This window comes from Burkholderiales bacterium (genome assembly GCA_035518095.1).
Lineage (GTDB): Bacteria > Pseudomonadota > Gammaproteobacteria > Burkholderiales > JAHFRG01 > JAHFRG01.
In genome coordinates, this window is the sequence record DATIXX010000074.1 from 1 (window position 1) to 57671 (window position 57671).

Annotated in this window: 51 protein-coding genes, 1 pseudogene and 1 riboswitch (1 of these 53 running past the window's edge); of the genes and pseudogenes, 38 read left to right on the plus strand and 14 right to left on the minus strand. The window is 54.7% G+C overall.

Translation table 11 applies throughout. The features are described from left to right. A partial coding sequence (metG, locus tag VLV32_11710) for a methionine--tRNA ligase (protein ID HUL42550.1) occupies positions 1-1061 on the minus strand: 1061 nt, incomplete at its 3' end. 112 nt (positions 1062-1173) lie between these two features. Here metG and apbC point away from each other — a divergent pair. The 3 genes from apbC (at position 1174) to VLV32_11725 (ending at position 4301) form a co-directional block, all read left to right on the plus strand. After that, positions 1174-2262, plus strand: coding sequence for an iron-sulfur cluster carrier protein ApbC (gene apbC, locus VLV32_11715; GenBank protein ID HUL42551.1), 1089 nt, complete (start codon positions 1174-1176; stop codon positions 2260-2262). 12 nt (positions 2263-2274) lie between these two features. Then, positions 2275-2841 carry a dCTP deaminase gene (dcd, locus tag VLV32_11720; protein ID HUL42552.1) on the plus strand — a complete coding sequence of 189 codons (567 nt, stop codon included), beginning with the start codon at positions 2275-2277 and terminating at the stop codon, positions 2839-2841. A 287-nt stretch (positions 2842-3128) separates the two neighbouring features. Next, a complete protein-coding gene (locus VLV32_11725) occupies positions 3129-4301 on the plus strand; it encodes a type III PLP-dependent enzyme (GenBank protein ID HUL42553.1) in 1173 nt (390 codons plus the stop codon). Between the two features lie 20 nt (positions 4302-4321). Here the strand turns inward: VLV32_11725 and VLV32_11730 are convergent, their stop codons facing one another. After that, complete coding sequence (locus VLV32_11730) at positions 4322-4897, minus strand: dihydrofolate reductase (GenBank protein HUL42554.1); 576 nt, start codon at positions 4895-4897, stop codon at positions 4322-4324. Positions 4898-4968: 71 nt separating this feature from the next. Between VLV32_11730 and VLV32_11735 the strand changes: the two genes are divergently transcribed. From VLV32_11735 to VLV32_11750, 4 genes are all read left to right on the plus strand, one after another. Continuing rightward, a complete protein-coding gene (locus tag VLV32_11735) occupies positions 4969-6408 on the plus strand; it encodes an ATP-binding protein (GenBank protein HUL42555.1) in 1440 nt (479 codons plus the stop codon). A gap of 71 nt (positions 6409-6479) precedes the next feature. Further along, a complete protein-coding gene (locus VLV32_11740) occupies positions 6480-7001 on the plus strand; it encodes a hypothetical protein (GenBank protein HUL42556.1) in 522 nt (173 codons plus the stop codon). Then, complete coding sequence (locus VLV32_11745; GenBank protein ID HUL42557.1) at positions 6998-8362, plus strand: sigma 54-interacting transcriptional regulator; 1365 nt, start codon at positions 6998-7000, stop codon at positions 8360-8362. Before VLV32_11740 ends, VLV32_11745 begins: the two co-directional genes overlap by 4 nt. 231 nt (positions 8363-8593) lie before the next feature. Continuing rightward, positions 8594-9088, plus strand: a complete 495-nt coding sequence (locus tag VLV32_11750; GenBank protein ID HUL42558.1) for a BON domain-containing protein — start codon at positions 8594-8596, stop codon at positions 9086-9088. Positions 9089-9315: 227 nt separating this feature from the next. Here the strand turns inward: VLV32_11750 and VLV32_11755 are convergent, their stop codons facing one another. Continuing rightward, positions 9316-10110 carry a thymidylate synthase gene (locus VLV32_11755; GenBank protein HUL42559.1) on the minus strand — a complete coding sequence of 265 codons (795 nt, stop codon included), beginning with the start codon at positions 10108-10110 and terminating at the stop codon, positions 9316-9318. Between the two features lie 121 nt (positions 10111-10231). On the opposite strand from VLV32_11755, the gene VLV32_11760 reads away from it, so the two are divergent. Together VLV32_11760 and VLV32_11765 are read left to right on the plus strand one after the other, a co-directional pair. Next, entirely contained in the window at positions 10232-11689 is a 1458-nt protein-coding gene (locus VLV32_11760) for a leucyl aminopeptidase family protein (protein HUL42560.1), read from the plus strand. 19 nt (positions 11690-11708) lie between these two features. Beyond that, entirely contained in the window at positions 11709-11900 is a 192-nt protein-coding gene (locus VLV32_11765; GenBank protein HUL42561.1) for a hypothetical protein, read from the plus strand. 54 nt (positions 11901-11954) lie between these two features. Here VLV32_11765 and VLV32_11770 read toward each other — a convergent pair whose 3' ends face one another. Beyond that, complete coding sequence (locus tag VLV32_11770) at positions 11955-12143, minus strand: hypothetical protein (protein ID HUL42562.1); 189 nt, start codon at positions 12141-12143, stop codon at positions 11955-11957. A gap of 65 nt (positions 12144-12208) precedes the next feature. Here VLV32_11770 and aroC point away from each other — a divergent pair, with 65 nt between their 5' ends. The 18 genes and pseudogenes from aroC to VLV32_11860 all read left to right on the plus strand — a co-directional run bounded on the left by aroC (position 12209) and on the right by VLV32_11860 (position 31891). Beyond that, a complete protein-coding gene (gene aroC / locus VLV32_11775) occupies positions 12209-13369 on the plus strand; it encodes a chorismate synthase (protein ID HUL42563.1) in 1161 nt (386 codons plus the stop codon). Continuing rightward, positions 13369-13749: an SRPBCC domain-containing protein gene (locus VLV32_11780; GenBank protein HUL42564.1), complete on the plus strand. Its 381-nt coding sequence runs from the start codon at positions 13369-13371 to the stop codon at positions 13747-13749. Before aroC ends, VLV32_11780 begins: the two co-directional genes overlap by 1 nt. Before the next feature lie 33 nt (positions 13750-13782). After that, positions 13783-14925 (plus strand): MFS transporter, encoded by a 1143-nt coding sequence (locus VLV32_11785; GenBank protein ID HUL42565.1) that lies wholly within the window; start codon positions 13783-13785, stop codon positions 14923-14925. A 65-nt stretch (positions 14926-14990) separates the two neighbouring features. Then, positions 14991-16403, plus strand: coding sequence for a 3-isopropylmalate dehydratase large subunit (gene leuC, locus VLV32_11790; protein ID HUL42566.1), 1413 nt, complete (start codon positions 14991-14993; stop codon positions 16401-16403). A 159-nt stretch (positions 16404-16562) separates the two neighbouring features. Then, positions 16563-17204: a 3-isopropylmalate dehydratase small subunit gene (gene leuD, locus VLV32_11795; GenBank protein ID HUL42567.1), complete on the plus strand. Its 642-nt coding sequence runs from the start codon at positions 16563-16565 to the stop codon at positions 17202-17204. Between the two features lie 69 nt (positions 17205-17273). After that, the gene (gene leuB, locus VLV32_11800) at positions 17274-18338 is read left to right on the plus strand and encodes a 3-isopropylmalate dehydrogenase (GenBank protein HUL42568.1); all 1065 of its coding nucleotides are present in this window, start codon (positions 17274-17276) and stop codon (positions 18336-18338) included. 25 nt (positions 18339-18363) lie between these two features. Continuing rightward, the gene (locus VLV32_11805) at positions 18364-19428 is read left to right on the plus strand and encodes an aspartate-semialdehyde dehydrogenase (GenBank protein ID HUL42569.1); all 1065 of its coding nucleotides are present in this window, start codon (positions 18364-18366) and stop codon (positions 19426-19428) included. Between the two features lie 80 nt (positions 19429-19508). Then, positions 19509-22118 carry a FimV/HubP family polar landmark protein gene (locus VLV32_11810; protein ID HUL42570.1) on the plus strand — a complete coding sequence of 870 codons (2610 nt, stop codon included), beginning with the start codon at positions 19509-19511 and terminating at the stop codon, positions 22116-22118. 144 nt (positions 22119-22262) lie between these two features. Beyond that, positions 22263-23048 (plus strand): tRNA pseudouridine(38-40) synthase TruA, encoded by a 786-nt coding sequence (gene truA, locus VLV32_11815; GenBank protein HUL42571.1) that lies wholly within the window; start codon positions 22263-22265, stop codon positions 23046-23048. Between the two features lie 19 nt (positions 23049-23067). Beyond that, positions 23068-23691, plus strand: a complete 624-nt coding sequence (locus VLV32_11820) for a phosphoribosylanthranilate isomerase (GenBank protein HUL42572.1) — start codon at positions 23068-23070, stop codon at positions 23689-23691. Further along, positions 23684-24877: a tryptophan synthase subunit beta gene (gene trpB / locus VLV32_11825; protein HUL42573.1), complete on the plus strand. Its 1194-nt coding sequence runs from the start codon at positions 23684-23686 to the stop codon at positions 24875-24877. The genes VLV32_11820 and trpB overlap by 8 nt, the downstream gene beginning before the upstream one ends. 10 nt (positions 24878-24887) lie before the next feature. Continuing rightward, positions 24888-25688, plus strand: a complete 801-nt coding sequence (trpA, locus tag VLV32_11830; protein HUL42574.1) for a tryptophan synthase subunit alpha — start codon at positions 24888-24890, stop codon at positions 25686-25688. A gap of 18 nt (positions 25689-25706) precedes the next feature. Beyond that, positions 25707-26576 carry an acetyl-CoA carboxylase, carboxyltransferase subunit beta gene (gene accD, locus VLV32_11835; GenBank protein ID HUL42575.1) on the plus strand — a complete coding sequence of 290 codons (870 nt, stop codon included), beginning with the start codon at positions 25707-25709 and terminating at the stop codon, positions 26574-26576. 44 nt (positions 26577-26620) lie between these two features. Then, positions 26621-27913 carry a bifunctional tetrahydrofolate synthase/dihydrofolate synthase gene (gene folC / locus VLV32_11840; protein ID HUL42576.1) on the plus strand — a complete coding sequence of 431 codons (1293 nt, stop codon included), beginning with the start codon at positions 26621-26623 and terminating at the stop codon, positions 27911-27913. Between the two features lie 28 nt (positions 27914-27941). Then, positions 27942-28538, plus strand: coding sequence for an SPOR domain-containing protein (locus VLV32_11845; protein ID HUL42577.1), 597 nt, complete (start codon positions 27942-27944; stop codon positions 28536-28538). A gap of 9 nt (positions 28539-28547) precedes the next feature. After that, positions 28548-29039: a CvpA family protein gene (locus tag VLV32_11850; protein ID HUL42578.1), complete on the plus strand. Its 492-nt coding sequence runs from the start codon at positions 28548-28550 to the stop codon at positions 29037-29039. A 12-nt stretch (positions 29040-29051) separates the two neighbouring features. After that, positions 29052-30491, plus strand: a pseudogene (gene purF / locus VLV32_11855) (amidophosphoribosyltransferase). Positions 30492-30600: 109 nt separating this feature from the next. Further along, a riboswitch (SAM riboswitch) is annotated at positions 30601-30679 on the plus strand. A gap of 42 nt (positions 30680-30721) precedes the next feature. Beyond that, the gene (locus VLV32_11860; protein ID HUL42579.1) at positions 30722-31891 is read left to right on the plus strand and encodes an O-succinylhomoserine sulfhydrylase; all 1170 of its coding nucleotides are present in this window, start codon (positions 30722-30724) and stop codon (positions 31889-31891) included. 90 nt (positions 31892-31981) lie between these two features. Here VLV32_11860 and VLV32_11865 read toward each other — a convergent pair whose 3' ends face one another. The 3 genes from VLV32_11865 to VLV32_11875 form a co-directional block, all read right to left on the minus strand. Then, a complete protein-coding gene (locus VLV32_11865; GenBank protein ID HUL42580.1) occupies positions 31982-32704 on the minus strand; it encodes a UDP-2,3-diacylglucosamine diphosphatase in 723 nt (240 codons plus the stop codon). A 74-nt stretch (positions 32705-32778) separates the two neighbouring features. Then, entirely contained in the window at positions 32779-33288 is a 510-nt protein-coding gene (locus VLV32_11870) for a peptidylprolyl isomerase (GenBank protein ID HUL42581.1), read from the minus strand. Between the two features lie 140 nt (positions 33289-33428). Further along, positions 33429-34331 (minus strand): tetratricopeptide repeat protein, encoded by a 903-nt coding sequence (locus VLV32_11875; GenBank protein ID HUL42582.1) that lies wholly within the window; start codon positions 34329-34331, stop codon positions 33429-33431. A 147-nt stretch (positions 34332-34478) separates the two neighbouring features. Here VLV32_11875 and cysS point away from each other — a divergent pair, with 147 nt between their 5' ends. From cysS to VLV32_11890, 3 genes are all read left to right on the plus strand, one after another. Then, positions 34479-35918, plus strand: a complete 1440-nt coding sequence (cysS, locus tag VLV32_11880) for a cysteine--tRNA ligase (protein HUL42583.1) — start codon at positions 34479-34481, stop codon at positions 35916-35918. 284 nt (positions 35919-36202) lie between these two features. Further along, positions 36203-37291: an efflux RND transporter periplasmic adaptor subunit gene (locus tag VLV32_11885; GenBank protein ID HUL42584.1), complete on the plus strand. Its 1089-nt coding sequence runs from the start codon at positions 36203-36205 to the stop codon at positions 37289-37291. Further along, positions 37288-40386, plus strand: a complete 3099-nt coding sequence (locus VLV32_11890) for an efflux RND transporter permease subunit (protein ID HUL42585.1) — start codon at positions 37288-37290, stop codon at positions 40384-40386. Before VLV32_11885 ends, VLV32_11890 begins: the two co-directional genes overlap by 4 nt. A gap of 133 nt (positions 40387-40519) precedes the next feature. Here the strand turns inward: VLV32_11890 and cynS are convergent, their stop codons facing one another. From cynS to hrcA, 6 genes are all read right to left on the minus strand, one after another. Continuing rightward, entirely contained in the window at positions 40520-40963 is a 444-nt protein-coding gene (gene cynS / locus VLV32_11895) for a cyanase (protein ID HUL42586.1), read from the minus strand. A gap of 84 nt (positions 40964-41047) precedes the next feature. Then, on the minus strand, positions 41048-42166 hold the full coding sequence (dnaJ, locus tag VLV32_11900) for a molecular chaperone DnaJ (GenBank protein HUL42587.1): 1119 nt from the start codon (positions 42164-42166) through the stop codon (positions 41048-41050). Between the two features lie 164 nt (positions 42167-42330). Beyond that, complete coding sequence (dnaK, locus tag VLV32_11905; protein ID HUL42588.1) at positions 42331-44277, minus strand: molecular chaperone DnaK; 1947 nt, start codon at positions 44275-44277, stop codon at positions 42331-42333. 63 nt (positions 44278-44340) lie between these two features. Then, positions 44341-44910 (minus strand): nucleotide exchange factor GrpE, encoded by a 570-nt coding sequence (grpE, locus tag VLV32_11910; GenBank protein ID HUL42589.1) that lies wholly within the window; start codon positions 44908-44910, stop codon positions 44341-44343. A gap of 67 nt (positions 44911-44977) precedes the next feature. After that, complete coding sequence (hemH, locus tag VLV32_11915) at positions 44978-46078, minus strand: ferrochelatase (protein ID HUL42590.1); 1101 nt, start codon at positions 46076-46078, stop codon at positions 44978-44980. Between the two features lie 6 nt (positions 46079-46084). Then, positions 46085-47104 carry a heat-inducible transcriptional repressor HrcA gene (gene hrcA, locus VLV32_11920; GenBank protein ID HUL42591.1) on the minus strand — a complete coding sequence of 340 codons (1020 nt, stop codon included), beginning with the start codon at positions 47102-47104 and terminating at the stop codon, positions 46085-46087. Positions 47105-47431: 327 nt separating this feature from the next. Between hrcA and VLV32_11925 the strand changes: the two genes are divergently transcribed. From VLV32_11925 to VLV32_11940, 4 genes are all read left to right on the plus strand, one after another. Further along, entirely contained in the window at positions 47432-48376 is a 945-nt protein-coding gene (locus tag VLV32_11925; GenBank protein HUL42592.1) for an NAD kinase, read from the plus strand. Positions 48377-48378: 2 nt separating this feature from the next. Beyond that, positions 48379-50055, plus strand: a complete 1677-nt coding sequence (gene recN, locus VLV32_11930; GenBank protein ID HUL42593.1) for a DNA repair protein RecN — start codon at positions 48379-48381, stop codon at positions 50053-50055. A gap of 58 nt (positions 50056-50113) precedes the next feature. Next, positions 50114-50860: an SDR family oxidoreductase gene (locus VLV32_11935; GenBank protein ID HUL42594.1), complete on the plus strand. Its 747-nt coding sequence runs from the start codon at positions 50114-50116 to the stop codon at positions 50858-50860. 183 nt (positions 50861-51043) lie between these two features. Then, the gene (locus tag VLV32_11940; GenBank protein ID HUL42595.1) at positions 51044-51250 is read left to right on the plus strand and encodes a cold-shock protein; all 207 of its coding nucleotides are present in this window, start codon (positions 51044-51046) and stop codon (positions 51248-51250) included. Positions 51251-51484: 234 nt separating this feature from the next. On the opposite strand, the gene fur is transcribed toward VLV32_11940, so the two are convergent. Beyond that, positions 51485-51913, minus strand: coding sequence for a ferric iron uptake transcriptional regulator (gene fur / locus VLV32_11945; GenBank protein ID HUL42596.1), 429 nt, complete (start codon positions 51911-51913; stop codon positions 51485-51487). Between the two features lie 76 nt (positions 51914-51989). Between fur and bamE the strand changes: the two genes are divergently transcribed. From bamE to carB, 4 genes are all read left to right on the plus strand, one after another. Continuing rightward, on the plus strand, positions 51990-53327 hold the full coding sequence (bamE, locus tag VLV32_11950) for an outer membrane protein assembly factor BamE (GenBank protein ID HUL42597.1): 1338 nt from the start codon (positions 51990-51992) through the stop codon (positions 53325-53327). A gap of 119 nt (positions 53328-53446) precedes the next feature. Then, positions 53447-54253, plus strand: coding sequence for a 4-hydroxy-tetrahydrodipicolinate reductase (gene dapB / locus VLV32_11955; protein HUL42598.1), 807 nt, complete (start codon positions 53447-53449; stop codon positions 54251-54253). A 111-nt stretch (positions 54254-54364) separates the two neighbouring features. Continuing rightward, a complete protein-coding gene (gene carA, locus VLV32_11960) occupies positions 54365-55513 on the plus strand; it encodes a glutamine-hydrolyzing carbamoyl-phosphate synthase small subunit (protein HUL42599.1) in 1149 nt (382 codons plus the stop codon). 62 nt (positions 55514-55575) lie between these two features. After that, on the plus strand, positions 55576-57671 hold the 5' portion of the coding sequence (carB, locus tag VLV32_11965; protein ID HUL42600.1) for a carbamoyl-phosphate synthase large subunit. 1117 nt of this gene lie beyond the right edge of the window; 2096 of the gene's 3213 nt are visible here — the first part of the coding sequence; its start codon is at positions 55576-55578; its stop codon lies off the right edge, out of view.

The window sequence follows — 57671 nt, forward strand, 5'->3', positions numbered from 1 at the left end:
GGATTGAGACCCTGCTTAAGGTAACTCTCCGCGGTGATAAAGGTGCCGCGCGATTTGGACATCTTCTCGCCGTTCACGGTAAGGAAACCATGGGCGAAAATTTTGGTGGGCGTGCGGTAGCCGGAATATTTAAGCATCGCAGGCCAGAACAACGCGTGGAAGTAAAGAATATCCTTTCCGATAAAGTGATACAGATCGGCGTTAGAGTCCGTTTTCCAATAGTCATCAAAACTTATTCCTTCCCGCTGGCAAAGGTTCTTGAAGCTGCCCATGTAGCCTATAGGCGCATCGAGCCAGACGTAGAAGAATTTTTTGTTTTCCGTGCCTGGAATTGGAAAGCCGAAGTAGGGCGCGTCGCGTGAGATGTCCCAATCGTGCAGGCCGCCAGCGAACCACTCTTTAAGTTTGTTCGCTGCTTCCGGCTGCAGCCGTTCGCCCGATTGAGTCCATTTCTTGAGGAACGCCTCGCATTTGCCCAGTTGGAAAAAATAGTGTTCCGATTTTCTAGTTATCGGCTTGGCGCCTGAAACGGCTGAATAGGGATTAATCAATTCGGTGGGCGAATAGGCTGAGCCACAGACTTCACAGGCATCGCCGTACTGGTCTTTTGAATGACACTTTGGGCACTCGCCTTTGATGAAGCGGTCAGGCAGGAACATTTCCTTGACCGGGTCATAGAGCTGCTCGATAGCACGCTTCTCGATAAGCTCCGATTTGTCGAGCTTAGCGTAAATGTCGTTGGCGTATTGCTGCGTTTCCGGCGAGTGAGTCGAATAATAGTTATCGAATTCAATATGAAAACCCTTGAAATCCCGCAGGTGCTCGCCGTGCATGCGTTCAATCAAGGCTTCAGGTGTAATCCCTTCGGCCTCTGCCCGTAGCATGATGGGTGTGCCGTGGGTGTCATCGGCACAGACATAGTAACACTTGTGCCCTTGCATTCTCTGGAAACGCACCCAGATATCGGTCTGGATGTATTCGACCAAGTGTCCCAAGTGGATTGCGCCGTTGGCGTAGGGTAGAGCGGAGGTGACCAGGATTTTGCGCGTCACGAGACCCAGCAGGGCTTGAAAAATCGAATTGTATCAAAGCGTAGCTCCGATTAGTATTCGCCGCGAGTATAATTGTTTAAACTTTTACTAGCGCGTGGTGCAATCGATTCGAGGAGATGTAATGGCTATTTCGGAGCAGGAGGTTCAGTCCGCACTCAAGGAATTCGCGGATCCCTATACTCACAAGGACTTTATTTCCACTAAATCGGCCAAGAACATCAAGGTCGACGGCAACGACGTTTCGCTCGAGATTGTGCTGGGTTATCCGGCGAAGAGCGTAAGCGAGCAGATCCGCAAGCAGGTTATTGCCAAGCTTAAGACTCTTTCGGGCATAGGCAATATCAGCGTGAACGTTACCACCAAAATCGTCTCACACAGCGTGCAGCGCGGGGTGAAGCTCATCCCGAACGTCAAAAATATCATTGCCGTGGCCTCTGGCAAGGGCGGGGTGGGAAAATCGACCACCGCGGTCAACCTGGCGTTGGCGCTATCGGCCGAAGGCGCAACGGTCGGGATACTGGATGCGGATATTTATGGCCCTTCGCAGCCCACCATGCTGGGCATCCAGGGTCGCCCGGAATCGCGCGACGGCAAGAGCCTCGAGCCTATGGAAGCGCACGGCCTGCAGGCGATGTCCATAGGGTTTCTGATCGACGTCGAGACGCCAATGGTATGGCGCGGTCCGATGGTGACCCAGGCACTGGAACAGCTGCTTACAGAAACCCGCTGGCGCGAACTGGATTATTTGGTCGTGGATCTCCCTCCGGGCACCGGCGATATTCAATTGACGCTGGCTCAGAAAGTTCCGGTGACCGGCGCAATAATTGTGACCACGCCGCAGGATATCGCGCTGCTCGATGCACGCAAAGGACTCAAGATGTTCGAGAAAGTCGGCATACCCATCATCGGCGTCGTGGAAAACATGAGTACCCATATATGCTCCCGGTGCGGACACGAGGAACATATTTTTGGCGCCGGCGGTGGTGAAAAGATGTGCCAGGACTACAAGGTCGAGTTTCTGGGCGCGCTCCCGCTGGACATTAACATTCGCGAGCATGCGGATTCCGGCAAACCGACAGTAGTCGTTGATCCGGACGGGCGCGTAAGCCAGATTTACCGCAGCATTGCCCGAAAAGCGGCGCTAAAAATTGCTGAGCAGGCGCAAGACAGGACCGCGCTCTTCCCAAAGATTGTAATTCAAAATACCTAAGAATCCTCGCTCGTGTCGATCAAATCAGATAAATGGATTCGCCGCATGGCGGAAAAGCACGGCATGATAGAACCCTTTGAGCCTAATCAGGTAAAACAGCTCAACGGTCGGCAGGTCGTATCCTACGGCACTTCGAGTTACGGCTACGATATTCGCTGCTCAGATGAATTTAAGCTGTTCACCAATATCAATACCACCATTGTGGACCCTAAGAACTTCGATGCCAATTCGTTCGTGGATGTGAAAGGCGACATTTGCATCATCCCGCCGAATTCCTTCGCATTGGCGCGCACCGTCGAGTATTTCCGCATCCCCCGCAATGTGCTGACGTTGTGTCTGGGCAAATCCACTTACGCGCGCTGCGGCATCATCGTTAACGTGACGCCACTGGAACCCGAGTGGGAGGGTTTTGTGACGCTCGAGTTTTCCAATACGACCCCACTACCAGCAAAAATCTATGCCAATGAAGGGGTTGCACAGGTGATTTTCTTTGAGTCGGATGAGGTTTGCTCCACGTCCTACAAGGATCGTGGCGGCAAATACCAGGGCCAGCAGGGCGTAACCCTACCTAAGATTTAGTCTCTCAGACCCGAGTTTCCCCGCCGAAGTTGTAGTATTGCGGTTGGTGAAAATTTTCCTTGCTATTTCCTAGTCCCGCTCCTAGTATTCGAAAAAGTTTTACTTGTAGAAAATTTGTCTTGCAGCCCCCTGACAGGGGCGTATAATTCGCGGTTTTTTATTGCACAGCACCTGGCTCTTTAGGAGGTCATCATGACAAGCGAGGGGAGATACTTCAGCGTGGCTTTTGATGGTCTTATTAACGTACATATTCCTGTTACGTAGCGCCTCGGCTGAAGGAGATTTCGATGCAAATGCGCACCGCAGTACGACGAAGAGTTAAGCACGAAAATATATTCGACACTCACCCTGAAGTCAGTCTGGACTTTGAACATGTCCGGCGCGCCCTGGACCAGGGTTACAGCAAGCCCTTTCTGTTGGTAGATTCCAACATTGTCCGCAACAAAATCCGCCGCTTCAAAAACGCCATGCCACGCGTGCATCCGCACTACGCGGTGAAAGCCAACCCTCATCCCAGGGTCCTGGAGACCCTAATCGAGGAAGGCGCCGGATTCGAAATTGCCTCGACCGCCGAGCTTGATCTCCTACTCGGTCTTGGAGTGAAGGCGCAGGAAATCTATTACAGCAACCCGATAAAGTCGCGCGAATTCGTACAATACGCAGCGGCTAAAGGGGTAGAGTGGTTCGTGGTAGACAGTGTGGAGGAGCTGCGCAAAATTGTGTCCGTAAAGCCCGATGCTAAGCTGTATTTGCGCATTGATACACCGAACATCGGCAGTGATTGGCCGCTTTCTGGCAAATTCGGCGCGCGCCCCACTGAAGTCCGGGATATTATCAGCGCTGCGGTCGATTTGCGAGCGGATCTTGCTGGCGTGACCTTCCACGTCGGCTCCCAGTGCCGCAACCCCCAGAATTGGAGGGTCGGAATAGAGAGCGCACTTAAAATATTCCAGGACATGCGGACGAACGGCCTCAACCCGCGCCTGCTAAATATCGGCGGCGGTTATCCGGTGCGGCACGTTAAACCCATTCCTTCCATCGAGGTCATTGCCGAGGTTGTGAATGCGGCGATCGCCAATGTGCCTGATAGCATACATATCATGGCCGAGCCGGGCCGCTATTTGGTAAGCGATGCAGCGTACTTTGTCTGCCGCGTCATTGGAACTGCGACACGCGCCGGCAAACGCTGGATGTACTGGGACGCAGGCGTGTTTGGCGGCATCATCGAGACGCAGGAGGGCCTTATTTATGAGGTCCGCACTGACCGTAAAGGCGGGCCTATTCCATGGGTGGTGGCCGGACCGACATGTGATTCGATGGACGTCTTGATGCGCGATCATATGCTGCCGGAAGACGTCCAAGAAGGTGACTACATCTACATCCCTAACGCCGGTGCCTACACTAGTTCGTACGCCAGCAATTTCAACGGCTTTCCGTTGCCGGGCGTAATCGTAATTTAGTGTATTGCAGGGCAAGCGGATTACGCTAGGTCGTAATCCGTTTTTATTCGCCCCAGATTTCGGACCCTCTTATAGACGGAAAAATGGAAGTCAAATGGGTTTTTTTCGTCCGCCTTGAACGCTTGCGTCGAGACTTGACTCCATTCTGATAAATCTAAATCGGGCATGAACGTGTCACCCTCTATATCCGCTTGAACTGTCGTGAGGTAAATGCGGTCGGCTTGAGGCAGCGCCAACTCAAATAAATGGGCGCCGCCGATGATGAAAATTTCATCGTCGGAATCGCAGACCGATAGCGCTTGTTGCAGGGAATTCACCACAATTGCACCTGCGACCTTGTAATTCCGATTTCGGGTGACTATAACCATGGTCCGACCGGGCAGCAGGCGGTTAATCGATTCGTAGGTATTTCGCCCCATCACCACGTGATGCCCCATGGTAACTTTCTTGAAAATTTGCAACTCGCCTGGCAGCCGCCACGGTATGCGATTGCCTTTGCCGATCACGCGATTCCTCGACATCGCGGCGATTATGGAAATATGTTTGCCGGACTTGCGGGTAAACGTGGAGGACGTCGTAGAAGCGGGGCCTGGCATGGTTATGCTATCGTATTTAGCAAGCTAATTTGGCAATCCGTGGATTATAAATCAGGGCCGCAGGCGCTTCAGTGAAGTTCTATTATCCGAAATCGTTTTTGCAGCTGATATTGATGGGATTTGTCCTGGTCTCGTTGCCTCTGTTTTTCGCGTTTTTTAATGCCGCACTTTACGTGGACCGACTCGCCAATCAAAGCCAAAAGGCCGTGTATCAGGCGGTGCAGGCGACCCAGGGGAGCCGCATCCTCGTGGAGCAACTCACGCAAATGGAGCGCTCGATACGGCAATTTGTCATTTTGGGCGACCAGAGTCTACTTGAAGATTATGCCACCTCTCATCGGAACTTCCGTCAGACGGCGACGGAACTTGCCCGCCTGCCGCTCGCGGCGGAGCAAAGAAAAAGACTGGACGATCTGGTAGATCGCGAGCAAAAGTTATACGCAAATGTTCAAAAAAATCCGCTGGACCCGCGCGATAGCCGGTCGATGGCGGTCGAGTACGTACTGCTCTCGGATGCCGCCCAGTCGATTCTAGCGCAGAGCAACCTGCTGGTCGATCGGGAGGTCAACGTGTTGCAGCGGACCGCGTATGATGCACAAAGGATTCTCATGTGGCAGGTTCTTGCGTCGGTGCCGATCGCGGTCCTGCTGGCGGTGGGCTTCACGATTTTGATTGCGCGCCCGATTCGACAATTGGATAGCGCGATACGTAATCTCGGCAGCGAACAATTTTCGTCTCCAATCGAGGTCAGTGGGCCGCAAGATTTGGAAAATTTGGGCCAAAGACTGGATTGGCTAAGGACGCGGCTGATCGAGCTCGAACAGCAGAAAACACGGTTTCTGCGACACATCTCGCATGAATTAAAGACGCCGCTTACCGCGATTCGCGAGGGCAGCGAATTGCTGAGCGATGAAGTTGGGGGCAAATTGACCGGGCAGCAGCGGGAAATCGCGGGAATCCTGCGCGCAAGCAGCTTACAATTGCAGGTACTGATCGAAAGCCTGTTAAGCTACCATGCCAGCAAGTTTCGTAACGCGGCGCTTGATCTCAAGCCGGTAAACCTAAAATCGATCATAAACAAGGTGGCGGCAGACCAGAAGCTGGCATTGCTGGCAAAGGGCCTGGAATTAAATACGCGCTGTTGCGATACTTCGGTTCTTGGCGACGAGGGAAAACTGAGAGTTATAGTGGATAATTTGCTGTCTAATGCTATCAAATTTTCTCCGGCGAATGGAGCCATAGAAGTCTATCTTGAACGCGACGACAATGCGCTGCAGCTCGACGTTATAGACAGCGGTCCTGGCATAACCGAGCACGATAAGAGCAGGGTATTCGACGAATTTTTCCAGGGGAAACATGTGCCCGGCAGTCAGGTCAAAGGGACGGGGCTCGGTTTGGCGATTGCCAAGGAGCACGTTATTGCCCACGGAGGAAGCATAGAAATCCTTGATCATGCGAACGGCGGCGCGCATTTCCGGGTTACATTGCCGTGCAGGCGGGCCGGCGAATGAGATTCGATGGCCGATTTCTCCCGGGTGTGGCATTAGTGGCATGCAGCTTGATTTTTTGCAGCTGTACCACTATGAAAAGTGCGCAGCCCGCTGCTGCGCGTCAGATGCTCGAAAAGCCGGATGATGTTGACGGATATTTGGCCTATTATCGTTATGTTTCGAATATGTCTGGTGAAGAACTGAAAAAAGAGTATATGGCTGTAAATCAGGCATATATCAAAGACAAAAACAATCAAAATCGACTACAGTTGGCGCTATTATTGAGCCTGCAGAACGCGAACTTCAAGGACAGCTCCAAGGCACTCGTCCTGCTTAAGGAGTATCTCGCGACTGGCGCAAATGACAATACCCAACTTAGGGATTTTGCCATGCTGCTGTCCGCCTATGTTGCGGAGAATAAGCGGCAGGAAGAAAAGCTAAAAGCAGAACTAAACCGCAATGAAGAGCAGGACCGAAAGCTCGAGGAACTGAAAGGCAGGCTAAAAACCGAGCAGAGCCGAAGCGATGAGCTGGAGCAAAAACTTGAAGCGCTAAAGGGTATTGAAAAAAGCATAAACGAGCGCCAGCAGTCGCAACCCGTTATAACGAGATGAGCTATTTTAAACCGCACATTCTGTTGGTAGATGATGATCCCGGCCTGTTGCGTCTGATTTCGATGAGGCTGAATGCGTCGGGCTATGACGTGGAGTCCGTGGAAAGCGGCGAACAGGCGCTGGCCCGGCTTTCTATATCAATGCCGAATCTGGTGATTACCGATTTGCGCATGCCCGGCATGGACGGAATGGCATTGTTCGAGGCGATTCACAAAACCAACCCCACGCTGCCGGTAGTTATTCTGACCGCGCACGGCTCGATTCCGGATGCGGTTGACGCGACCAAGCGCGGCGTTTTTGGCTTCCTCACCAAGCCTTTTGAAAGCAAGACATTGCTGAGCCAAGTCGAAGCTGCGATCAAACTTGGCGGGGCCACCGGAATTAGTCCCGGCGAGAAAGACAGTGGTTGGCGAAAAGATTTGCTTACCCGCAGCCCGGTCATGGAAGACGTGCTTTCGCAGGCACGCCTGGTTGCGGAGAGTGATGCCAGCGTATTGATCCAGGGAGACAGCGGCACCGGAAAGGAATTGCTGGCGCAAGCCATTCATTTAGCCAGCCCGAGAAGCGGCAAGCCATTTGTCGCGATAAACTGTGGCGCGATACCGGAAAATCTCCTGGAGTCCGAGCTATTTGGCTACGTGAAAGGCTCCTTTACTGGAGCCACTCAGGACCGGAAAGGATTGTTCCAGGCGGCAAATGGAGGCACGTTGTTTCTCGATGAAATCGGCGATATGCCCCTCGCACTGCAAGTAAAGCTGCTCCGCGTGCTGCAGGAGAAACAGTTGCGCCCCGTGGGTTCCACCCAATCGATTCCGGTTGATGTCAGAGTTATTTCCGCCACCCACCACACGTTGGAAGTTCAGATGGCAGCGGGCAAATTCCGAGAAGATCTCTATTACCGGCTGAACGTGGTATCGCTAAAGATACCGCCGCTTGCGGCGCGTCGTGAAGACATTCCGCTGCTTGCTGGCCATTTTCTCAAAACACTAAGTGCCAAATACAACAAAAACATAAACGGTTTTGCCCTGGAAGCGCTGGAGCAGCTGGTTAGCGCGCCTTGGCCCGGCAATGTTCGCCAACTGCTTAATGTTATAGAGCAGGCAGTGGCGCTGTGTACGACCCCGATCGTTCCCCTGACGCTGGTGCAGAAAGCCTTGCACGGCAATGAAGAGCACGACTATTCTTCACTGGCCGATGCCAAGAAACATTTTGAACGCGAATATTTGGCGCAGCTTTTAAAAATAACCAACGGTAATGTGACGCGGGCCGCGCGCTTGGCAAAGCGTAACCGCACCGAGTTTTACAAGTTGCTCAAACGACACGCACTTGATCCGGCGTTATTTAAGATCCGCAAGTCCTGAAAATCGGGCGCTTGTCGCCATTTAAAGACTGTAAAAGCCGCCGTCTTTCAATGGAATGAAATGCATCCGGTCGTTGCCGTCGCCGCTCGGCGACACAGTTTCAAAAGTTTATCGATGCAATTTAATCTCACCGTATTGAATTATATGGCAATTGTGCTTCTGGCACGTTGCCTGCAATGGGTATCGCGCGGTTGCCAGAACTTCAGAGAGCGGAGAGTTGGAGGAGAAATTATGATTGCGGAAACTTGCAAGAGTGCCGCCGCGCTTGTATTGCTGGCGTGCATTCCTGTATTTGCGCAGGATGATCCGGTGAAAGTGAACGCTGACGTTATCGCAGCATTTAACAGATACGACGCCAATCACGACGGTTATTTAAGCAAAAGCGAGCTGAAAAAACGCGAGGATTTATTGCGGATATTTGCAGATGCCGATGCCAACCACGATGGGAAGCTGGATGTGAACGAATACGCTGCCGCGGAAACAGCATTGCAGCGCGCAAACGCGGAGCGCTATCTGGATGACGACATCATTACCGCGAAGGTCAAAGCCGCCTTACTCGAGGACCCGGACATGAAATCGCAGGATGTGAGCGTGGAAACCTACCGTGGAAATGTTCTACTGAGCGGATTCGTGGAACATCAAAGCCAGGTACGAAAGGCCGGGCGCATCGCATCAGGTGTGCGCGGTGTGGTATCGGTCAAAAACGCCCTGACGCTGCGGATTTAGGCAGGGGTAAAGATGACCGATCCTGCGCGGCGTGAAATCCAGAATTCACCCGCGGGAAATTATAACAGCTGCTTCGATGATATTTTTCAGCGCAGGTGGAATTACCGCTTCGTCAACCTTACCGTATATTTGCGTTGCTGCTCACTGTCTTTATGAACCGGATCTTCTGAGGGATCGAAGATCGAGGAACGGAGGCATCTCGTCTTTTGCTGTTTTCTTCACGGGCACTACACAGCGATCGGCGCTTTGATCGCTGGATGCGGCTCGTACCCTTGCAAACGAAAATCCTCGTACTTGAAGTCATTTATATTACTGACCGAAGGATTAATGTGCATCACCGGCAGTTTCTTCGGTTGCCGCGACAGCTGTTCACGGGCCTGCTCCACATGATTAAGGTACAGATGGACGTCACCAAAAGTGTGGATAAATTCACCCGGCGTGAGCTTGCAGACTTGCGCCAGCATCTGCGTTAGCAGCGCGTAGGACGCAATGTTGAAAGGAACGCCGAGAAACACGTCGGCGCTGCGTTGGTAAAGCTGGCAGGAAAGCCTCTTCCGAACAACGTAAAATTGGAAAAACGCGTGGCATGGCAAGAGCGCCATTTTGTCGAGATCCGCCACGTTCCAAGCTGAAACTACAAGCCTCCTAGAATCCGGATTTCTCCCGATTTCCTCGATAATTCTGGCAATCTGGTCTATGTGTCCTCCGCCGGGCGTGGGCCAGGAGCGCCATTGAAAGCCGTACACCGGCCCAAGGTCCCCTTTTTCGTTTGCCCATTCATCCCAAATAGTGACGCCATTTTTCTTAAGGTAGTCGATGTTGGTCTCGCCTTTGAGAAACCACAGCAACTCGTGAATGACGGATTTCACATGGATTTTTTTGGTGGTAAGGAGCGGAAACCCGGCATTAAGGTCAAAACGCAGTTGATGGCCGAAAATACTCAAGGTACCGGTGCCGGTGCGGTCATTTTTCGGTACACCGCGATCGAGGATGTGCTGCATCAAGTCCAAGTACTGGCGCATTCTTGAGAGCCTAAGTTAAAACCGGCTGCCGGGCAACGGGTTCTGAAAATCTTTTGATTCGCAGGCCGGAAGCTTGGTTATAATCCAGCAATAATTTTTATTTTACCGCACCAAGGTACCCATGCTGGCCAAACTTGCGCCGCACGCGTCAGTGCTGTCCGTTGTTGAGCTTGCAGAGATCTCCCACGTTCTGTTCGTACTCCCGAAGAGCGAACAGCTTCCGGTTTTTCCGGGATCGGAAACGTTGCGGGCGCTGTTGAAACGCCGCGCGATGAAAGCTTCACAACTGGCCGGCACTCCGCTTTTTGGCACGCTTCCGCACGGCGGGCTGGCGGCATGGACAATGCTGGATTTGACCAAACCCGTATTCGAACAGCACACCGTGTTGCGCAAGGCGGTGCAGCCGCTGCTTGAGGAAAATCCGAAGACGCTTTGTATCTCGGTTCATGGAACTCGTGACGAACGTGCAAAGGCCGGGCACCTTGCGGCGTACGTAGCCTGGGCCAATGGGGCCGAACTGCCGCAGAGGAAAAAGAAACCGCAATTCAAATCGCTTGCCGCAATTGCGATTTATGGCGCCCCTGAAAGTAACGGTTTTGAAGCGCTGCGGGCGCGCGCGGAAGGCAACGTGCTGTGCCGTGAACTCACCATTTTGCCCCCCAACGAACTTACCCCGGAGCTGTACCGCCAGCGCATCAGGAAAATTGCGAAAGATTGCGGTTGGGAGCATGAGGAATTCGGGCTGCAAAAACTGCGCAAAATGGGAGCGGGAGCATTTGTCGCGGTTGCGCAGGGCAGTTTTGAGGAAGACGCCGCGATCGTGCATTTGCGCTATCGTCATAGGCGGGCAAAACACTCGCTGGCGCTGGTGGGCAAAGGCATCTGCTTCGACACCGGCGGACACAACCTCAAACCGGCCCGTTCCATGCACGGCATGCACCAAGACATGAACGGCTCGGCCGTGTGCCTTGGGATTCTGCTCGGCGCGACACGGGCGGAGCTCGCGGTTAATGTCGATTGCTGGTTAGCGATTGCGCAGAATCACATCGGTCCTAAGGCCTATAAGCAGAACGAAGTGGTGAAAGCGCTCAACGGGACCACCATCGAAATTGTGCATACCGATGCCGAAGGACGCATGGTACTGGCAGACACACTGACCATGGCAGCAAAAGGCAAACCTGCAGTGATCATAGATTTCGCCACACTCACCGGCAGCATGGTGGTGGCGCTGGGCGAGCGCTATTCCGGGGTGCTAGGCAATCGCGAGGGTTTGCTGGCGCAGGCGGTCGCAGCGGGCAAGGCAAGTGGCGAGAGGATGTGCTTGTTTCCGCTGGATGAGGATTACGAGCAGGCGCTGGATAGCAAGATTGCAGATATTAAGCAGTGCACGCTTGATGGCGAAGCTGACCACATCCTTGCGGGGTGCTTCCTCAAGCGCTTTGTGCACGATCTGCCGTGGTTGCATGTCGATTTGTCTGCAAGCAGCTGCAAAGGGGGCTTAGGGGCGGTCGCATCGGACATAACTGGATTCGGAGTCGGCTGGGGCATGGAGATGATCAAGACCATTATCCGCGCATGAATTTGCAAAGGGAAAGCATATGAAACCATTTACCGTTACTGCAGTAGCCATTTTTATTCTGGTGGCGATTGTACATTTATTGAGGCTCGTATTCGACTGGGACATTACCGTGAACGGCTTTGTGATTCCGATGTGGGTGAGCGTGCTCGGCTTGTTTATTCCGGGTGCGCTGGCTTATTTTCTCTGGCGCGAGGCGTACAAGACTAAATAGCGTGCCGCGGGTTTTGCTGCACGATGTTGCCGCTTGCGGCCATTAACACATTTTTCATCTTGGTTTCCTGTCCCACACGTAGCGCACGAAGCGCTGCCAACGGTTTTGCTTCTGCGCGAGTTTATTTTTGGTTTTCGCCGCCTGGCGGTCGCGCTCCACGCCGCACTTCACCTGTTCATGGATTTGCCGCAGGGTCAAACCCCCGGGGCCCTTAAGATTATCCGGATCGTTGTTGGAAGACACCTTTACTCCACTGAAATACACAGGGGATATGTTAAACTTTATTGCTATTTTTTTCGAGGAAAATCATGTCAGGCAATACCCTGGGACGACTCTTCTGCGTGACTTCCTTCGGTGAATCGCACGGGCCCGCGATCGGCTGCGTGGTCGACGGTTGCCCTCCCGGGATGGCGCTTACTGCGGAGGACATTCAGAAAGAGTTGGATCGCCGCAAACCCGGCACTTCGCGCCATGTCTCGCAGCGCAGGGAATCCGACACGGTGGAAATCCTTTCCGGCGTATTTGAAGGCAAAACCACTGGCACGCCGATAGCGCTCTTGATCCGCAATGAAGACGCACGCAGCAAAGACTATGGAAATATCATGGACACCTTCCGTCCCGGGCACGCCGATTACACCTACTGGCAAAAATACGGCGCTCGCGATTACCGTGGCGGGGGCAGACAATCGGCTCGCGAGACGGCAGTGCGTGTTGCAGCGGCAGCAATTGCCAGGAAATGGCTGAATGAGAAATACGGTGTAGTGATCCGCGGCTACATGTCGCAACTCGGCCCCATCGAAATCCCGTTCAAAACCTGGAACGCGGTGAAGGACAATCCGTTTTTTGCTGCGGACGACAGCATGGTTCCGCAGCTTGAGGAATTCATGGACAAGCTCAGGAAATCCGGCGATTCCTGCGGTGCAAGAATTACAGCGATCGCAGAGCACGTACCGGTGGGCTGGGGTGAGCCGGTATTCGACAAGCTGGATGCGGATATCGCCCACGCCATGATGAGCATCAACGCAGTGAAAGCAGTGGAAATCGGCGCGGGTATCGCTTCAGTCAAACAAGCGGGAAGCGAGCATTCGGATGAAATGACTCCGCAAGGATTTTTGAGCAATAACGCTGGCGGAATTCTTGGCGGTATTTCTACCGGGCAGAATATCGTGGTCAATATCGCGGTGAAGCCTACTTCGAGCATTCGCCTGCCGCGTCGTTCCATTGACAAACAGGGCAAGCCCACCGTGGTCGAAACACACGGACGCCACGATCCGTGCGTCGGCATTCGCGCCACTCCGATCGCCGAGGCCATGCTGGCGCTGGTGCTTATGGATCATGCGCTGCGCCACCGTGGCCAAAATGCGGATGTGCGGTGTCCAACGCCTACAATCCCATCGCGAGCTGAAAAAGACACGCATTCCGACAGCAAAGCTATGCCCAAAGAAAATCCGGATCCGGATGAGGCCTGATGAATATTACCAGGCAGTCGATACGGTTCAGTGCGTCGCCTGAGAGTTTGTTTGATGCATACCTCAGCTCTAGAAGGCACGCCGCGATACTCGGCAGCAGGGTTTCAATCGGCAAGGCGGTCAGCAGACGCTTTACTGCATTTAACGGCATTCTTTCGGGCAAGAATCTGCTGATTGTTGCGAAAGAACTTATTGTTCAGTCGTGGCGTTCGCGCAAGTGGAAGAAAACGCATCCGGATTCAATCTTAATCTTGATGTTCAGCAAGTACGGGCGTGGTGCGCAGATTGATCTGGTTCACGTGAATATCCCGCGGCATGATTTACGAGGCGTAACCCGTGGCTGGAAAGTTACTACTGGAAACCCTGGTTTGAATACTTGAAGCGCCAGCGCTAGAAACCCGCGTTCTTCGCGCATGCCAAGCCATCCGTACTGGCGTCTCTCCAGTTTCTACTTTTTTTATTTCGCTTTTGTCGGCGCGTTTTCGCCTTATTGGAGTCTGTACCTCAAATCCCTAAGTTTCAGCGCTTCGGAAATCGGCGTACTGATGTCGTTATTGATGGTAACGCGCATTTTTGCACCTACGCTCTGGGGCTGGTTGGCGGACCGCAGCGGAAAGCGCGCTGGAATTGTCCAAATCGCCGGGGCATTAAGCTTTGCAAGCTATCTCGGAGTATTTTTCGGCAGGAGTTTCTGGTGGATGTTTGGGGTCATGACGCTGCTGAGTTTTTTTTGGAGCGCATCGTTGCCGCTGGTGGAAGCGATCACCCTCAGTCACCTGGGGGACAGCACTGCGCGATACGGGCGGGTGAGACTATGGGGCTCCATCGGCTTTATCATCGCTGTCATAGGCACTGGTTACATCTTGGACGTTGCACACGTTCACAGTCTGCTTTGGCTAGTGCTGGGGACAATTGCGGGAATTCTTGTTTTTTCGCGCTATATTCCTGAGATCGAAACCGCGGTCCACCACACCGACCGCTTCCCGGTGTCGCAAATAATCAGGCGACCGGAAGTTGCAGCACTGTTCGCTGCTTGCTTCCTGATGGTAGCCGCGCACGGACCGTTTTACACTTTCTATTCCCTATATTTAGTGGCACACGGATACAGCAAGGGCGCAATAGGCTGGTTGTGGGCGGTGGGTGTGATTTGTGAGATCGCGGCATTCATCGGCATGCCGCGCATCATGCAGCGCTTTTCCGTTCCGCAGATTCTAGGTATGAGTTTTACACTTGCCGTCATCCGCTTTCTTTTGATCGGCTGGTTGGTCAATTCCGTAGCTTTCATTTTATTTGCGCAGGTGTTGCACGCTGCGACTTTTGGTACTTATCACGCCACTGCGATGGCGGCCATCCATCACTACTTCCGCGGCAGGCATCAGGCCACGGGGCAGGCACTTTATACCAGCCTTACTTTCGGTGCCGGCGGCACGTTCGGCGCGCTGATTAGCGGTTACCTTTGGGATTACTTGGGTGCAAGCCTAACGTTCAGTATGGCTTCGCTTTTCGCGCTGTGCGGGCTTTTGCTGATAGTCTGGAAATTTAGGCTTAGGAGCTGAACTGGAACCTGTTCTAGCGCCTCTCAATATGTAATAATTTATAGCTTATTTGAGGTACTTACGTGATGAGCGGTCAAACCCTTTACGATAAGCTTTGGCACAGCCATCTGGTGCAGGAAGAGCCCGATGGCACGGCTTTGATTTACATCGACCGTCACTTGGTGCATGAAGTGACCAGTCCGCAGGCGTTCGAGGGGCTGAAGCTCGCCGGAAGAAAACCCTGGCGCATGGATTCGGTGTTGGCGACAGCGGATCACAACACGCCGACCGTAGCGTGGAATGAAGGAATCAAGGACCCGATATCGCGCCTGCAGGTGGAGACACTGGACGCCAACATACGCCAGTATGGCGCCAAAGCGTACTTTCCATTCCTGGACCCGCGCCAGGGCATCGTTCACGTTATCGGCCCGGAACAGGGTGCGACGCTTCCTGGAATGTCGGTAGTCTGCGGCGACTCGCATACCAGCACCCATGGGGCGTTTGCGGCGCTCGCGTTTGGCATCGGTACCTCTGAAATCGAACATGTGCTGGCCACTCAATGCCTGCCTCAAAAAAAATCCAAGGCGATGCAAATCGTGGTGGAGGGCGAGCTAAATAAAGGTGTCACGGCGAAAGACGTTATGCTCTCGATCATCGCCAAAATTGGCACTGCCGGCGGCAGCGGTTATGCAATTGAATTTGCCGGCAGCACCATACGTTCTTTAAGCATGGAAGCCAGGATGACCATTTGTAACATGTCAATTGAAGCCGGTGCGCGCGCCGGAATGATAGCCGTGGACGAGACCACGCTGGGGTATGTAAAGGGTCGTCCATTCGCACCTAAAGGCGGAATGTGGGAGAGGGCATCAAGCTTCTGGAAGACTCTTAAAAGCGACGAGGACGCGCGATTTGACAAAGTCGTTCGCCTTTCCGCAGCAGACGTCAAGCCGCAGGTGACCTGGGGCACTTCGCCGGAAATGGTCGGCACCGTGGATGACCGTGTTCCCGATCCCGCGCGCGAGACCAATCCGGTGAAGCGCCAAGCGATGGAACGGGCGCTAACCTATATGGGACTCGCTCCGAATACGCCGATCAAGGAAATCAAGCTTGACAAGATTTTTATTGGCTCATGCACCAACTCGCGAATCGAAGATTTGCGTGCTGCGGCGCAGGTCGTGCGCGGCAGGCATATTGCGTCCAATATTAAACTGGCGCTGGTGGTACCGGGTTCAGGATTGGTCAAGCGCCAGGCCGAAGCGGAGGGTCTAGACAAAGTTTTTGTCGACGCCGGTTTTGAGTGGCGCGAACCGGGCTGTTCCATGTGCTTGGGTATGAATGACGACCGCCTACAGCCCGGCGAGCGCTGCGCCTCGACCTCCAACCGGAATTTTGAGGGGCGCCAGGGCGCCGGCGGCAGGACTCATCTGGTAAGCCCAGAAATGGCAGCGGCAGCTGCGATTGCCGGGCATTTTGTGGATGTGCGCGGCAATTACAGCTAACTTGGGAACAGAGTTGAAAACGTTCAGGGTTATTTTGTTGCTTGGTTTATTGGCTTGGCCGCTCGCCGGGTGCAATTCGATGGCAAGCTCATGCAATAACGTTACTGCGCCGGACCAGACGAATAGTCATAGTCAAGCTGACGACGATAGCGGGTACTGATGGAAAAATTCATCCAGCTTGACGGAATGGTCGTGCCTATGGATCGTGCTAACGTGGACACCGACTCGATCATCCCCAAGCAATTTCTTAAATCTATCAAACGCAGCGGCTTCGGACCCAACCTGTTTGATAGCTGGCGCTACCTGGATCACGGCGAGCCGGGCAAGGACAATCGCAGCCGCCCGTTGAACTCGGATTTCGTCCTTAACCAGCCGCGCTACCAGGGCGCGCAAATCCTGCTTGCGCGCGAGAATTTTGGATGCGGCTCAAGCCGCGAACACGCGCCGTGGGCGCTGCTCGACTATGGTTTCCGCGCGCTGATCGCGCCCAGTTTTGGCGAAATTTTTTATAACAATTGTTGTAAAAACGGGTTATTGCCGATAGAGCTTGACGCCGCTTCCGTAGCGCAGTTATTCCGCGAAGTAGCCGAGCAACCTGGCTATCGGCTTAAGGTGAATTTGGCCGCGCAAACCGTTACCACGCCGGCCAAGCAGATCTTTAAATTCGATATCGATCCGCGCCAAAAAAACCGCCTTGTTAGCGGGCTTGATGAAATTGGTTTGACATTGCAAAACGCGGATAAAATCAGGGCGTTCGAGACTAAGCATCGTGAGCGCTATCCCTGGTTGTATTCTGAATAAAAGGTGACGTGCGACGCGTGGGACAGGTAAGTACTCTTTACGCTTAACTCCTTACCATTCACTAAAATTATGAAAATTGCAGTTTTGCCGGGCGACGGTATCGGCCCAGAAATCATGACCCAGGCGGTTAAGGTACTGCGGCGGCTGGCGCGTCAAGGCCTGAATTTCGAGCTGGAATACGCACCGATCGGCGGCGCCGGATATGACGCATGCGGCGATCCTTTGCCGGAGGCCACGCTCAAGCTTGCGCGGCAGGCCGACGCCGTACTGCTGGGCGCAGTGGGAGGCTACGAATATGACAAGCTGCCGCGCGATCGGCGACCCGAGCGGGGCTTGTTGCGCATCCGCAAGGAACTCGGGGTATTCGCAAATTTGCGGCCTGCGCAGGTTTATGCTGAACTTGCTTATGCCACCACATTAAAACCGGAGGTGGTGACCGGGCTCGATATCCTGATTTTGCGCGAGCTTACCGGCGATATTTATTTCGGCGAACCGCGCGGGCGCAGAGCCAATTCCAAAGGCGAGCGCGAGGGGTTCGACACCATGTCGTACTCGGAATCCGAAATCCGCCGCATTGCTCGTGTGGGATTCGATATTGCAAGAAAGCGCCGCCACAAGCTTTGTTCTGTCGATAAGGCCAACGTGCTGGAGACCAGCCAGTTATGGCGCGAAGTCGTAAGCGAAGTAGCAACAGACTATCCGGATATCGCACTTACGCACATGTACGTGGACAATGCGGCGATGCAACTGGTGCGGGAACCGAAACAGTTTGATGTGATATTAACCGGAAATTTATTCGGGGACATACTGTCCGACCAAGCCTCGATGCTAACGGGCTCAATCGGCATGTTGCCTTCGGCCTCGCTAGATGAGGACAACAAAGGCTTGTATGAGCCCATACACGGTTCGGCACCGGACATCGCGGGCAGGAATATTGCCAATCCGCTGGCGACGATCCTCTCCGTGGCGATGATGCTGCGTTATACTTGCAATCTGGAGCAAGCGGCACAGCGCATCGAACAGGCAGTGAAAAAAGTGCTTGCGAAAGGCTTGCGCACGGCGGATATTTTCCAGGACGGCATGCGCAAAGTGAACACCGAAGAGATGGGCGATGCGGTGGTGAATGCCATTTAAGTTTAGGTGAACTGAAAGAGACTGAATGAACAAAAAATACGATGTTTGCGTGCTGGGCGCGACCGGAGCAGTCGGCGAGGCGATGATCTCGATTCTTGAGGAACGGGATTTCCCGGTGGGCAAACTTTACCCTCTTGCCTCATCGCGTTCTGCCGGGAGTGAGGTGAGATTCAAGGGGCGTGATCTGAAAGTCGAAGATGTAGCTAATTTCGATTTTTCGAAAGCACAAATTGGATTGTTTTCCGCCGGCAGCGGCGTTTCAGCGGAATATGCGCCGAAAGCCGCGGCCGCTGGCTGTGTGGTCATAGACAATACCGCACAATTTCGCTATGAAAAAGACGTCCCGCTCGTGGTGCCGGAAGTAAATCCGCACGCCATTTCCGAGTACGGAAACCGGGGCATCATCGCCAATCCCAATTGTTCGACTATCCAGATGGTGGTGGTGCTGAAACCCATTTATGACGCGGTGGGCATAGAGCGTATTAATGTGGCTACTTACCAAGCGGTATCCGGCACCGGCAAGGAAGCGATAGAAGAACTGGCAGAACAAACCCGTGCGCTGTTCAACCACAAGGATATCGTGTGCGAAGTCTACCCTAAGCAAATTGCGTTTAACGTGCTGCCGCATATTGACGTCTTCCTGGACAATGGCTACACGAAAGAAGAGATGAAAATGGTATGGGAGACTCGTAAGATCCTGGGCGACGATTCGATTCGGATTAACCCTACCACCGTGCGGGTGCCGGTGTTCTACGGTCATTCCGAGGCGGTTCATATCGAGACCCGTAACAAAATCTCGGCGCCAGCAGCGGTCGCTTTGCTCAAAAAGGCGCCCGGCGTGCTGGTCATGGATGAGCGCAAGCCCGGCGGCTATCCCACCCCGGCGCTGGAAGCGACAGGACGGGACGCAGTCTACGTCGGGCGTATTCGCGAGGACATTTCGCACCCTCACGGCCTGGATTTGTGGGTGGTGTCGGACAATGTGCGCAAGGGGGCCGCGCTAAATAGCGTGCAAATTGCGGAAATTTTGATTGAAAAATATCTGGATCCAGCCATAATGATAAGAGGCAAGTTGAGCTTGCATCTCTAACTACATGATGTTAATTTAATTACCCCCGAACAAAAGCATAGGGTGGGTTTGTGGGCAAATCTAGGCACTTAGCTTGGTTAGTGGTTGCTGCATTATTATTCGTATCGCCTTGGGCGGCGAAAGCTACCGGGCTGGGCAAGCTCACCGTGAAATCCAACCTGGGCGAGCCGCTTTCGGCTGAAGTCGACCTTCTGGGCGTGGAAAAGTCGGATATCAGTTCACTGGCGGCGAAACTCGCCCCGTCTGATGCTTTTGCGCAGGCCAATATTCAATATGTTTCCGCGCTATCTAACATCAAATTCAGCGTTGAGAAAAGGCCGGACGGGCAGCCGTATCTTAAGCTTACAACGCTGCAGCCGGTCAACGAACCGTTCCTCGACTTTTTGATTGAACTTAGCTGGTCGTCTGGCCGCTTGGTAAAAGAATATACGGTTCTACTCGATCCGCCGGGTTTCACGCCCATAGCGACGACGGCGCCCATTGCGGCGCCAGAAACGAAACCAGCGCCTGCCTCGACCGAGATGGCGAAACCCGAGCAGGCTGGCGCTCCGGCCGAGGAGAAACCGGGTGCTGAAGCAACCACTGCGGCGGCCGCACCTTCGGTAGCTACACCCGAAGCAACGCCAGAAGCGGCACCCGAGGCTGCTGCGCCAGAGGCACCGGCACCTGAAGCACAAGCAGCTGAAGCACCAGCATCTGAAGCACCAGCACCCGAGGAAGAAGCGGCTGCTCCCGAGCAGCCCCAGACCTACGGTCCGGTAAAGCGCGGCGAGACGCTGCACAAGATTGCCGAAAGCCTCAAGCCATCCGACTACACTCTTGACCAGGTGTTGATAGGGCTATTCCGTTCCAACAAAAAAGCGTTCATGGGGAACAACATGAACCGCTTGAAAACGGGTCCTATCCTGCACGTACCGGAAAGTAGCGAATTATCGACGATAGATCCGAACCAGGCGGTCAAAGAAGTCAAGATCCAAGCCCGCGACTGGAACGCTTATCGGCAGCAACTTGCAGAAGCCGCAGGCCTAGCAGCTCCGGCCGAAAGCGCTACCCAGAGCGCGACGGGCAAAATTACCACCAAGGTCGCCGAGCAGCCCACGCCCCAGGAGCCGGCCAAAGAAGTCTTGAAACTTTCCAAGGGCGAGCCTCCGGCCGGAAAACCCGGCGGGACCGGCGGTAAAGCATTGCAGGACCGCATTCACAGCCTTGAAGAAGAAGCTGTAGCCAGGGAAAAAGCAATCAAGGAAGCAAACGAGCGCATCGCGCTTCTCGAGAAAAACATTCAAGACATGCAGCGTCTTTTGGAAGTCAAGAACCAGAACCTGGCAGAACTGCAAAAACAGGCAGTCGCCGCCAAGGCACCACAACCCCCGGCACAGCCTGCCGCCGCCCCCAAGCCTGCCCAAGTCAAGACACCCGAAATGAAAGCAGCGGAGGCCAAGAAACCTGAGCATAAACCGGCTGTAGTTGCTCAAACCAAGCCTCCGATGGCGCCTAAGCCCGTTGACAAAGCCAAGCCTACGCCCCAGTCCGAAACGTCCCTGCTGGATGATGTGCTCGGCAACCCGCTGTATCTAGGTGGAGGCGCAGGAGCGGTAATCTTGCTACTTGGACTCGGCTACATGGCCGTGAGAAAAAAAAAATTATTGACCAGTCCTGAAGAAGAGATTGTTGACGAGGGAAGCCTAAAAGCCAACACGGTCTTTGGTAATACCGAAGGCGGTGTGATGGTCAACACCGGCGAAACCTCGGTAATCAGCGATATAGCCGGCAAGAGCGGTGCGGTCGCTACTGATGACGTGGATCCGGTCGCTGAAGCAGAGGTCTACATTGCGTACGGGCGCGACACTCAAGCCGAAGAAATCCTCAAAGAAGCGCTGAAAAAAAATCCCGGTCACAACAGTATCCGCTTAAAATTGCTGGAAATTTACGCTGCGCGTAAAAACTTGCCGGTATTCGAAGCGCTTGCACGCGAACTGCATGCGGCAACGGGCGGCACTGGGTCAATCTGGGACAGAGTCGCGCAGCTAGGCTACGCGCTTAATCCGGACAATCCCTTGTATGAGTCTGCGAAATCCGCCGGCGTAGAAACGCCGGCGGCCAGGCTGCATACGAGACCGCCGGAAATGGATTTCAATATTGCTCTTCCTGTCACTTCCGCGGAACAATTGAACGCCGATATCGGGATGGAAAGCAATGTGCCCGGCGCGGAGAAAACGTTTACCAGCTTCGATTTTGAAGTTCCTTCAGCCGAAGCTCCGGAACGAACGCCTGATTTGGCTGTAGAAAGCGAAAAGGTTGCGAGTGGAATGGATTTCAATTTGGGCACGCATCCTGGAGTGGGCGAAGCGGCTAAAGCCGCGACCGCAAGTGAAACGCCGCTGGATATGATCAGTTTTAATTTTGAGCCCTCGGCGCCTGCTCCAACGCCCTCGCCGCCTCCGGAAGACAAGGCGATTCAAATTGATCTTTCAGGAATCAGCCTTACTCTCGATACACCCACAGGCTCAGCCGCGGAACAACCAGCGAAAGATCAGCATTGGTACGAGGTACAGTCCAAGTTCGATCTCGCCAAGGCTTATCAGGAAATGGGCGACAAGGAAGGTGCACGCGAAATACTGCAGGAAGTGGTCCGCGAAGGAGATGCTTCGCAGCAGGAGCAAGCCAGAAACCTGCTCGGAAACCTCTAACGTCGCGTTCCGGGTTTGTCCGCAACACCCCCAGGTATTTGCCCTTGTGAATGAAAGCCCGCGTGCAGCGACATACCGCAATGACTTTAAATGATAAGTATTCGGCCGAGCCGTGAATTTTCCTTAGTGATGCGACCGGATTAGATGGCGAGAATTGCGCTCGGGTTGGAATACAATGGCGCTGCTTTCTGTGGCTGGCAAACGCAGACTGGCGGTGGCGCCATTCAGGACGTCGTCGAGGCCGCGCTGGCGCAAATCGCCGGCGAGAAGGTTACAGTCATAGCAGCGGGGCGTACCGATGCCGGCGTTCACGCCTTGGCACAGGTGGCGCATTTTGACAGCCGGACCCAACGTCCCCAATCAGCCTGGGTGCGAGGCGTAAACGCGCTTCTGCCGCCGCAGGTTGCCGTAGTCTGGGCACACGTGGTCGCCGACGATTTTCACGCACGCTTTAGCGCCGTCGAGCGCTGTTACCGCTACTTGCTGCTGAATACCGCGGTGCGTCCGGCACTCTATCAAGGCCAAGTCGGCTGGTTTCATCAGCAGCTCGATGTAGGGGCCATGCGCGAATCTGCAACGTTATTGGTGGGTAAGCACGATTTCAGCGCATTTCGTGCCGCCGAGTGTCGCGCGCCTACGCCGGAGAAGGAATTACGCAGGGTCGAGATTACAAGACTGAAGGATCTGATCATGTTTGAATTCTGCGCAGATGCTTTTCTCCATCACATGGTACGCAACATCGTCGGTTGCTTGGTGTATGTGGGAAGCGGCAAACGCGCAGTACCATGGCTCGGCGAAGTTTTGCAAAGCAGAGACAGACGCCGCGCGGCGCCGACTTTCAGCGCTGCCGGCCTTTATCTGTCGGGTGTGAGTTACAGCCCGAGGTGGCGCATAGCCAATTTTAATCGTAACATGCTGCTTTTTCCGTAAAACCCCCGGCCCGAAGTTGATGACTATCCGAATCAAAATTTGCGGCATCACGCGCAGGCGCGATGCATTGGCGGCCGCCGAGCTGGGCGCACATGCCATTGGTCTTATGTTTTATAAAGGCAGCCCGCGTTTTGTCGCTCCGGATAAAGCACGCGAAGTGATTGACGGGTTGCCGCCTTTTGTCACGGGTGTGGGTGTGTTTGTCAATCCCGATGAACAACAGGTGCGAGCGGTCCTGGGCACAGTGCACCTTGAATTACTACAGTTTCACGGCGATGAATCAGCCGAATTCTGCGCAAAATTCGGCGTGCCATATATCAAAGCAATCCGAGTCAAGAAGGACTTGGATTTGCTACAATACGCATCCCGCTATGGCGATGCAAAAGGGTTGCTGCTGGATACGCACAGCGACAAAGGTTACGGCGGCACCGGAGAAGCTTTTGATTGGGCCTTGATCCCGAACGACCTGGGTTTGCCGATCATTCTTTCGGGCGGGCTAACCGCTGAAAACGTGGCGCGCGCGATCAGGCGGGCGCGACCTTGGGCGGTGGACGTATCGAGCAGCGTGGAGTCGGAAAAAGGAATCAAGGATGCGGGCAAAATCGCCGCGTTCATAAAAGAGGCGCGCGATGCAGATGTATGATCTTCCCGATGACAAAGGCCATTTCGGCAAGTACGGCGGCGTGTTTGTTGCGGAAACGCTGATCAATGCGCTAGACGAGCTGCGCCAAGCTTACCGGCGTTACCGCAGCGACCCGGAATTTGAGGCCGAATTGGCATATGAGCTCAAGCATTATGTCGGCCGGCCGAGCCCGATTTACCACGCCAAACGCTTGTCGCAGCAGGTCGGCGGCGCGCAAATCCTGCTAAAACGCGAGGATCTCAACCATACGGGCGCGCACAAAATCAACAATACCATGGGACAGGGGCTTCTGGCGCGCCGCATGGGCAAGCCGCGCGTGATAGCAGAAACAGGCGCCGGCATGCACGGGGTCGCAGCAGCCACCGTCGCAGCACGCTTCGGCATGGAATGCGTCGTGTACATGGGGGCGGAAGACATCAAGCGCCAAGCCACGAACGTCTACCGGATGAAGCTCTTAGGCGCCAGCGTTACGCCGGTGGAGTCCGGTTCGAAAACGCTCAAGGATGCGCTTAACGAAGCAATGCGCGACTGGGTTACTCATGTCGAAAATACCTATTACATCATTGGTTCCGTGGCGGGACCCCATCCGTATCCGATGATGGTACGGGATTTCCAGTCGGTCATCGGGCGCGAGGCGAAGACCCAGATGTTGGAAATGTTCGGGCGCCAGCCGGATGCGTTAATCGCCTGCGTTGGCGGAGGCTCCAACGCCATAGGCCTGTTTTATCCTTTCATCGAGGAAGAAAAAGTGCGCTTGATTGGTGTAGAGGCCGGAGGCATGGGCATTGCGACAGGCAAGCACGCAGCAACGCTTTGCGTGGGCAAGCCCGGCGTTCTGCACGGCAGCCGCAGTTATCTCATGCAGGATGAAAACGGTCAGATTCAAGAAACCCATTCGATTTCTGCAGGGCTTGATTACCCTGGGGTCGGACCCGAACACGCTTGGCTTAAGGATAGCGGGCGCGCTGAATATGTAAGCGTCACCGACGCCGAGGCGCTGAAAGCGTTCCATAATCTGTGCCAGCTCGAAGGTATCATTCCGGCGCTGGAATCCGCCCATGCGCTGGCATATGCCGCAAACATCGCCGCTGATATGGGTAAAGACAAACTGCTTCTGGTAAATCTTTCCGGGCGCGGTGACAAGGACATGAATACCGTGGCCAATTTGTCCGGCATCAAGTTCTGAAGAGTTAATCATGTCGCGCATCGCGGCCACTTTCAGCCAACTGCAACAGCACGGAAAAAAGGCATTGATTCCGTTTATCACTGCGGGCGACCCAGAGCCGACAATGACACTCGGGCTCATGTATGCCTTGGTAAAAGGTGGAGCGGACATCATTGAGCTTGGCGTGCCGTTTTCCGATCCAATGGCGGATGGGCCGACCATTCAGCGGTCATCCGAACGGGCATTGAAACACGGCATCAACTTAACGCAGATACTCGGCCTGGTGGCCGAATTCCGTAAAACCAACCGCAGCACTCCGGTGGTGTTGATGGGTTATGCCAATCCTATTGAAGCCTTGGGTTATCAAGAGTTCGTCGATATGGCCGAAGCTAGCGGCGTGGACGGAGTACTGGTTGTGGATTATCCTCCTGAAGAGAGCGTCGAGTTGGCCCGCCATCTCGAGCGCCACCATATTGATGGGATTTATCTGCTTTCTCCCACAACTGATGAAACGCGAATTGAGCAGGTGGCTAAACTCTCCCGAGGTTATATATATTATGTCTCATTAAAAGGCGTGACCGGGGCCAGGAATCTTGATCTGAGCGATGTGGCGAAAAAGTTGCCGCAAATTCGCGCGCGGACCAAGCTGCCGGTAGGCGTAGGCTTCGGCATCCGCGACGCGCAAACAGCAAAAGAGGTGGCAGGACTGGCCGACGCTGTGGTAGTCGGAAGTCGCATTGTGGAAGAAGTTGAAAATTCCGCCGGGCAGGACGTATTGAACAGAGTTTCTGCCCTCGTCAAAGACTTGCGCCAAGCTATAGACCAACGCTAAGCGGCCATAGGACCACTGATGAGCTGGCTTCAGAAACTGCTTCCCCCGAAAATCAAGCGCAACCTAACCGGGGCCAAGAAGACAGTCCCAGAGGGATTGTGGACCAAGTGTCCGATTTGCGAATCCGTGCTGTATCGCAGTGAGCTGGAAAATAATCTCAATGTCTGTCCCAAGTGCGGCCACCATAACCGCCTTTCGGCACGAGCGCGCCTGGACGCATTGCTGGACAGCGAGGGCCGCTATGAGATCGGCGTAGAGGTGACATCGGTAGATATCTTGAAATTCAAAGATGATATGCGCTACAACGAGCGCCTGGAATTTGCGCAAGCCGAAACGGAAGAGACCGAAGCGCTGGTGGTGATGCAAGGGAGCGTCAAAACCGTGCCGCTGATTGCAGCGGCGTTTGAATTCAAGTTTCTTGGCGGCTCGATGGGGTCGGCAGTAGGCGAGAGGTTTGTGCGAGGGGCGCAGCTCTGTGTCGAGCAGAATCTTCCAATGGTGTGTTTTTCTGCAAGCGGAGGCGCACGCATGCAGGAGGGATTACTATCGCTCATGCAAATGGCTAAAACTGCAGCCGCGCTCACCCAATTATCTTCGGCAAAGTTGCCCTTTATTTCTGTACTGACCGATCCTACTATGGGCGGCGTGTCAGCGAGCTTTGCCATGCTCGGCGACATAATCATCGCCGAACCGGGAGCGTTGATCGGTTTTGCTGGCCCGCGCGTCATCGAGCAAACGGTTCGCGAAACGCTTCCGGAGGGGTTCCAGCGCGCCGAATTCCTGCTCGAGCATGGCGCAATCGATATGATCCTTGACCGCAGGCAAATGCGCGACAAGCTTGCCAACCTGATTACGCTGTTATTGCGGCAGCCCGCCATATCCGCGTGAGTCGGGCCACTTGATTCCCTCCAATTCTCCGCCCCTATTCGTCTGTGAAACCGGAAATTCCCACTTCCAAACCGGCAATTCTGTCTGATTGGCTTGCCTATTTGGAAAGCCTCAACCCGCGGGCGATCTCGCTTGGTTTGGATCGTGTACTGCAAGTCAAGAACACGCTTCAGCTCGAACCCGAATTTCCCATCATTACCGTAAGTGGTACCAACGGCAAAGGATCAACCTGCGCGTTCCTGGAGGCAATTTTGAAAATTGCGGGATACCGCGTCGGCTGCTACACCTCGCCCCATCTTCTCAGCTACAACGAGCGTGTGCGCATTAATTGTATGCCCGTGGATGATCTGGCCTTGGTCCGCGTATTTCAGAAAATCGAAGCGGCGCGTCATGATATTCCGCTTACATATTTCGAGTACGGCACTCTCGCGGCAATGTTGCTTTTCAGTGAAGCCGGGCTCGATGTCGCGATTCTGGAAGTGGGACTGGGCGGCAGACTCGATGCCGTCAATGCTTTCAATGCCGATTGTGCTGTGATTACCAGCATAGATTTTGACCATATGGATTATCTCGGCAATACCAGAGAGCAAATCGCTTTTGAAAAGGCTGGTATTTTCCGTCCGGGGAAGCCCGCAATATGTGCTGACGCGGATGTTCCCGACAGCCTTTCTAAACATGCAACAAGCATCGGCGCGCAATTGCTTCGCATCAATCGTGATTTTGACTTTACTCCCGAAAAAAACCAGTGGCTATATCGGGGACCCAGCGGCAGCCGTCACGTACTGCCTTATCCGGCGTTGCGCGGCGCGTACCAGTTGCAAAACGCCAGCGCTGCCTTGACAGTGCTGGACGCATTCAGAGACGCGCTTGCGGTAGGGATGGGGGAAATCAAGCGCGGATTGATGGAAGTGGAGCTGCCCGCGCGTTTCCAAGTACTTCCGGGGAGGCCCGCGGTGGTTCTGGATGTGGCGCACAACCCGCAAGCTGCAGCGGCGTTGTCGGCAAATCTCGGCAAAATGGAATGTCACGGAAATACGTTCGCCGTATTCGGCATGCTCAAAGACAAAGATATCGCCGGCGCGGCGCGGTTTCTGGTGCCGCAGGTGGACAGCTGGCTTATCGCGAGCATAGGTCGCGAGCGCCGCGGTGCGACGGCTTCTGATGTGGCGGAGGAATTACTGCGGGCGGGCGTGCCGCAAACGGCGATGTCGGGCTTTGCGAGCCCCGCTGAAGCTTATGATCAAGCCTGCAATTTGGCGACTGAAAATGATAGAATTATTGTTTTCGGCTCTTTCCATACCGTAGCCGGCGTGCTACGCAGGCGCAGCGGGGAGTAAAACCCGGTGCCAAAAGGATTTTGCTTTTATGGCAAGAACGATCAGTGACGAGCAATTGCGATTGAAAAAGCGAGCCAGAAGGCGCTTAATCGGAGCAATTGTCCTTGTCACTCTGATGGTAATATTGCTCCCCCCATTCTTGGATGTCGAACCTAAGCCGGTAAGCCAGGATATAAATCTTCAGATTCCGGCACAGAATGGCGCAGGTTTTGCGTCGCGGGTGATTCCGGTTCCCGAAAAAACCGGAACTGCGGAGGCGGCGGTGAGGCAGCAACAATCGGGAACCGCCGCTCCGTCACCGAGTCCAGCGCCGGGTACCGACAAAGTAACAGCGAACGCTGCGCAGAAAAAAAGCGAACAAAACGCAAAGGCAGAACCGAGGCCGGAACACAACTCAGCGCCCTACGTGGTGCAACTTGCCGCATTCGTTCATAAAGAAAACGCCAAACAGTTGCAGAAAAAACTTTCTGCGAACGGCATTCCGTCCTATACCGAGGCGCTGAAATCTGCCCACGGCGAAAAAACCCGGGTGCGTGCCGGGCCCTATGATAGCCGGGATGACGCGGAAAAGGCGCTTGACCAGATCAAGGCGCTGGGGCTCAACGGGATGGTAACACCCAAGTAGCCGCGCGTTATGACGGTTTTTGATTATGCGGTAATTTTGGTTATCGGGCTATCGGTTATGTTGAGCATCATTCGGGGCGCCGTGCGCGAAGTGCTGTCGCTTGCCGCCTGGGTGTTGGCGTTTTGGGCCGCTCAGACCTATGCACCGGATGTGTCCGGGTTGCTGCCCGGTAACATTACGAACGAGTCCTTGCGGCTGATGACCGGTTTTGCGCTGGTGTTTTTGACGGTTCTCGTGGTTATGAGTTTCGTCGCGATTCTATGCTCCAAGCTGGTGAAAACCTCGGGCTTGAGCGTGGCGGATCGTAGCCTTGGCGCGGTATTCGGCTTGGCGCGCGGTTTGTTGATCGTGTTGATATTAGTGCTTTTGGGCGGCCTCACCTCCTTACCCAAGCAGCCGTCGTGGAGAAATGCCCTATTTAGCCCAAGGCTGGAAGCAGTGGCGACCAGCGTAAAGATCTGGCTTCCCGATAGTTTGTCTAAGCGTATAAGTTACCAGTAAAGGACCTTCGGAATGTGCGGAATTTTAGGTGTCGTGGCAAAAACGCCGGTGAACCAGTTGCTCTATGACGGTCTACTGGTACTACAGCATCGAGGCCAGGATGCAGCCGGGATCGTCACGGCGCAAGGCAACACGTTCAACATGCACAAAGGCAGCGGCATGGTACGTGATGTGTTTCGAACCCGCAATATGCGGGCGCTGCAGGGGAATATGGGGATCGCACATGTGCGCTACCCGACTGCCGGATCAGCAGAATCGCCGGCCGAAGCCCAGCCGTTTTACGTGAACTCGCCGTTCGGCATCGTGCTCGGACACAACGGCAACCTCACCAACACCGAGCAATTGAAGCGCGAACTGTTCCGCCAGGACTTGCGGCACGTGAATACCAATTCGGATTCGGAAGTATTGTTGAACGTGTTGGCGCACGAATTGCAGGAATCTTGCGGCAACCATCTACTGGATGCAGCCACTATTTTTGATGCAGTCTCAGGGGTGTACCGTCGCTGCCGCGGCGCGTACGCGGTGGTGGCGATGATAGCGGGTTACGGTTTAGTTGCATTTCGCGACCCGTTCGGCATTCGACCGCTGATAGTAGGGCAATGCCGCGGCGAGCGCGGGACGGAGTATCTGGTCGCCTCAGAAAGCGTGGCGCTGGATACCCTGGGTTTCGAGCTGACGCGTGATGTGGGACCGGGCGAAGCGATTTTTATAGACGACGCTGGCAATTTTTACAGCAAACAGTGTGTGGCGAACGCGGTGCGCAGCCCGTGTATATTCGAATACGTTTACCTGGCGCGTCCGGATTCCGTTATTGACGGCATTTCGGTATACGAAACGCGCTTACATTTGGGTGAGAGCCTGGCTGACAAAATCATGCAGCGCCACCGCAATTTGGACATAGACGTGGTAATTCCTATACCTGACTCAAGCCGTCCCTGCGCGATGCAGCTTTCCAACCGCATAGGCATTCCTTACCGCGAAGGCTTCATCAAAAACCGTTACATCGGGCGCACCTTTATTATGCCAGGGCAGGTGCAGCGGCAGAAATCCGTGCGCCAGAAGCTTAACGCGATGAGCGTGGAATTTAAAGGCAAGAATGTACTGCTGGTCGACGATTCCATTGTGCGCGGCACCACCAGCCGTGAAATTGTGCAAATGGCGAGAGAGGCGGGCGCACACAAAGTGTACTTTGCTTCGTCCGCGCCGCCGGTACGTTTTCCCAACGTATACGGCATCGACATGCCGACGCGCGACGAATTAATTGCCAACGGCCGCAGCGATGACGAAATTGCGAGAGAAATCGGTGCGGATAAGCTGATTTACCAGGATTTGGACGCGCTGCTCTATGCTGCACAGCAGGTGAATCCGAAAATTAACCGTTTCGAGGCGTCGTGTTTCAGCGGCGAATATATAACCGGCGATATTTCTCCCGAGTACCTGGCCTACATCGAAGCCCAGCGCAGAGACGGCGCGCGCCGGCAGAAAGAAGAGGCCACATCCAGCAACCAGCTGGATTTGAATCTGCTTACCGTTGATTGACAAACTAGGTTCGACAGAGTAATTTAATAACTGCGCCGATTTGATATCAGCTTGCGGGCGCGTTAAAAATTCCGCTAAAGCGAGGCCAAACCCGGTCCGCCCAAAGCGGAACGGGTTTTGTATTTTTAGCGACGGGAAAAATTATGTCTGACGACTATCAACTGGAAACATTAGCGATGCGCGCCGGTACGCATCGCAGCCAGTTCAACGAGCATTCGGAAGCGCTGTACCTCACTTCAAGCTTCGTGTTCGAGAATGCGGCACAAGCGGCGGCGCGCTTTGCGGGCAACGAGCCCGGAAATATATATTCGCGCTTCACGAATCCTACGGTCACCGCATTTCAGGAAAGGCTTGCCGCACTGGAAGGAGCGGAAGCCTGTGTGGCCACGGCTTCGGGCATGTCGGCCATACTCGCCTGTGTTATGGGCTTGCTCAAAAGCGGCGACCACATAGTCGCTTCACAAAGCATATTCGGCGCGACGGTGCAGCTCTTCAGCAATATCTTCCCGCGTTTCGGCGTGAAGACTACATTTGTTTCAGCGACCGATGTCAGTGCCTGGCAGGCGGCGCTAACAGCCAATACCAGGATGCTCTTTCTGGAAACACCGTCCAATCCGCTCACTGAAATATCCGATATAGCCGCCTTAAGCCGAATCGCAAAGAAGAGCGGCGCGTGGTTGGTGGTGGACAACTGTTTCTGTACGCCCGTGCTGCAACGGCCGCTGGAATTTGGCGCCGACATCATCATTCATTCCGCTACCAAGTATATCGACGGGCAGGGCAGGGTACTGGGAGGCGCTGTGCTTGGAAAACGCGATGTCATTATGGATGGCGTATTCGCGTTTCTGCGAACCGCCGGTCCGACCTTAAGCGCATTCAATGCCTGGGTGCTGTTGAAAGGATTGGAGACACTCAAAATCCGCATGGACGCACATTCAGCAAACGCGCTGGAACTTGCGCGCTGGCTGGAGAAACAGCCCTCGGTTGAAAAAGTATATTACCCGGGATTGCCTTCTCATCCACAACACCGCCTGGCATTACAACAGCAAAAAACCGGCGGCGGAATCGTTACTTTTACGGTGAAAGGCGGCAAACAGGCGGCCTGGCGCGTAGTAGATTCAACCCGAATGATTTCGATCACCGCCAACTTGGGTGACGTCAAAAGCACGATCACCCATCCCGCCTCTACCACCCACGGGCGCATATCCCAGGACGCGCGCGACGCCGCGGGGGTGGTGGATGGTTTGCTTAGGATTGCAGTGGGTTTGGAGGCGCTGCAGGACATCAAGGATGACATTGCACGCGGACTTTGACCCGCTCGAGCTCTGTGAGCGAGGAGGCGCCCTGCCCAAAGCCTTGCGCGATGGGTCAGCCTTGGTTCTGCTAATGCTCTGGTAGGGACTTTACAGCTTAATGGCGCCGCAACCAGACTCGTCGCAACGCAAATACTCGCCGTGCTTGTACCAGTCGCTTAATACCCAGCGCTCGCAGGTCTTGCCGTCAAGCTGATGCAAATGCTTGGCAGGGCGGTGGGTATGGCCGTGTATCAAGCGAGGATAGTGGTATTCCCGAAGCGTTTTTTCCACTGCCGCAGAGGCCACATCCATGATGGCTTCGGACTTCTGGCTTTTGTCCTTTTCGCTTTGCGCACGCACTTTTTCAATTGCCACTTTACGCTCGGCAAGCGGCTGCGCCAGAAAAGTTTTTTGCCACGCCGGGTCTCGCACTTGGGCGCGGAATGCCTGATAAGCGGTATCGTCGGTGCAAAGCGTATCTCCATGCATCAACAAGGTTGGCGTGCCGTATAGGTCTATCAAACTTGGATCGGGCAAAAGTTGCGCATTGCAGGCTCGGGCGAAGGCTTCGCCTATTAGAAAATCGCGATTGCCATGCATTACGTAAAGAGCCACTTGCTGCTCAGTTAGATTGTGGAAAGCCGAAATTACTTGCGAGTTAAAAGTGTCCTGGAGGTCATCATCGCCTGCCCAATACTCGAACAAGTCTCCCAGGACATATAATGCCTGAGCTTTGACCGCGATGCGCTCCATAAACGTAAAGAAAACGCGGTTGATGTGCGGACGGCTCACGCACAGATGAAGATCGGAGATGAATAGAGTGGGTTTCATTGGAATTCGGTATTGCTTGCGTCTATGAAAGAGTTACGGGTCTGAGTGGGTCAATACGAATCCTGTTCTCGCGATCAAATTACTTCAGCAGTTCGGATAATAATATCTTGCAGCGGCACATCTTGATGGCCGGACCGGCTGCCAGTTTTGACTTTCCCGATTTTGTCCACCACTTCGGCTCCTTTCACTACCCGCCCGAAAACGCAATAGCCGTAACCTTGCGAAGTCGGCGCGGCAAAGTTCAGAAATGCGTTATCAGCGACGTTGATGAAAAACTGGCTGGTGGCAGAATGAGGCTCAGAGGTGCGAGCCATAGCAATCGTGTACGCGTCATTTTTGAGCCCGTTATCCGCTTCGTTTTTAATTTTTGCAGACGTTGCCTTCTGTCGCATGCCGGGCTCAAATCCGCCGCCTTGTATCATGAAACCGTCGATCACGCGGTGAAATAGCGTATTGTTGTAAAAACCGCTTTCTACGCAATTAACAAAATTGGCTACGGATAGCGGCGCCTTGTCGGCGTTTAGCTCCAGCGTGATAGTCCCAAGGTTGGTGTTTAAGTTAACTGTTTTGTAAACTTCGGGCATCGGGGTCTTAGGCTGCCTATGAATTAACTGCTCGAGTTGCGAGTCTTACCCCGCGAAGGCCGGGGCTAACCCAAATACGGCTCGGCAAGCGAGCTTAACTAATATATCCAGCTTAGCACACGGGCGCGAGCCGCGCTGTTTCACTGCCTCGTCTGTTCCGTTTGGATTAGCCACCTGTCACCCGATTTCACAAGATGCAGGATTTTTGTATTAGAGGTATTCAAGTTTTTGGACCGGTAATTTTCTGTGAAACTGGCGCTCGCATGCGTTGCGTCACTGATCGTGATTTTGGGATCGACGATCGCAACTTGTATGGGCTGGGACTTGGAGATGGATTGTTTGCGAGAATTTTCCCAGTCCTGACGGTCTTCCCCATCGGGGGTCTTAAAGTCCTGCGCGTAGTACGCGAGATAGGCAGCCACGTCACCCTTCGACCAAGCCTCGGCCCAGCCATTGACGGTGTTCAGGATTTCCTGGGTGTCGCTGCTTGCGCCCCCCGCGGCGAAATTTGCGGTTGCTTTTGTTGCCTGCGTGTCGGCAGATAACAGGTCTTTGATCCGCTCTCGCTTGGTTTGCGCAGTGGTGTTGGTTTTGTCAAACTCCAGCGCTTTGTCGTACGCTTGTGCCGCCAATTTCGCATAGACGTCGCCGAGATTTTCATACGCGACGGCGTAATTGGGACGGTCGCGTATTGCAGTTTCCAACGCGATTCTGGCCTTATCGTACTGGCCTTGTGCCGCATACAGCACTGCCAGATTATTGTATGGTTCGGGCAATTCCGGATGCTCTTGGGTAAGCGCAGTGAATACCTTGATCGCTTCGGCAGACTTATGTTGCTCGGTATAAATCAGGCCCAGCAGAAAACGCGCCTTTACGTCGTTGGAATGATTCGCGAGGTAGCTATTAACCTTGTCCAGCGCTTCAGCGTTGTTGCCCTGCTTAAACAGCGTCTCGGCATCGTGCAGCTCGTCCGCTGCCGCCACTGGAGCGATCATTCCCAGCGCCAGCACTAGAGGCAAAGCCGCGACGTCGCGCCATTTCATTATGGTATACTTTTTTGCCTCTATTAAAATAAATTGATTCTACCAAGAAGCCTGCTTGATTCACAATCACCGTCGATCCCGGGCGGGAAAACTTAGTTTTGCACCCACGAGCGGCGCAAGATCCCGCGCGTACATTTCCCGAAACGCATGCTGAAAATCTACAACACCCTAACTCGCGATAAGCAGCCGTTTGTGCCAATTACGCGCGGCGCCGTGGCTATGTACGTCTGCGGCATGACTGTCTACGATTACTGCCACCTTGGGCACGCGCGCGTGATGATAGTATTCGATATGGTGCAGCGGTGGTTGAAAGTAACGGGCTATGCGGTGAAATACGTGCGCAACATCACCGATATCGACGACAAAATCATTAAACGCGCCGCCGAAAATAACGAACCGGTCACTACGCTTACCGAGCGCTTCACGCAAGCCATGCACGAAGATGTCGCGGCTTTAGGAGTGGAGAAACCGGCGTTCGAACCGCGTGCTACCGCGTTTGTTCCGGACATGGTGAGGATGATTGCAAAACTAGTGGACAAGGGTCTTGCGTATCCGGCCGCCAATGGCGATGTGTATTACGACGTGCGCAAATTTCCCGGTTACGGCAAGCTCTCCGGAAAATCGCCGGATGACTTGCGTGCGGGAGAGCGCGTGGAAATCGGAACGGATAAACACGACCCTCTGGATTTTGTGTTGTGGAAAACCGCCAAGCCCGGAGAGCCCGAATGGGAATCTCCATGGGGCAAAGGACGCCCGGGCTGGCATATTGAATGTTCGGTGATGAGCGAGCATCATCTTGGTACCCACTTTGATATTCACGGTGGTGGTCAGGATTTGCAGTTCCCTCACCACGAAAATGAAATCGCCCAATCCGAAGGCGCCAGCGGGCACACGTTTGTGAATTACTGGATGCATAACGGATTCGTGCGTGTCAACGAGGAAAAAATGTCCAAGTCGCTTGGCAATTTTTTCACCGTGCGCGAGATATTGAAAAAATACGATCCGGAGGTGGTGCGCTTTTTCATTCTGCGCGCGCATTACCGTAGTCCCCTGAGTTATTCGGACCAACACATCGACGACGCGCGGCATGCCCTGTCGCGGCTGTACACTGCTTTAAAAGAGGTTGACGCCGCAAACGTGAACATTGATTGGCAGGAAGCCTATGCGGCGCGTTTCAAGGAGGCGATGGACGATGACTTCAATACGCCTGAGGCAGTGGCAGTGCTCTTTGATCTCGCCAACGAAGTAAACAAAACCCGCTCCCCGCAAAAAGCGGGATTACTTAAAGCACTTGCCGGCGCTTTAGGCTTGCTGCAGCGTCCTGCATCAGATTATCTCCAAGGCAAATCACTCACTTACCACCCTGAACGCGGCCAAGTTGGCTACACAGGTCACCCCCCGACGGTTCACTTGGAAAACTCTTCCCAAACGATCGACGCCGAAGAGATCGCTCGACTGATAGCCAAGCGTGCTGCTGCCCGTGCAACGAAAAACTTTGCAGAATCCGATCGCATTCGCGATGAACTGCTGAAAGCGGGAATTGTGCTTGAAGATACCGCGCACGGAACGGAATGGCGGCGGGCTTAAGCGCCGCGCCGCAGATTGCGAATTTCCGTTGACCCGACCGCCGACTAAAGGAAAAAATGTCCCGGCCGATATGGGGCGCATTTTTGGTGTAGATTATGCCCATTATGCGCTGTCATAGAGGTATGGGCTTGCATTTCAGACACCGAACTTTATGCAGATTATCGCTTCCAATTTTCTGCAGGGTAAACAACGCCGAGATTATGCGGCAATCTAATGGTTCACCGTTTGGGGTAAGGAATCGTTTCCGGGTTGCCGCCGCCGTTGCCGCGTGTGCGATTGGGGCAATGACAGCTGTCACCCTGGCCGCCTGCTCAGGTCAGGATTCCGAGGCCAAGCAAGGCAAAGCGGAGGTGCCGGGGGTGCCGGTCATCGTAGCGACTGTGGAAAAGAAAAACATGCCGGTGCGCATCCAGGCCTTCGGCAATGTCGAACCCTATGCCACGGTTGCGGTGAAAGCACGGGTGGACGGCCAAATAATCAAAGTGTATTTCAAAGAAGGGCAGGATGTGCGCAAGGACGAGCCGTTGTTTGAACTCGATCCACGTACCTTCGAAGCGCAGTTGCACCAGGCGCAAGCGAATTTACTGCGCGACCAGGCTCAGCTTGAAAACGCCAGTGCGCAGGAGCAGCGCTATAAGGATCTACTGCACAAAAATTTCGTTTCGAAGGAATTCTACGCGCAAATCCGCACCACCCTGGAAGCTGCACAGGCGACGGTCCGGGCCGACCAGGCGGCTGTGGAAAATGCCAGGGTTCAACTGGGGTATACCAGCATCCGTTCGCCCATCAACGGCCGCACGGGCAGAATTTTGATTCAGGAAGGCAATCTGGTAAAGGCCAACGATACCAATCCGCTGGTTGTGATCAATCAGATCATGCCGATTTACGTAAATTTTTCGGTGCCGGAACAGTATCTCGGCGAGATCCGCCACTATCTGGCGCAGGGTACGGTTTCCGTTGATGCGACGCTGCCGAATACGAGCATGCCGGCGGTAATCGGCAAACTCGCATTTGTTGACAACACAGTGGATCCGGCGACCGGCACCATCCGGCTCAAGGCAGTGTTCGATAACAAGGAAAAAATTCTTTGGCCCGGCCAGTTCACCAACGTCGCGTTGACCTTGTATACGCAACCGGACGCCATCGTCGTGCCAAGCCAAGCGGTGCAAACCGGACCAAAAGGCCAGTATGTGTTCATAGTCAAGGCCGATCTCACCACTGACACGCGCGCCGTTGTGGTGGCCCGGACGGAAGGAGCGGAAACTGTCGTGGCAAAGGGACTCAAGCCGGGCGAGCTCGTGGTAACCAACGGGCAGTTGCGTTTGACGCCGGGCGTAAAAGTGCAACTACAGAAAGCGCAAGCCGAGTCGTGAACATATCGGAATTATTCGTCCGGCGCCCGGTCATGACCATCCTGGTGATGCTGGGCATCCTGCTGTTTGGTTCTATCAGCTACCGCCTGTTGCCGGTAAGCGCTCTTCCCAACGTGGATTTCCCAACCATTCAGGTTAACGCGGATCTTCCGGGAGCGAGCCCGGAAACCATGGCTTCCTCCGTGGTGACGCCCCTGGAGAAGCAGTTCTCAGCGGTACCGGGTCTCGATTCTATGAGTTCGGTGAGCGCGCAGGGCACCGGCCAGATCACGTTGCAGTTTTCGCTGGATCGTAATATCGATGCGGCGGCACAAGATGTGCAGGCGGCGATATCGCTGGCGCAGAAACAACTACCGCCTTCAATGTCGACCCCACCTTCATACCGCAAGGTCAACCCGGCGGACGCGGCCATTTATTACCTGGCGCTGAGTTCAAATACATTGCCGCTTTCGACGGTCGATGAATACGCGGAAACACTGATGGCGCAACGCATATCCATGATAAGCGGCGTGGCGCAAGTGCAGGTTTACGGCGCGCAAAAATACGCGGTGCGCGTGCAGCTTGATCCGAGCGCCATGGCGGCGAAAGGCATCGGAATAGATGAAGTTCAACAGGCGCTGGAACAGCACAACGTCAATCTGCCGGTTGGAATACTGTATGGCCGTCACCGGGCCGTGACCATCCAGGCGAGCGGCCAGCTGAAGAACGCCGCTGCCTACCGGCCGATGATTGTTGCTTACCGCAACGGCGCGCCGGTGCGGTTGGATGAATTGGGCCGGGTTATCGACAGCGTGGAAAACGACAAAGTGGCCGCCTGGTATAACGGCGTGCGCGGCATTGTGCTGGCGATTCAACGACAGCCTGGGACGAACACCATCCAAGTGGTCGATAACATCAAAAAACTACTACCGGAATTCCGCGCCAATATGCCGCCCGGCATCAAACTGTCGGTGCTTTACGACCGATCCGAATCCATCCGCGCATCAGTCGACGACGTGCAATTTACACTTATGCTGGCGCTGGCACTGGTGGTAATGGTGATTTTCCTTTTTCTGCGCAACTTGTCCGCGACCGTAATACCCAGCATGGCCCTGCCTTTGTCGATTGTCGGAACATTCTCCGTCATGTATTTGCTCGGCTACAGCGTTGACAATCTGTCATTGATGGCGCTCACCCTGTGCGTGGGTTTCGTGGTGGATGATGCGATTGTGATGCTGGAGAACATTACCCGCCACATGGAAAATGGCGAAAGCGCCTTGCAAGCCACTTTGAACGGTTCGAAAGAAATTTCCTTTACCATTTTATCGATGACGCTGTCCCTGGCAGCGGTCTTTATTCCGGTGCTGTTCATGGGTGGAGTGCTGGGCAAGCTGCTGCACGAGTTCGCAGTAACCATTATCACCGCGGTGCTGATTTCGGGTTTCGTGTCTCTTACCCTCACGCCCATGTTGTGCAGCGGATTGTTGCGTCCCGCGCATCAGCAGCACGGCCGTTTGTACGCAGCAAGCGAAGCGTTTTTCGAAGGAATGAAACGTATCTACGACTTAAGCCTGAAATGGACGCTCAGACACCAACGCTTCACCATCGCGATCTTTACCGCGATTGTCGTCATTACGGGCTGGCTGTTCGTGGTAATGCCCAAGGGTTTTTTGCCGAACGAGGACACGGGACAGCTTTTCGTATTCACTGAGGCGGCGCAGGACATCTCTTTCGACGCCATGGCTAGGCAGCAGCAGGCGGTCGCCGAAATCATTCGCGCCGATCCTAATGTGGGATCCATCATGTCCTTTATCGGTGCGGGCGGCTCCAGCCAGTCGCTGAATCTGGGGCGCATATTCATACGTCTAAAACCGCGCAGCGAGAGATTGAGTGCCGATAAGGTCATTCAGGAATTGCGGCCGCAAGTAGAGGGAATTCCCGGAATCAAAGTCTATCTGCAGAACCTGCCGGTCATTCGCATTGGCGGCATGCTGACCAAGAGCCAATATCAATATACGCTTCAGGACGCAGATACGGACGTGCTGTACCGCTGGGCGCCGCTGATCGAGGACAAACTCAAACAGCTGCCCGGTATTCAGGATGTCACCAGCGATCTGCAGATCTCAAACCCGCAGGTTATAGTGGAAATTGATCGCGACAAGGCTTCAGCCCTCGGAGTGACTTCACAGCAGATCGAGAACGCGCTCTACGACGCCTATGGTTCGCGACAGGTGTCCACCATTTACACGCCAAGCAACGAATACTGGGTGATCATGGAACTCGAGCCGAAGTATCAGCGCGACAGTTCCGCGCTCTCCATGCTTTATATACGCTCGAGCAGCGGCGCGCTGGTGCCGCTCAGCGCGGTTGCGCGCTTGCGTCCCGGCGTAGGCACACTGACTATCAATCACCTGGGGCAGCTCCCCGCGGTGACCATTTCATTCGACCTGCGGCCAAACGTTTCCCTGAGCACCGCGCTGCGGCAAATCGAGAATGTCAAAAACGAAATCGGCGCTCCGGCAACGCTCACCGCGAGCTTCCAGGGTGCGGCCCAGGCGTTTCAGGCGTCGCTGCAGAACATGGGCTATTTGCTTGCTGCAGCGATTTTGGTGATTTACATCGTGCTCGGCATTCTGTACGAGAGTTTTGTTCATCCGCTTACCATCCTTTCCGGATTGCCGACCGCGGGGTTGGGGGCGCTGATCACGCTGCTGCTGTTCCATTACGATCTTGATATGTACGCCTTCGTCGGCATCATCATGCTGGTCGGCATCGTGAAGAAAAACGCCATCATAATGATTGACTTCGCCATCGGAGCGCAGCGCGCCGGCAGCAAGCCGTTGGATGCGATTTACGAAGCATGCGTTGTGCGCTTCCGCCCGATCATGATGACCACCATGGCGGCGCTGTTCGCGAGCTTGCCGATAGCGCTGGGGCTGGGTACAGGGTCCGAGGCGCGCCGCCCCTTGGGGCTCGCGGTCGTGGGCGGCCTGCTGGTGTCGCAGCTCCTCACTCTCTACATAACGCCGGTCATCTACCTCTATCTGGAATCGTTTCACAACTGGGTTGCGCAAAAGCGCGGCAAGCGTCGCGTCGAGCTGGGAACAGCGACTTGAGCAGAAGTTGTCAGACTATGCTGGCAGGCAAATCGCTTTGCTGTAATGGGCCCCATGCAGTCGCCGCAATGCACGTCAGGCGAGGTGCAAAACCTGCGCTTGTCCACAGTTCGCCCACGAGTGCGGTGCTGACTTAGAACGTCTTGTAAGGAAGGTATTTTCCGCTCATTACTACGTTTACGCGGTCGCCCTTGGGATCGGGTTCGCGCGAGATCTTAATGGTGAAATCGATTGCACTCATGATGCCGTCCCCGAATTCCTCGTGAATGAGTTCCTTTAGGGTGGTGCCGTACACGTTGACGATCTCATACAAGCGATAAATCAACGGGTCTGACGGTACGGCGCTGGGCAGCGAACCCTTGTAAGGCACCTGCTGTAACAGAAGCACGGCTTCGTCGCTGAGTCCCAGAACTTTTCCCGCCGTTTCTGCCTGTTTCTTGGTCATTGCCATCTGCCCGAGCAGGGCAGCCGTTGACCACTCCTTGCTTTGGCCGACGGCCTCGGCGATTTTGGCCCAGGTCAGGCCTTTACGGTTCTTGGCGCCAATGACCTGTTCTGTTACGTCGCTACGCTTCATAGATTTTCCTCCGTTGGTATCTTGATTTGACTGGGTCAATATAAAAGCCGGTGACGTTATGCCTACCGCTGATGCACTCCTTGTTCATTGCGCGAAAAATTCCTTGACCTTATCCATCCAGGATTTTGCGCGCGGATTGTGGCGCCCGCCGTCGCGTTGGTTGATGCTTTCCAGCTCTATAAGAAGCTCGCGCTGACGCGAAGTGAGATTGACGGGTGTTTCCACTACCACGTGACACAATAAATCGCCGTACGATGTATTGCGAACACCCTTGATGCCTTTGCCGCGAAGACGGAAGACCTTGCCGTTTTGCGTTTCCGCCGGAATCCTGAGCTTGGCGGACCCGTCCAGCGTCGGAATTTCAATTTCTCCTCCGAGCGCCGCCACGGTGAAGTTGATCGGCATTTCGCAATGCAGGTCGTTATGGTCACGCGTAAAAACCGCATGCTCCTTTAGATGAATTACCACGTACAGATCGCCGGCCGGACCACCGCTAACGCCGGCCTCGCCTTCGCCGCTCAAACGGATTCGGTCGCTGTCGTCTATCCCGACCGGAATCTTTACCGACAAGGTCTTATGCTGCTTTACGCGGCCCGCGCCGTAACATGTCGGACATGGCTCCGGAACGACCTTGCCGCTGCCATGGCATCTCGGGCAAGTCTGCTGAATAGAGAAAAACCCCTGCTGCATGCGCACCTGACCGTGGCCGCCACAGGTGGAGCACGTTTGCGGCTTGGTGCCGGGCTTGGCGCCGGAACCATGGCAAGTTTCGCATAACGCCATCGTTGGAATGCGAATTCGGGTTTCGGTGCCGCGCGCTGCTTCTTCCAGAGTAATTTCAAGGTTGTAACGCAGATCGGCGCCGCGGTAGGCTCCGGAGCGGGCACGCGCGCCGCCAAAGATATCGCTGAAAATATCGCCAAAAGCATCGGCGAAGCCTCCGAAACCCGCGCCCATTCCGCCCATGCCTGCTTGCGCTTCTAACCCGGCGTGCCCGAACTGATCATATGCCGAGCGCTTTTCGGGGTCGCCGAGGATTTCGTAAGCCTGTTTGGCTTCCTTGAACTGCTCTTCGGACTTCGGGTTGTCCGGATTGCGGTCCGGATGATGCTTCATCGCCAACTTGCGATAAGCTTTCCTGATTTCCGCTTCCGAGGCATCGCGGTTGACACCAAGCACTTCATAGTAATCGCGTTTGGTCATGTTTGATCTTCACCGCAGCAACGCGGACGTACAAAATAAAGACAATCTATTTGCAGCCCGAATTTAGCGCTTCTCTGTATTTTCGTCGCCCCATAAAACTCACGCACAAGGCACCGTGAAGTCCCAATCTCCCGGCGTCCCTGGGCCTCTGCGGTCACAACCCGCTATTTCTTGCTGTCTTTTACTTCTTCGAACTCAGCGTCCACAACGTTACTGTCGTCCGATTTTTTACCGCTGTCTGCGGAAGCAGTAGCTGTTTGGCCCTGTTGAGCCTGTTGCGCTTGTTGCGCTTGGCTCTGGGCGTAGATGTGCTCCGCCAGCTTGTGCGAAGCTTCGGCCAATGCCTGGCTCTTGGTCTCGATTTTCGCCTTGTCGTCGCTTTTCAGAGCGGCTTCGGCGTCCTTCAAAGCGGCTTCGATCTTGGCCTTTTCGTCGGACGAGAGTTTTTCACCATAGTCCTTCAGCGATTTTTTAACTGAATGGATAAGGGAATCGCACTGGTTACGCGCGTTCACAAGTTCCACTGCCTTGCGGTCTTCTTCAGCGTGCGCTTCGGCATCCTTGACCATGCGCTTGATTTCCTCTTCCTTGAGGCCGGAACTTGCCTTGATGGTGATCCTGTTCTCCTTGCCGGTCGCCTTATCCTTGGCTGAAACGTGCAAGATGCCGTTAGCGTCGATGTCGAAGGTGACTTCAATCTGAGGAAGCCCGCGCGGCGCCGGCGGGATATCGGCCAGATTAAACTGGCCGAGACTCTTGTTGCCGGTGGCCATCTCGCGCTCGCCTTGCAGTACGTGGATGGTCACTGCGGTCTGGTTGTCGTCCGCGGTGGAGAAGACCTGCTGCGCCTTGGTCGGGATGGTGGTATTTTTTTGGATGAGTTTGGTCATCACGCCGCCCAGCGTTTCGATGCCCAGAGAAAGCGGCGTGACATCCAGCAGCAGCACGTCTTTGACCTCGCCTTGCAAAACGCCAGCCTGAATCGCTGCGCCAACCGCAACCGCTTCATCCGGATTCACGTCCTTGCGCGGTTCCTTGCCGAATATTTCTTTCACCTTTTCCTGCACCTTGGGCGTGCGTGTCTGGCCGCCGACCAGTATCACGTCTTCGATTTCGGATAATTTCACCCCCGCGTCCTTGATGGCGATCTTGCACGGCTCCACGGTTTTTTCAATCAGTTCTTCAACCAGGCTCTCGAATTTGGCGCGGGTTATTTTAATATTGAGGTGTTTGGGTCCGCGCGCATCCGCCGTGATGTAAGGCAAATTAACTTCAGTCTGCTGCGTGCTGGAAAGCTCGATCTTGGCTTTTTCGGCCGCTTCCTTGAGGCGCTGCAGGGCCAGCACATCGTTGCGCAGATCTATGCCTTGGTCTTTCTTGAATTCGTCGGCCAGGTAATCGATTACCCGCTGGTCAAAATCCTCGCCTCCGAGGAACGTATCGCCGTTGGTGGACAGAACCTCAAACTGATGCTCGCCCTCGACTTCGGCGATTTCGATGATAGAAATGTCGAACGTACCACCCCCCAGGTCGTAGACCGCAATCTTGCGGTCGCCTTCTTTTTTGTCCAGGCCGAAAGCAAGCGCCGCAGCAGTCGGCTCGTTGATGATGCGCTTGACCTCAAGGCCGGCGATGCGTCCGGCATCCTTGGTCGCCTGGCGCTGCGAATCGTTGAAATAGGCCGGGACGGTGATGACTGCTTCATCGACGTTTTCGCCGAGGTAGTCTTCCGCGGTCTTTTTCATTTTTATCAGTACCTGGGCCGATATTTCGGGCGGTGCGATTTTCTTGCCGCGCACTTCAATCCAAGCGTCGCCGTTGCTGTTCTCGACGATCTTGTAAGGCATCAGATTAATGTCCTTCTGCACCTCTTTTTCGCCGAAGCGGCGGCCGATCAGCCGCTTGACCGCGTACAGCGTGTTTTTCGGGTTGGTCACCGCCTGGCGCTTGGCCGGCGCGCCGACCAAGATTTCACCGTCATCCATGTACGCGACAATCGAAGGCGTGGTGCGCGAGCCTTCTGAATTTTCGATGACCTTAGGCTTGCCGCCTTCCATGACGGCGACGCAAGAGTTGGTCGTTCCCAAGTCGATTCCGATGATCTTTGCCATGTCGATTCCTTAAGATGAGTAATTACCTATTAGTTTTTAATATCTGGGCGCAACGGCCCAAGTTCAAGCTTTCTTGGGCTTGCCGACCACGACCAACGCCGGCCTGATGACCCTATCGTTAAGTGTGTAGCCTTTTTGCATGACGCTAATGACGGTATTCGGTTCGCCCGCCGACTCCACTGCAGTTATGGCCTGGTGGCGGTGCGGGTCAAACTTTTCACCCAGTGCCGTGATTTCCCGAATATTGAATTTTTCGAATATCGAAATAAGCAGTTTCAATGTCAGTTCCACGCCGCTTTTGAGACTTTCCAAGGTTGCATTTTCACTGGCCAGCGCCGCTTCCAAGCTGTCCTTAACCGCCAGTATCTGGCCGGAGAAGTTCTCTATCGCGTATTTGTGCGCATTGGCGATGTCCACCTGGGCGCGTTTACGGATGTTGTCGGCTTCTGCGCGCGCCCGCAGCCACGCATCGTGGTGCTCCTGTGCGGCGAGCTCGGCTTTCTTGAGCATTTCTTCCAAGCTGGGCGTGGTTTCGGGCGTTGTCTCGGGGGCCGCCTGTTCAGCCTGTTGCTCGACTGTTTCAGGTTTTTCCTGAATGAGCTCATGTGACTGATTGTGTTGTGAATCTTGCATACACTCCTCCGCTTTATTTGTAACATGGGGCCGCTTGCGACCATTTCAAGCGGTTACAGAAAGATGTTCAGGCTTTGGCGCCTAACGCAACTGCCCGTTCGCGGCTCAAACGGCCGGCGACTTGAGCTGCCTGCGCATCGTATCTGACCGAGACCCAACCCTGCAGATTTTCCAGCGCGATTTGGCAAAGTGCGTGTATCCAGTCGGCGCGCTCATTGAGGCAGGGAATGTAATGAAACTCCGTACCGCCGCTGTTCAAGAATGCAGCCTTGCCTTCGATGGCGATTTCTTCCAGTGTTTCCAAGCAATCGCTGACAAAGCCCGGGCACACCACATCGACACGCTCGGTATGCTGTTTGCCTAGCTTATGCAGGACTTCCATGGTGTAAGGCTTCAGCCACTCCGCGCGTCCAAAGCGCGATTGAAAACAAACTTGGTAACGTGGCTCCTCCCAACCCAGCGCCTCGGCGAGCAGCCGTGCCGTTTTCTGACATTCGCAATGGTACGGATCGCCTTTATCCAGCGTGTAGCGCGGCACTCCGTGAAAACTGATAACAAGCTTGTCGGGACGACCATTTTTCATCCAGTAGTCATTAACGTTTTGGGCCAGTGCCGCGATGTACGCCGGATGGTCGTGATAATGCTTGACGGTGCGCAACGCCGGCGCGTTGCGCGTGCGAAGCAATTCCTGGAATACCGCATCGAAGCTGCTCGCAGTGGTGCTGGCAGCGTACTGCGGGTAGAGCGGCAGCAGCAGAATGCGCTCGCAGTGCTTAAGAGCGGCAAGCGATGAAGCAATCGACGGACTCCCGTAGCGCATCGCGTATTCGATACTCAACGGCGATTTGATCCTCTCCCCCAAATAGCCGCGCAGCAATTTTGTTTGGCGTTCGGTGTGCACCCTAAGCGGCGAGCCTTCGCTCATCCAGATTTTGGCGTATCGTTGCGCAGACTTTCTCGGGCGCATATTGAGGATAATGCCGTGCAGAACTGGTCCCCAGATAACGCGGGGAATCTCGATAACCCGCGCGTCGGACAGGAATTGCTTGAGATAGGAGCGTAACGACCGGGCCGTCGGCGCATCCGGGGTGCCGAGATTGACAAGCAGGATCCCAGTTTGCGCCTGCGTGCCGTGCTGATAAGGGGGTTCCGCGCGGTAGGATGACATTAAATTTTAATGTTGCGAAAGTGCGCTGGTGAGAAGTTTCGCGGTGATGTCTACAATCGGAATGACACGCTCATAGGCCATGCGCGTGGGTCCGATCACGCCCACAGTACCTACAATTTGTCCATCCACCTCGTACGGTGCGGTGACCACGCTGCATTCATCGAGCGGCAGCAAGCCAGACTCGTTACCGATGAAAATCTGCACCCCGTGGGCGCGGCTGCTTACATCGAGCAGCTGCAGCAGCGCCGTTTTCTGCTCGAACAGATCAAAAAGCTTCCGCAGGTGTGCCATATTTGAGGATAAGTCCTGCACGCGCAGCAGGTTGTGTTCACCTGAAATAACATAATCCCCGGAGGACTCGGAGACTGCCTGGCTGCCTACATCCAGCGCTGCGGTCATCAAGGCGCTCATATCGCTGTGCAGCTGCTGGAGTTCTCGTTGGATGTGCTTGCGAATCTCTTCAAAGGTATTGCCGGCAAAATTCTGGTTAAGGAAATTTGCGGCCTGGATTAGCTCGGCGGGTGAATATTTCTTCTCTGTGAGGATGATGCGATTTTGAACATCGCCTTCTGGAGTGACGATGATTAAAAGGATGCGCTTGTCGGATAGGCTTAGAAATTCAATATGCCGAAACGTGGCGCAACGGCGTTTCGGATTTACCACAACGCCGGCAAAATGCGTGAGATCCGAGAGCAAATGCGAGGCGGAATGCACTAGTTTTTGCGTATTGTCGGTTTGTAGCTGGCCTTCGAGCTGGCTGACTTGCGTAACGTCGAGAGGTTTGATGGTGAGTAGCGTATCTACGAAGAACCGGTAGCCGAGCGCGGTGGGTACACGTCCCGCCGAGGTATGCGGACTGGCGATAAAACCCATGTCCTCAAGGTCGGCCATGATATTGCGAATGCTGGCCGAGCTTAAATCCAGGCCTGAATATTTCGAGAGCGCGCGCGAGCCGATAGGCTGGCCCTCGGTGATATAGCGTTCCACCAGAGTTTTAAGCAGGATACGGGCGCGTTCACTCAGCATGACTGGAGCCTCAGATAAAGTTCATGTAACCGCGTTGCCGGCAGAATGGAACCGATGGCTGGGCGCAAGGCTTAAGCGAATAGTTAAGTAGAAGCCATTCGCGAGCCAAGCAACGCCGCCAGCGGCAAATTTCGCCGCAACCCGATAGAACGGGGCTTTCCGTGCGTCAAACTTTGTCGCTCGTCGCTGGTGTGCAAACCCAGCACACCTCGCTCCTCGCTTCGCGTATGGCCCCCGGAAAGCCATCCGTCGCGCCTGCGCGCTTTGTATCAGAGGTTCCTTAATTCTACACAAAGATGCGCGCTAAAAGTGGCGGAAAACGCGTTAATGAAAAAAGCGCTTCTCCCCGGGCGCTTTGCCGTTCACACCTTACCCATCTTTTTATGGTTTAATTTGGGCATGAACGATACCTTCAAAACCATTGCCCTCATCGGCAAATACAAAAGCCCGGAAATCGCCGGGTATCTGCAAACTTTGGCGCGCTACCTGACGGACAGAGGCGCCACGGTGCTGGTCGACCGGCTGACCGCGGCGCACCTCGAAAACAACACTTATCCAGTAATGGCGCTCGAGGACATTGGCAAGCGCGCCAAACTTGCAATTGTAATCGGCGGCGACGGCACCATGCTGAATATCGCCCGTACTTTTGCGCCCCACGACGTCGCCCTGGTGGGGGTGAACCAGGGGCGGCTGGGATTTCTCACGGATATTTCACTGGATACGATGCTCGAGACCATCGGAGCAATCCTTGACGGTAACTATGTCGCCGAACAGCGCATGCTGCTATCCGCCGAAATATTCAGCAGCAACCAGAGCGTGCTGAAAGTGCTGGTCTTCAACGACGTGGCGGTGAGCAAGGGCGCGAAGGGCAGCCTGATAGAATTCGACGTCCATATCAACCAGCAGTACGTGTATACCCTGCGTTCAGACGGCCTGATTGTTTCCACTCCCACCGGGTCCACGGCATACGCGCTGTCGGCTGGCGGGCCGATCGTGCATCCGTCGCTGAGCCTGATCGCTCTGGTGCCGGTCGCTCCTCACACCTTGAGCAACCGGCCCATCATCGTGAGCGGTGAATCTACTGTCGAAATTCTCATGCACGATTCGGGCGACGCGCGTGCGCACTTCGACAGTCATTCGCATTTCGATTTGCGCGACGGCGACAAAATTCAGGTGCGGCGGGCCCCTGCGACGATCCGCCTACTGCACCCGGTGGGACACAATTATTACCACATGCTGCGTGAAAAGCTGCACTGGAATAAAACTTCATAGCTATGTTGCAAGCCCTCACCATCCGCGATTTTGTTATTGTCGATACAATGGAGCTCGAATTCAAAGCGGGCTTTACCGTGTTAACGGGAGAAACCGGGGCGGGGAAATCCATATTGATCGATGCGCTGGCTCTTACACTGGGCGAACGGGCCGACGGTCTGGTGGTGCGTACCGGCGCCGAGCGCGCCGAGATTGCTGCCGAGTTCGATATCGGTAACTTGGACAAGCTTTCCGCCTGGATGCGCGAAAATGACCTGGAAGGCGATTCCGGCGTTTGTTTGATGCGTCGGGTGATCGAAGCAAACGGCCGCTCGCGCGGATTCATCAACGGTCATTCGGCGACGGTGCAGCAGCTGCGCGAGGTTGGCGAGAAACTGGTCGAAATCCACGGCCAGCACGCACACCAGACATTGCTGAAGGCCGAATCGCAGCGTGAACTGGTAGACGCTTACGGCGGATTAAAGGAGCTGGCTTCGCAGGTCGCTGAGCATTTCCATCGATGGCAAAGCTTGCGCAAGCGGCGCCAGGAATGGGAGAGCAACGCCGCCGCCTTCGCGGCTGAACGCGAGCAACTGGAGTGGCAATCGCGCGAACTCAGAACACTGAGTTTTTCACCCGACGAATGGCAAGGGCTGCAAGCGGATCATTCGCGTCTGGCACACGCGGCGGCTTTGCTGGAGGCTGCGGGGACGGCCCTTGGTGTTCTTTCGGAAAACGAGTCAGCGCTCATTCCACAGCTCAATTCGCTGATTTCCCGTTTCGGGAACTTGATTGAGCACGACTCCGGCTTAAAGGAAGTTTTGGATATTCTGGAACCGGCGCAAATCCAGCTGCAGGAAGCGGTGTACAGCATTCGGCATTACCAGGAGAAACTCGATCTCGACCCCGAGCGTTTGCAGCAAGCGGAGCGGCGCATGGAAGCGATTCATTCCGCCGCCCGCAAGTACCGTGTAAAACCGGAGGAAATTCCGGATTTGTTGGGAAAATTCGAACAGCGCTTGGAGGAAATGGGCGGGGTCGGCGGAACTGAAGAACTGAAAGAGCTGGAACAATCCGCGAACAGCGCATACCTAGCCCACGCTAAAAGATTAAGCGCAGCACGCAAGAAAGCGGCAAAATCTCTGTCGCTGGAAGTCACCGAGATGATGCAGAGCCTTGCGATGAGCGGGGGCGAATTTTCGGTATTAGTGAATGCGCTCGAAGAAGGTTCGGCTTGCGGCCAGGAGCATGTGGAATTTCTGGTCAGCGTTCATAAGGACGCGCCTTTGCGGCCGCTCGCGAAGGTTGCGTCGGGTGGGGAATTATCTCGCATCAGCCTGGGAATTCAAGTCGCCACCAGCAGAATCGGGGCGGTGCCGACTCTGATTTTCGATGAAGTTGACGCCGGCATCGGGGGGCGTGTCGCGGAGATCGTCGGCAGGCTGCTAAAAAGACTTGGTAAAGAGCGCCAGGTGCTCTGTATCACGCATTTGCCGCAAGTCGCGGCAGCGGGGGATCAGCAATGGCAGGTGAGCAAATCGTCGGTTAACGGCTCGATCCTCAGCCACATCGACGTGATGGATGAAAAGGCGCGCATCGAAGAGATCGCTCGCATGTTGGGCGGAGTCAAAATCACTGAAACTACGCGCAAGCACGCTGCCGAGATGCTCAATGCCATTGCCAGCGCTTCCAAACGGTAACTCATCATTCGCATGATGGATGCCAATTGCGGCAGGCTTGCATACCGTTATTTGAGTCATGGATAGGGTAATCGTCATTACTGGCGCGGGTCGGGGCATAGGCGCTGCCACGGCACGCCAGGCCGCGCAGCGCGGCTACGCCGTGTGCGTCAATTATATTCATAACAGGGTCGCCGCTGACGCTGTTGCCGGTGCAATCAACCGCGCTGGAGGAAAAGCAATAACCGTGGCTGCCGACGTGGCTTCCGAATCCGAAGTAATTCGATTGTTCGAAACCGTCGACAAAGAATTGGGTCGCATCACCGCCCTTGTCAATAACGCCGGGATTTTGGAGCGGCAAATGAAGCTCGAGGATATGGACGCGGCTCGTCTAAAGCGCGTGTTTGCAACGAACGTTACCGGGTGTTTTCTGTGCGCGCGCGAGGCCGTCAGGCGCATGTCCACCAAGCACGGCGGCGCGGGAGGAGTTATTGTCAACGTGTCATCGTTTGCATCGCGCCTTGGCTCGCCGGGAGAATACGTGGACTACGCCGCCTCCAAAGGTGCGATTGATTCAATGACCATAGGACTGGCCAAGGAAGTCGCCGACGAAGGCATTCGCGTCAATGCGGTGCGGCCCGGTTTTATCTACACCGAGATTCACGCAAGCGGAGGGGAACCGAACCGGGTGGATCGCGTCAAGGAATTGGTGCCGATGAAGCGCGGTGGCACCGCTGACGAGGTGGCAAACGCGATTATTTGGCTGCTTTCTGAAGAGTCTTCATATACGACCGGTGCATTCCTTGATGTTACCGGAGGCAGATAGCGCCCGATGCGGCTGGCGGTCAAATTATTTTGACAAGCAGATCATAAGTAGGCACAATGCCGCACGTTTAGTTTCAAGTTTTGAGAGTCTGAATTGGTTGTTAATTTTCGTTCTTTCCAAGCCTTGAGATTTAGACATTAACCAGGCTTGTCCTGTTTTTTCAATTTAACTAAGGAACGTAAAATGGCAACCGGAACTGTAAAGTGGTTTAATGACGCGAAGGGTTTTGGATTTATAACCCCGGATGTGAGCGGGGAAGATTTATTCGCTCACTTCTCGGCAATCAACATGCAGGGCTTCAAAACCCTTAAAGAAGGGCAGAAAGTGAGCTTCGAAATCGTCGAGGGAAACAAAGGCAAGAAGCAGGCGGCCAATATTCAATCCGCTTAAATCTCTCAAGCATTTCAGCAGTAAGAAGGCCGGGTTAATTCCGGCTTTCTTTTTTTGGTGGAGCGGAGGGTCTTTGCTACCCCCGTAAGGCGCCAGGTCACGAATCTAAAATGGGCAAAGTAAAGCGAGCACAGTTTAAGCGCGCAGCGCGAGCCCGAGTTTGGGGGCCTTTTTTTGGCTATTCTTTGTGGGCGATCTAAGAAGGAGTAACCAGCCGTAGGTCTGCCACCCGCGTCAGGAAGTCCTGTACGGGCAATCGGGTTTGGTGCAGTCGGCGTAAAGATGAAGCGAATGCTCATGGATGGTAAATCCCCGTTCCTCGGCAATTTTGATTTGGCGGCGCTCGATTTCGTCATCGAAAAATTCTTCCACGCGCCCGCATTGTATGCACACCAAGTGATCGTGATGCCCGCCCTGGTTCAATTCAAAGACCGCCTTGCCGCTTTCAAAGTGGTGGCGTATCAATAGTCCCGCCTGCTCGAACTGCGTAAGCACGCGATATACCGTAGCAAGCCCTATATCCAGCCCCTCTTTGATCAGCACTTTATAAACGTCTTCCGCCGTCAAATGGCGTACCGAGCTGTTTTCGAATAAATTGAGGATTTTAAGGCGGGGCAGCGTGGCCTTAAGGCCTATAGTTTTAAGATCGCTTGGTGAGCTCATGATTTCGCTGCATAATAGGAATCCAGATGGGCTATTATAGGCTTATACAGCTCCCTGGTTAAACGGTAATTTTCTGATGCGCTTCGCTATTATCCTGCTCGTTTTGTTCCTCGCCGCGTGCTCAGCGGAAACCCTGGTGACTCCTTACAAGATTGATGTGCAGCAGGGCAACGTTGTGACCGATGAAATGCTGAGCAAGATTAAACCCGGGATGACCAAGGCCCAAGTGCGCTATGCGCTTGGTACGCCGCTGATTGTGGATCCCTTTCACGCCGACCGCTGGGATTATGTATACCGCATGAGCAAGGACGGCAAACTCCTCGATCAAAGCAGGCTTACGGTGGTGTTTGAGGGCGATCAGTTAAAAACCATCGAGGGAGCGGCGATACCGCCCAGCGATAATGTACCGGGTTCGAAATTTTGGGCGCCGAAGGCTGTTCCTGCCTTGGCGTCGGTTCCCGAACAGTCAAACCCAGACAAACGGCCCACGCTGGATCTGAAACAAGTGGAATCTGATCTTGGCGCAACTCCGCAGACGGCGCCGGTAGCGACAGAAGCAGCCAAATCGCCAGCTGACCAAGGCCAGGCGGAACAAGCGAGCCAAACGCAGGTGATAGCCGACGGGCAATCGGCACAGCAGCCCGATCAGACCCAGGCCGACGAGACAAACGAGGCGCAAGCGCAAAAGCCCAAGAGGAGTTTTGGTGAACGCTTCATGCGGTTACTGGGCTTTGGCAAGAAGGAAGAAACACACGGGTCTCAAGCCCAAGAAAAATCTGAGGCAAAATCTGAACAGCAATCTGATCAGAGCCAAGCTGAGCAAACAAACCAAGCGCTAATGGAGCAACCCAAGAGGAGTTTTGGCGAACGCTTCCTGAGTTTGTTTGGCTTTGGCAAAAAAGAGGAGAAAACGCAACAGGCAAAATTGGAAGAGAAACCTGAAACGCAATCCGAGGCGCAGCCTGAATCGCAGCCGGACGCGGAACCTCCGACCAACACCGTGGTGAACGCAGATCGCGAGCCTCCGCCAAAGCGCAGTGTGGGTGAGCGCTTTATGCGCTTGATTGGCTTCCGGGGTCACGAAAACGACGAAGATCCGGCGCCACCCGTGCACACCGAGGTCGATAACAGCGTTCCCACCCTGAGCAGCTTAAGCTTCAAGAGGGTGTGGCGGCAGATCCTGGGTATCGAGAGCGAAAGCGACAGGGAGCAAGCTGCTGCTGCCGGGGACATTGAGCCTGGTGAAAAAGTAAAGACCGCCCCAAAGGGCACGACTTGGCAGCGCTTCAAGCGGCTGATCGGTATTGACAGTGAGGAGACGGAAACAACCTACACGGTGGATGAACCCCAAAATACGCAGACGGACAAGAAGGCAAAACCCGACGCGGCCGACTCGGGTGGGGCCAAGCCGTGAAACGCCAGGGGTGGCGTGCATAATGGTATAGGCAAAGCGTTTCCCCGCCTTTATACGCTACAACTATAAAAGGCCGACGCAAAAAGTCGCCTGAGACGCCGAATAACATAATAATCATCATGACCAAGCTAAATATTGCAGTTGCCGGCAGTTCCGGCAGAATGGGCCGTGCGTTAATAGAAGCGGTGCTACAGGCAAAAGATCTGCGCTTGCACGCGGCGTTCGACATTTCCGGCAGCCCGTATCTGAAAAAGGACGCAGGCGAGCTTTGCGGCATGCCGAGCAACGTACTTATCACCGACGATGTTTGCGGCGGGCTCGATGGAACCGATGTGTTGATAGATTTCACCCGTCCCGAAGGTACGCTAAAACATCTGGAACTTTGCCGGACCCGCGGAGTAAAGATGGTGGTTGGCACAACCGGACTGACTTCGCAGCAGGAGCAGAAACTCAGCAGTGCGGCAAAAGACATCGCATTTGTATATGCGCCGAACATGAGCGCCGGGGTAAATCTGGTTTTCAAGCTCCTGGAGACTACCGCAAAAACGCTGAACCAAGACTATGACATTGAAATTATCGAAGCGCATCACCGTCATAAGACCGATGCGCCTTCGGGCACCGCTTTGCGAATGGGAAAGGTGATTTCGGAAACCCTGGGGCGGGATCTCTCCAAAGCGGCAGTCTACGGCAGGCATGGAATGACCGGCGAGCGCTCTGCCTCCGCCATTGGTTTTTCTTCAGTACGCGGCGGTGATATCGTTGGCGACCACACCGTGTTGTTTGCCGGCAGTGGAGAACGCATCGAAATTACCCATAAAGCGACCAGCCGCGGCACGTTTGCCGCAGGCGCATTGCGCGCTGCGCGCTTCCTCAAGGACAAGAAAAACGGACAGTTCGATATGCAGGATGTACTTGGCCTGCGCTAGCAGCCCGCGTTGATAGGCGCTTGCTGATAGCGTATAATTTTGTAGCTTGAGAAGCGGGATGGGCGCAAAGCCCGTCCCGCTTTCCATATCCACCTGCCGTAGGAGTTTTTTGTGCCGCAATGGAAGCCTGCCGTCCTCGCGCTCGCCGATGGCACCATTTTTCGCGGCATATCGATAGGCTGCGAAGGCGCGGCTGCTGGTGAAGTGGTGTTCAATACCGCAATTACCGGTTATCAGGAAATCCTCACCGATCCTTCTTACTGCAAGCAAATCATTACACTGACTTACCCGCATATCGGCAATACCGGAGTCAACCCCGAGGATACCGAATCGCGCCGCGTGTTTGCCAGCGGCCTGGTGATCCGCGATCTGCCACCGGCTTCCAGCAGCTGGCGGGAAACGCAAACTCTTCCCGAATTTCTCAACAGCCAAGAGGTGGTGGCGATTGCCGGAATAGATACGCGAAAGCTTACCCGCATGTTGCGCGAAAAGGGCGCACAAAACGGTTGCATCATGGCGGGTAATATTGACGAGCAAGAGGCCCTCAAACAAGCGCGCGCATTTCCCGGCCTTGCCGGAATGGACCTGGCCAAGATCGTGAGCTGCGAGCGGCCTTTCGACTGGAATGATGGCGTGTGGGTGCTTGGCCGGGGTTACAACACACCGCAGGCGCCGAAGCACCATGTGGCCGCCTATGATTACGGGATCAAGAACAATATCCTGAGAAAACTGACGGCTCGCGGCTGCCGCGTTACCGTGCTTCCGGCACAAACCGGCGCCAGCGACGCGTTGGCAGTAAGCCCGGACGGGATCTTCCTATCCAACGGGCCGGGTGACCCCGAGCCGTGCGATTACGCCATCAAGGCCATTCGCGAATTCCTCGATGCAGATATTCCCATTTTTGGCATTTGTCTCGGCCATCAATTGCTGGCGCTCGCCAGCGGCGCGAAGACGGTGAAAATGAAATTCGGACATCACGGCGCGAACCACCCGGTACTGGAGCTCGACAGCGGGCACGTCATGATCACCAGCCAAAACCATGGCTTCGCGGTGGATAAAGCAAGTTTACCGCCAAACTTGCGCGTCACGCATATCTCACTTTTCGACGGCAGCCTGCAAGGGCTTGCACGCACCGACAAACCGGCTTTCTGCTTCCAGGGGCATCCAGAAGCCAGTCCTGGCCCTCACGACATGGATACCTTGTTTGACCGATTCATCAAACTTATGGACGAACGAAAAGGGGAATCGCTGAGAAAATGAGCAGCGGAGCGGGCAAAACAAATTGACTCTTTGCCTCTATGCGTGCTCGCGGTCAGTTAAAGATGCCTAGACGCACCGACCTCAAAAGCATTCTGATCATTGGCGCCGGCCCCATTATCATCGGCCAGGCGTGCGAGTTTGACTATTCCGGCGCGCAGGCGTGCAAGGCGCTTAAAGAAGAAGGCTACCGCATAATTTTGGTGAATTCGAACCCGGCAACCATCATGACCGATCCGGAAATGGCCGACGCCACGTACATCGAGCCCATCAACTGGCAGATGCTGGAAAAAATCATCGCAATTGAACGCCCGGGCGCACTGTTGCCCACTATGGGGGGCCAAACGGCGTTGAACAGCGCCCTTGATCTTGCCCGGCATGGCGTGCTGGAAAAGTACGGCGTGGAAATGATCGGCGCGTCGCGCGAAGCCATAGACAAGGCGGAAGACAGGGAGAAATTCAAGTTCGCGATGAACAAGATAGGGCTCGCGTCGCCACGGTCGGCCCTTGCTCACAGCGTGGAGGAAGCCCTGCAGGTGCAGGCGATGGTCGGGTTTCCCACGGTGATTCGTCCGTCTTTCACGCTGGGCGGTACTGGCGGAGGTATCGCCTATAACCTGGAGGAATTCCTCGCTATTTGCGAGCGCGGCCTGGAAGCATCTCCTACCAAGGAACTGCTGGTCGAGGAGTCCGTGATCGGGTGGAAAGAGTTCGAGATGGAGGTCGTGCGCGACCGAAAAGACAACTGCATCATCGTGTGCTCGATCGAAAATTTCGATCCGATGGGGGTACACACTGGCGATTCGATCACCGTGGCGCCGGCGCAAACGCTCACCGACAAAGAATACCAGATCATGCGCGACGCCTCGATCAGGGTGTTGCGCGAAATCGGAGTAGATACCGGCGGATCCAACGTGCAGTTTGCCGTTAATCCCAAAAACGGCCGTATGCTGATAATCGAAATGAATCCGCGAGTGTCGCGTTCCTCTGCTTTGGCGTCCAAAGCGACCGGTTTTCCCATCGCCAAAGTGGCCGCGAAGCTGGCGATAGGATATACCCTTGATGAATTGAGAAACGAAATTACCGGAGGCGCGACGCCGGCGTCTTTCGAGCCTACCATTGACTATGTCGTTACCAAGCTGCCTCGTTTCGCCTTTGAAAAGTTTCCTCGCGTCGACGACCGACTGACTACCCAGATGAAATCGGTGGGCGAAGTCATGGCAATTGGTCGTACCTTTCAGGAATCTCTGCAGAAAGCGCTGCGGGGACTTGAAACCGGAAGCGAAGGACTCGACGAAAAAACCGCTGACCGCGATGTGATTGAAAACGAGTTGGGTCATGTCGGGCCGGAACGCATTTGGTACATCGCCGACGCGTTCCGCTGCGGCATGAAAGTGAATGAGGCGCATGAGCTGACCAGTATTGACCCGTGGTTCCTGGCCCAGATCGAGGATCTTGTAAGGCAGGAACAGTTTCTAAAAGAGAAAAAGCTCGATCAGTTGAGCGAAGTTGAGCTGCGGCGGCTGAAAAGGAGCGGCTTCTCCGATGTGCGCCTATCCCGTTTGCTGAATGCTTCAGAGGTGGCCGTAAGGCAGAAACGCTGGCAGCTTGCACTGCGCCCGGTGTATAAACGTGTGGACACCTGTGCCGCTGAATTTGCCACGCACACCGCCTATATGTATTCGACGTACGAGGAGGAATGCGAGGCGCAACCCACCCGAAAGCGCAAAATCCTGGTGCTGGGCGGAGGACCGAACCGCATTGGCCAGGGAATCGAGTTTGATTACTGCTGCGTACATGCGGCGCTCGCGCTGCGCGAAGACGGCTTTGAAACCATCATGGTGAACTGCAACCCGGAGACCGTTTCGACCGATTATGATACTTCGGACCGACTCTACTTCGAACCGCTCACACTGGAAGATGTGTTGGAAATAGTGCATGTTGAGAATCCGCAGGGGGTGATTGTGCAATACGGCGGCCAAACACCGCTGAAACTTGCGCGCGACCTGGAAGCAAGCCGGGTTCCGATTATCGGCACAACGCCGGATATGATTGACTGCGCGGAGGACCGCGAGCGTTTTCGAAAGATGCTGGATGAACTCAATCTCAAGCAGGCGCCGAACCGCACTGCGCGCACGCCGCAGAAAGCGCTGCGCCTGGC

Excerpts from the sequence above, each read along its gene's own strand:
- hemH (HUL42590.1), bottom strand. The coding sequence starts at position 46,078 with ATGTCATCCTACCGCGCGGAACCCCCTTATCAGCACGGCACGCAGGCG.
- VLV32_11860 (HUL42579.1), top strand. The coding sequence starts at position 30,722 with ATGTCTGACGACTATCAACTGGAAACATTAGCGATGCGCGCCGGTACG.
- VLV32_11725 (HUL42553.1), top strand. The coding sequence starts at position 3,129 with ATGCAAATGCGCACCGCAGTACGACGAAGAGTTAAGCACGAAAATATA.
- apbC (HUL42551.1), top strand. The coding sequence starts at position 1,174 with ATGGCTATTTCGGAGCAGGAGGTTCAGTCCGCACTCAAGGAATTCGCG.
- accD (HUL42575.1), top strand. The coding sequence starts at position 25,707 with ATGAGCTGGCTTCAGAAACTGCTTCCCCCGAAAATCAAGCGCAACCTA.
- VLV32_11865 (HUL42580.1), bottom strand. The coding sequence starts at position 32,704 with ATGAAACCCACTCTATTCATCTCCGATCTTCATCTGTGCGTGAGCCGT.
- VLV32_11885 (HUL42584.1), top strand. The coding sequence starts at position 36,203 with ATGACAGCTGTCACCCTGGCCGCCTGCTCAGGTCAGGATTCCGAGGCC.
- VLV32_11730 (HUL42554.1), bottom strand. The coding sequence starts at position 4,897 with ATGCCAGGCCCCGCTTCTACGACGTCCTCCACGTTTACCCGCAAGTCC.
- bamE (HUL42597.1), top strand. The coding sequence starts at position 51,990 with ATGCGCTTCGCTATTATCCTGCTCGTTTTGTTCCTCGCCGCGTGCTCA.
- leuD (HUL42567.1), top strand. The coding sequence starts at position 16,563 with ATGGAAAAATTCATCCAGCTTGACGGAATGGTCGTGCCTATGGATCGT.
- cysS (HUL42583.1), top strand. The coding sequence starts at position 34,479 with ATGCTGAAAATCTACAACACCCTAACTCGCGATAAGCAGCCGTTTGTG.
- dnaJ (HUL42587.1), bottom strand. The coding sequence starts at position 42,166 with ATGACCAAACGCGATTACTATGAAGTGCTTGGTGTCAACCGCGATGCC.
- VLV32_11785 (HUL42565.1), top strand. The coding sequence starts at position 13,783 with ATGCCAAGCCATCCGTACTGGCGTCTCTCCAGTTTCTACTTTTTTTAT.
- recN (HUL42593.1), top strand. The coding sequence starts at position 48,379 with ATGTTGCAAGCCCTCACCATCCGCGATTTTGTTATTGTCGATACAATG.
- VLV32_11765 (HUL42561.1), top strand. The coding sequence starts at position 11,709 with ATGAAACCATTTACCGTTACTGCAGTAGCCATTTTTATTCTGGTGGCG.
- VLV32_11850 (HUL42578.1), top strand. The coding sequence starts at position 28,548 with ATGACGGTTTTTGATTATGCGGTAATTTTGGTTATCGGGCTATCGGTT.
- trpA (HUL42574.1), top strand. The coding sequence starts at position 24,888 with ATGTCGCGCATCGCGGCCACTTTCAGCCAACTGCAACAGCACGGAAAA.
- aroC (HUL42563.1), top strand. The coding sequence starts at position 12,209 with ATGTCAGGCAATACCCTGGGACGACTCTTCTGCGTGACTTCCTTCGGT.
- leuB (HUL42568.1), top strand. The coding sequence starts at position 17,274 with ATGAAAATTGCAGTTTTGCCGGGCGACGGTATCGGCCCAGAAATCATG.
- VLV32_11760 (HUL42560.1), top strand. The coding sequence starts at position 10,232 with ATGCTGGCCAAACTTGCGCCGCACGCGTCAGTGCTGTCCGTTGTTGAG.
- VLV32_11740 (HUL42556.1), top strand. The coding sequence starts at position 6,480 with ATGAAAAGTGCGCAGCCCGCTGCTGCGCGTCAGATGCTCGAAAAGCCG.
- VLV32_11935 (HUL42594.1), top strand. The coding sequence starts at position 50,114 with ATGGATAGGGTAATCGTCATTACTGGCGCGGGTCGGGGCATAGGCGCT.
- VLV32_11745 (HUL42557.1), top strand. The coding sequence starts at position 6,998 with ATGAGCTATTTTAAACCGCACATTCTGTTGGTAGATGATGATCCCGGC.
- fur (HUL42596.1), bottom strand. The coding sequence starts at position 51,913 with ATGAGCTCACCAAGCGATCTTAAAACTATAGGCCTTAAGGCCACGCTG.
- VLV32_11875 (HUL42582.1), bottom strand. The coding sequence starts at position 34,331 with ATGAAATGGCGCGACGTCGCGGCTTTGCCTCTAGTGCTGGCGCTGGGA.
- dapB (HUL42598.1), top strand. The coding sequence starts at position 53,447 with ATGACCAAGCTAAATATTGCAGTTGCCGGCAGTTCCGGCAGAATGGGC.
- VLV32_11845 (HUL42577.1), top strand. The coding sequence starts at position 27,942 with ATGGCAAGAACGATCAGTGACGAGCAATTGCGATTGAAAAAGCGAGCC.
- VLV32_11925 (HUL42592.1), top strand. The coding sequence starts at position 47,432 with ATGAAAAAAGCGCTTCTCCCCGGGCGCTTTGCCGTTCACACCTTACCC.
- VLV32_11780 (HUL42564.1), top strand. The coding sequence starts at position 13,369 with ATGAATATTACCAGGCAGTCGATACGGTTCAGTGCGTCGCCTGAGAGT.
- VLV32_11820 (HUL42572.1), top strand. The coding sequence starts at position 23,068 with ATGACTATCCGAATCAAAATTTGCGGCATCACGCGCAGGCGCGATGCA.
- VLV32_11805 (HUL42569.1), top strand. The coding sequence starts at position 18,364 with ATGAACAAAAAATACGATGTTTGCGTGCTGGGCGCGACCGGAGCAGTC.
- truA (HUL42571.1), top strand. The coding sequence starts at position 22,263 with ATGGCGAGAATTGCGCTCGGGTTGGAATACAATGGCGCTGCTTTCTGT.
- cynS (HUL42586.1), bottom strand. The coding sequence starts at position 40,963 with ATGAAGCGTAGCGACGTAACAGAACAGGTCATTGGCGCCAAGAACCGT.
- dnaK (HUL42588.1), bottom strand. The coding sequence starts at position 44,277 with ATGGCAAAGATCATCGGAATCGACTTGGGAACGACCAACTCTTGCGTC.
- VLV32_11870 (HUL42581.1), bottom strand. The coding sequence starts at position 33,288 with ATGCCCGAAGTTTACAAAACAGTTAACTTAAACACCAACCTTGGGACT.
- VLV32_11755 (HUL42559.1), bottom strand. The coding sequence starts at position 10,110 with ATGCGCCAGTACTTGGACTTGATGCAGCACATCCTCGATCGCGGTGTA.
- hrcA (HUL42591.1), bottom strand. The coding sequence starts at position 47,104 with ATGCTGAGTGAACGCGCCCGTATCCTGCTTAAAACTCTGGTGGAACGC.
- grpE (HUL42589.1), bottom strand. The coding sequence starts at position 44,910 with ATGCAAGATTCACAACACAATCAGTCACATGAGCTCATTCAGGAAAAA.
- trpB (HUL42573.1), top strand. The coding sequence starts at position 23,684 with ATGTATGATCTTCCCGATGACAAAGGCCATTTCGGCAAGTACGGCGGC.
- VLV32_11750 (HUL42558.1), top strand. The coding sequence starts at position 8,594 with ATGATTGCGGAAACTTGCAAGAGTGCCGCCGCGCTTGTATTGCTGGCG.
- leuC (HUL42566.1), top strand. The coding sequence starts at position 14,991 with ATGAGCGGTCAAACCCTTTACGATAAGCTTTGGCACAGCCATCTGGTG.
- VLV32_11940 (HUL42595.1), top strand. The coding sequence starts at position 51,044 with ATGGCAACCGGAACTGTAAAGTGGTTTAATGACGCGAAGGGTTTTGGA.